We start from the raw sequence: 56,909 nt of genomic DNA on the forward strand, positions 1-56,909 counted from the left end.
TCACGCCGGTACCGATGGCGTGGCGGGCGTTGGCGCCGGCGCCGGTGGAGATCGCCATCGGCAGCACGCCGAGGATGAAGGCGAAGGAGGTCATCAGGATCGGGCGGAAGCGCAGGTGCGCCGCTTCGGCCGCGGCCTCGCGCAGGGTCTTGCCCATCGCCCGCTGCTCCACCGCGAACTCGACGATCAGGATCGCGTTCTTGGCGGCCAGGCCGATCACCGTGATCAGGCCGATCTTGAAGTAGATGTCGTTGGGCAGGCCACGCAGCAGCGAGAACGCCACCGCGCCGAGCACGCCGATCGGCACCACCAGCAACACCGACACCGGGATCGACCAGCTTTCGTACAACGCCGCCAGGCACAGGAACACCACCACGATCGACAGCACCAGCAGCAGCGTTGCGGTATTGCCGGCGATGATTTCCTGGTACGACATGCCGCTCCAGTCGAAGCCGAAGCCCGGCGGCAGGTCGTTGTTGACGATGTCCTCCATCGCGCTCATCGCCTGGCCGGAGCTGCCGCCCGGCGCCGGGTTGCCGACGATGTTGACCGCCGAGTAGCCGTTGTAGCGGCTCAGCGACGGCGAGCTGTAGCTCCATTCCGAGCTCACCACCGTGCTCAGCGGGATCATCTGCGGCAGGCCGCTGCTGTCGGTGGACGTACTGCTGGGCACGTAGAAGTTGCGCAGCGACTCCGGACCGGTGCGGAACGGCGCGTCGGCCTGCATGTTGACGCGCTTGATGCGGCCTTCGTAGAAGAAGTCGTTGACGTACACCGGCGCCAGCATCAGCTGGATCGACTGGTAGATGTCGCTGACCGACAGGCCCATCGACTGCGCCTGCACGCGGTCCACCTTCAACTGCAGCTGCGGCGAGTTCTCCAGGCCGTTCGGGCGCACGCCGGCCAGCGCGTTCTGGCGCTGCGCGGCCTTGCCGAGCACGATGTTGCGCGCCTGCAGCAGGGCTTCCTCGCCCTGGCCGCTGCGGTCCTGCAGCCACATGTCGAAGCCGCCGAACTGGCCCAGGCCGTTCACCGTGGGCAGGTTGACCACGAAGATCTGCGCGTCCTTGATCCCGTAGAACATCCCGTTCAACTGCTGGATCAGGTCGCCGGCGGCGATGTCGCGCTCGTCCCAGGGCTTGAGGCGGATGAAGCCCATGCCCACGTTCTCGCCGCGGCCCAGGAAACTGAAGCCGGCCACCTGCAGCATGCCTTCGACCGCCTTCTGCTGCTGCAGCACGCCGCGCATCTGCGCGAACACCTCGTTGGTGCGGGTCTTGGTCGCACCCGGCGGCAGCTGCACGATCGCCAGCGCGAAGCCCTGGTCCTCTTCCGGCAGGAAGCTGCCCGGCATGCGCGTGAACAGGAAGCCGCACAGCACCACCAGCAGCGCGAACACCGCCATCCAGCGCGGCGCGCGGCGGATGGTGTTGCCCACCGCGCCGACGTAGCGATGCGACAGCTTGTCGTAGTACTTGTTGAAGGTGCGGTAGACCCAGTTCGGGTTGTCGTTGTGGGTGGGCTTGAGGAACGCCGCGCACAGCGCCGGGGTGAAGCTCAGCGCCAGGAACGCCGAGAACGCCATCGACATGGCGATGGTGATCGCGAACTGCTTGTAGATCGCGCCGGCCGCGCCCGGCTGCATCGCCGAGGGGATGAACACCGCCGCCAGCACCACGGTGATCGCCACCACCGCGCCGGTGATCTGGGTCATCGCCTTGTGCGTGGCCGCCTTGGGCGCCAGGTGCTCCTCGGACATGATGCGTTCGACGTTCTCGATCACCACGATCGCGTCGTCGACCACGATGCCGATCGCCAGCACCATCGCGAACAGGGTCAGCTGGTTGATGGTGAAACCGATCACCCACATGCCCAGGAAGGTGCCGAGCAAGGCCACCGGGATGACCAGGGTGGGGATGATGGTGGCGCGGAAGTTCTGCAGGAACACCAGCATCACCAGGAACACCAGCACGATCGCCTCGGCCAGGGTCTTGACCACTTCCTCGATCGAGATCTTGACGAAGGTGGTGCTCTCGTACGGCGTGAACCAGGTGACGCCCTGCGGGAAGCTGGGCTGCAGCTCGTCCATCTTGGCCTTGACCGCCGCCGACACGTTCAGCGCATTGGCGCCCGGCAGCAGCTGGATGGCGAAGGCGCCGGTGGGCTTGCCGTTGTACTGGGTGTCGAAGCCGAAGTTGGTCGGGCCGAACGCGACCCGCGCCACGTCCTTCAGCCGCACCACGGTACCGTTGCCGTCGGCGCGCAGGATGATGTTCTCGAACTGCTCGGGCGAGGTGAAGCGGCCCTCGGCGCTGACCGTGGCGGTGAACGACTGGCCCTGCGGCGCCGGATCCGAACCCAGCGAACCGGCCGCGAACTGCACGTTCTGCGCGCGGATCGCGGTGTACACGTCGTTGGCGGACATGTGGTAACCCTGCAGCTTCTCCGGGTTCAGCCAGATGTCCATGGCGTACTCGGCACCGAACTGCTGGGTGCTGCCGACGCCGGGCACGCGCGAGATCTGTTCCAGCACGCGCGAACCGACGATGTCGTTGAGCGCGTCGCGGTCGATCGACGGATTGTCCGAGCGCAGCGCGATCACGCTGAGGAAGCCGGCGTTGGCCTTGGCCACCACCACGCCCTGCGCGGTCACTTCCGAGGGCAGGCGCGGGGTGGCCAGCGACACCTTGTTCTGCACCTGCACCTGGGCGATGTCCGCGTCGGTGCCGGTCTCGAAGGTCAGGGTGATGGTGGCGGTGCCGCTGGAGGACGACGACGAGCTGAAGTACAGCAGGTGGTCGATGCCGGTCAGCTGCTGCTCGATCACCTGGGTGACCGAGCGTTCGGTGGTGCTGGCGCTGGCGCCGGGATAGGTAGCGGTGACGGTGACCTGGGGCGGGGCGATCGAGGGATACGACTCGACGCCGAGATTGAGGATGGCGATCACGCCGCTGAGCGAGATCAGGATCGCCACCACCCAGGCGAAGACCGGGTGTTCGATGAAGAACTTAGGCATGGGGGGAGTCCGTTACTGCTTCGGCTGGTCGGAATGCGAGGCGGCGTCCGGCGTGTCGCCGTGCGCTGCGCCCTGCGCCGGGGCGGCGCCCTTGGCCGGCGCCGCGGCGCCCTGCGCGCCCTGGCCGGGCGCCGCGCCGGCACCCTGGCCCTGGCCCTGAGCGGCGGCGTTCGGATCCCACGGCTTGGCCACGGCCGGTGCGCCTTCCTTGACCTTGGGCAGGCCGCTGACCACGACCTGGTCGCCGCGCTGCAGGCCGCCGCTGACGATCCACTTGTCGCCCTGCTGGCCGGCGGTGGTCAGGTCCTTGCGCACCACCTTGCCGTCCTTGCCCACGACCATGGCGTAGGGACCCTTGGCGTCGCGCAGCACGGCCGCCTGCGGGATCAGGTACACGTCCTTGCGCTCGCCCAGGTTGGCCGCGAAGCTGACGAAGGCACCGGGCAGCAGCACCCGGTCCGGGTTCGGCAGCAACGCGCGCAGCGTCACCGAGCCGGTGCTGGGGTCGACCGCGGCGCCGGAGAAGTCCAGGGTGCCGGCATGCGCATAGGTGCTGCCGTCGCCGAGCTTGATCTGCACGGTGGACTTGTCCTCGGCGTTGAGGGCGACGTTGCCCTCGGTCTGCGCCTGGCGCAGCTGCGCCAGTTCGTCGGCGCTCATCGAGAAGTTGACGTACAGCGGGTCGAGCTGGTCGATGGTGGTCAGCAAGGTGCTGTCGCCCTGGCCGACCAGCGCGCCCTCGGTGACCTGCTGCTTGCCGGCGCGGCCGGCGATGGGCGCGGTGACGGTGGCGTAGCCGAGGTTGATGCGCGCGGTTTCCACCGCCGCACGGGCCTGCTGCACCGAGGCAGCGGAGCTGCGTTCGGTGGCCTCGGCGTTGTCCAGGTCGGACTTGGACACGTAGGCCTGCGGCGCCAGGCTGCGCGCGCGGGCGGCGGCGGCCTTGGCATTGGCGTAGGTGGCTTCGGCCGCGGCCAGCTGGCCCTGCGCCGAGGCCAGGGTCGCCCGCAGCGGCGCCGGGTCGATCTGGAACAGCGGCTGGCCTTCCTTGACGTCGGTGCCTTCGGTGTACAGGCGCTTCTCCAGCACGCCGGCCACGCGGGCGCGCACATCGGCGCTGCGGAACGCGGACAGGCGGCCGACCAGGTCGCGCTGCAGCGGCACGGTCTGCGGCTGTGCCTGCAGCACGCCCACTTCCGGCGGCGGCATGGCCTGCTGCTGCTCCTGTTTCTTGCAGGACGCCAACACCACCACGACGGCGCAGGCCAGGGCGAGAGAACGCAACGGGGAGGTCATCGGGTGGTACTCCGGTCTGGTTTTGTAGAAGGAAGGAAAGGGGCGGCGGCGAACGCGCGCAAAAAGCCGTCCACGGCGAACTCGGCCCAGGCGCGCTGCGCGGCGGCGTCGCCGCGATGCGCGCTGTGGAAGCGCTGACGCTCGAAATCCATGCCGACGATCATGCTCAACAGCAGTTCGGCCATGAAGTGCGGATCGTCATGCCGCAGCTGGCCGCGGGCCATCGCGCCGCGCAGGCACTCGCCCAGGCGCTGCATCAGCGCACCGGCGCTGTCGCGGAACATCGCGCGCGCTTCGTCGGGGAAGTGCCGCGACTCGGCGGCGATCAGCTGGCAACTCTGCAGCACCCGCGGTTCCGACAGCTGCTCCAGGTATTCGCAGGCGAAGCGCAGCAGGCTGCCGCGCAGGTCGTCCTGCACCGGCTCCAGGTGCGCGGTGGCCAGGTCCAGGTGGTCCTGCATCGCCCGCCGCAGCAGGCCCTGCTTGCTGCGGTAGCGGCTGTACAGGGTCTGCTTGGAACAGCCGGCGCGTGCCGCCACCGCGTCCATGCTCAGGCCCATGCCTTCCTCGGCCAGCAGTTCGCGCACGGCGGCGTACACGCGCTGGTCGCGCGCCTGGCGCTGTGCGGCAGAGGCGAGGGGGGTGCTCATCGATTGTGGACTATACCGTCCAGTTTAGAATTAGAACAGCCTTGACACGTGGGCGTTCTTGCTGACAGCAGGGGTGGCCGGCAAAGCATGGTGACCGCCGCGTGATGATGGTGTTGCGACCGCTTTGCACGATCTGGCGCGTCGCCTCCGCAACGCGCTCGGTTTGCGATGCAGCAAGGTAGTTGAACGAGGCACCGGTACAATTCGCGCTTTCCCATCGAGCATCGCTGCTGCTCTCCGTCATGAAACCCAAACACGCCGCTTCCCGTTCCAAATCCTCGGCCGCCACCCGCACCTCCGCGACCCCGTCCGCCACCAAGCCGACCAAGGCGCCTGCCAAGAGCAAGGCGGCCGCCAAGCCTGCAGCCAAGGCCGCCGCCCCGCGCAAGGCCGCGGCGCCGGCCAAGCCGGCCGCCACCGTCCCGGCCACCGCCAAGGTGATCGACGCGGCGCCCGTCGCCAGCGGTTTCAGCCTGACTCCGGTGTTCGCGGCGCTGCGCAAGCGCTATCCGGCCGCGCGCCAGGACGAGGCGCAGACCTTCGCCGAGGAGTTCTACAAACGTATGGAGGAGGACGAGTTCCCCCACCATACCGCGCAGGAGTGGGCGGCGCTGGCCGCGTCGATGCTGGAATTCGCGCGCAAGCGCAAGCCGGGCACGGTCAACGTGCGGGTGTTCAATCCGACCCTGAAGGACGACGGCTGGGAGTCGTCGCACACGGTGCTGCAGATCGTCAACGACGACATGCCGTTCCTGGTCGATTCGGTGAGCATGGCGCTGGCGGAGCTGGGCATCGGCGTGCACGTGCTCGGCCACCCGGTGCTGCGCATGCAGCGCGACAAGGGCGGCACGCTGGAAAGCGTGGGCGAGGGCAAGCCGGAATCGCTGATGGCGCTGGAGATCGACCGCCAGCCGCCGGAAGACATGGCGCAGGTGGAAGCGGCGATCCGGCGCATCCTCGGCGAGGTGCGCAACATCGTGCGCGACTGGAGCAGCATGCGCGAGAAGATGCTGGCGCTGGCCGACGACCTGACCACGCGGCGCCTGCCGGTGGACGACAAGGGCCGGCGCGAGGCGCAGGAATTCCTGCGCTGGGCCGCGGCCGACCACTTCACCTTCTTCGGCTACCGCGAGTACCGCGTGGAGAAGCAGGGCGGCGAAGACGTGCTGGCGCCGCTGGAGGACAGCGGCCTGGGCCTGCTGCGCGGCCAGGACAAGTCGCCGGCGCGGCCGGTGCGCACGCTGGCCGCGCACGGCCTCAGCGAGTCCGGCACCAAGGAAGCGCTGATCCTGACCAAGACCAATGCGCGCTCGCGGGTGCACCGCAGCGGCTACATGGACTACATCGGCGTGCTGGAATTCGACGCCAAGGGCCGCATCGTCGCCGAGCAGCGCTTCCTCGGCCTGTTCACCTCCAGCGCCTACAACCGCCGCCCGTGGGAGATTCCGCTGGTGCGCGAGCGCTTCGACTCGGTGATGCGCAAGTCCGAGCTGACCCCGAGCAGCCACAGCGGCAAGGCGCTGCGCCACATCCTGGAGACGCTGCCGCGCGAAGAGCTGTTCCAGTCCAACGAGGAAGAACTGTACCGCACCGCGATGGGCATCCTCGGCCTGCAGGAGCGGGTGCGCAGCCGCCTGTTCCTGCGCCGCGACAAGTACGGCCGCTTCATTTCCGCGCTGGTGTACATCCCGCGCGAGCGCTTCAACACCGACGTGCGCCTGCGCATCGAGGCGTTGCTGAAGGACGCGCTGCACGGCGAGTACATCGATTCCAACGTGGTGCTGGGCGAATCGCCGCTGGCGCAGTTGCACATGATCGTGCGGCCCAAGCCCGGCGAGGCGCTGGAGTTCGACACCACCGAACTGGAATCGCGCCTGGCGCACCTGCTGCGCAACTGGCACGACGACCTGCGCGAGGCGCTGGTGGCCAGCCGTGGCGAACGCGATGGCCTGCGCCTGGCCGCCGGCTACGGCCGCGCGCTGCCGGCCGGCTACATCGAGGAGTCGACCGCGCAGATCGCCGCGCGCGACGTCGAGCGCCTGGCCGCGCTGCGCGGCCCGGAAGACCTGCACCTGAGCCTGCAGGCGCTGCGCCGCGACGGCGCCGACAGCCTGCGCCTGAAGCTGTACCGCCAGCACGACGACCTGCCGCTGTCGGACGTGCTGCCGATGATGGAGAACCTGGGCCTGCGGGTGATCTCCGAACGCCCGTACCGGCTGGTGGTCGACGGCACGCCGCTGTCGATCCAGGACTTCGAGGTCGAGCCGCTGGCCGGCAGCATCGACGTGGAAGCCGCCGACGCGCCGCTGTGCGAGGCCTTCGTGCGGATCTGGCGCGGCGACGCCGAGAACGACGGCTTCAACCGCCTGATCGTCGGCGCCAGCCTGAGCTGGCGCCAGGTTGCGGTGCTGCGCGGTTACTGCAAGTACCTGCTGCAGACCGGCGTGCCGTTCTCGCAGGCCTACGTGGAAGAAACCTGCAACCGCTATCCGCTGCTGGCGCGACTGCTGGTGGAGCTGTTCGAGGCGCGCTTCGATCCGGCCACCGGCAGCGAGAGCAAGGCGCAGATCGCCGAGGGCCAGGCCGCGCTGTCGGCGCAACTGCGCCTGCTGGCCAACGGCGACGAGGCTGCGCTGAAGGCATTGCAGCCGGTGATCGATGCGCGCAGCGGCAATCGCGAGGCGCAGCTGGAGGCGGTGTCGGCCGCGCTGCTGAAGCTGTTCGACCAGGTCGCCAGCCTCGATGAGGACCGCATCCTGCGCAGCTTCAAGGGCGTGATCGAGGCGACCCTGCGCACCAGCCACTATCAGCGCACGGCCGACGGCGGGCTGGGCCACTGCATCAGCTTCAAGCTGGATTCGGCCAAGGTGCCGGACCTGCCCAAGCCGCGTCCTTACCGCGAGATCTTCGTGTACGGCCCGCGCGTGGAGGGCGTGCACCTGCGCTTCGGCGCAGTGGCGCGCGGCGGCCTGCGCTGGTCCGACCGGCGCGAGGATTTCCGCACCGAGGTGCTGGGCCTGGTCAAGGCGCAGATGGTCAAGAACACGGTGATCGTGCCGGTCGGCGCCAAGGGCGGCTTCTTCTGCAAGCGCCCGCCGGTCGGCGGCGATCGCGACGCGGTGCTGGCCGAGGGCATCGCCTGCTACAAGCTGTTCATCCAGGGCCTGCTGGACATCACCGACAACATCGTCGGCGGCAAGATCGTGCCGCCGCCGCAGGTAGTGCGCCACGACCAGGACGATCCGTACCTGGTGGTCGCCGCCGACAAGGGCACGGCCACCTTCTCCGACATCGCCAACGGCTTGGCGCTGGACCACGGCTTCTGGCTGGGCGACGCGTTCGCCTCCGGCGGCTCGGTCGGCTACGACCACAAGGGCATGGGCATCACCGCGCGCGGCGCCTGGGAGTCGGTCAAGCGCCACTTCCGCGCGCTGGGCCGCGATTGCCAGAACGAGGACTTCACCTGCGTGGGCATCGGCGACATGTCCGGCGACGTGTTCGGCAACGGCATGCTGCTGTCGCGCCACATCCGCCTGCTGGCCGCGTTCGACCACCGCCACATCTTCCTCGACCCGAACCCGGATGCCGCGGCGTCCTTCGCCGAGCGCGAGCGCCTGTTCAAGCTGCCGCGCTCCAGCTGGGCCGACTACGACGCCAGGCTGATCAGCGCCGGCGGCGGCATCTACCCACGCACGCTCAAGTCGATCGAGATCAGCGCGCCGGTGCGCGAGGCGCTGGGCCTGGAGCCGGGCGTCAAGCAGCTTTCGCCGAACGACCTGATGAACGCCATCCTCAAGGCGCCGGTGGACCTGTTCTGGAACGGCGGCATCGGCACCTACGTCAAGGCCGCCAGCGAAACCCACGGCGACGTCGGCGACCGCGCCAACAACGGTCTGCGCGTCAACGGCGGCGAGCTGCGCTGCAAGGTCGTGGGCGAGGGCGGCAACCTCGGCCTCACCCAGCTCGGCCGCATCGAGGCCGCGCAGGTCGGCGTGCTGCTCAACACCGACTTCATCGACAACTCGGCCGGCGTGGACACCTCCGACCACGAGGTCAACATCAAGATCCTGCTCAACGACGTGGTGCAGGCCAAGAAGCTGACCCTGGAGGCGCGCAACAAGCTGCTGGCATCGATGACCGACGAGGTCGCCGAGCTGGTGCTGTGGGACAACATCCGCCAGAACCAGGCGCTGAGCCTGATGGAGCGGATGAGCGTCACCCGCCTGGGCTCCAAGCAGCACTTCATCCGCACCCTGGAGGCGCAGGGCCTGCTCGACCGGCAGATCGAATACCTGCCCTCGGACGCGGAGATCTCCGCGCGCAAGGCGCGCGGCCAGGGCCTGACCCGGCCGGAACTGGCGGTGCTGCTGTCCTATTCCAAGCTGGTGGCGTTCCAGCAACTGCTGGAATCGGACATCCCCGAGGACCCGTACCTGTCCAAGGAACTGCAGCGCTACTTCCCGCAGCCGCTGCAGAAGAAGTACGCCGACGCGATGGAGCGGCACCGCCTCAAGCGCGAGATCATCGCCACCGCGGTGACCAACACCACCATCAACCGCATGGGCGCCACCTTCCTGATGCGCATGCAGGAAGACACCGGCCGCAGCATCGCCGAGGTCGCCAAGGCCTACACCATCAGCCGCGAGACGCTGGATGCGCGCGCGCTGTGGACGCAGATCGACGCGCTGGACGGGAAGGTGCCCGAGTCGGTGCAGATCGACGCGCTGGAGGTGATCTGGACGCTGCAGCGCGCCTTCGTGCGCTGGCTGCTGTTCCGCCCGGGCCCGATGCCGGGCATCACCGCGGCGGTGGAGCGCTACTACGAGCCGTTCAACGACATCCGCGTCGCCTCCGGCGTGCTGCCCGATTCGCAGCGTCCGCGCTACGAGGCCCTGGTGCAGGAATGGCAGGACAAGGGCCTGCCGCCGGCGCTGGCGCAGCAGTTGTCGGAACTGCGCTTCCTGGAGCCGGCGTTCGACATCATCGAGATGGCGCGCACCCGCAAGCTCAAGCCGGTGGAGGTGTCGAAGGTGCACTTCCGCCTCGGCGAGGCGCTGCAGTTGCCGTGGCTGTTCGAGCAGATCGACGCGCTGGAGGTCAACGGCCGCTGGCATGCGGTGGCCCGCGGCGTGCTGCGCGACGAACTGGCCAAGCACCACAGCGCGCTGGCCGGCCAGGCGCTGAGCCTGCCGGGCGGCACCGCCGAGGCCAAGGTGCAGCACTGGTTGCAGCGCGACGACAGCAGCCTGCGCTTCACCCTGGGCATGCTGCAGGAACTGGCCGCGCAGAAGACCCTGGACTACCCGACGGTGTCGGTGGCGGTGCAGCGCCTGGGCCAGTTGGCGGCGCACGGCGTCTGACAGATCGCGCCGATGGCCAGGCCCGCGCGTGCGGGCCTGGCCAACAGCGGTACCGCGTCATCGCGTGGTACCGCCTGGCGGATCGCCTGCGCCTGCGGCGATGCGCCCTTGGCGGGCACGCTGCTGTCCGCGCCCATTGCTGGATCGACAACGACCGCGCTACTGCCATCGAACGCGTTGCGCAGAGCAGGGCGATTCCTCCGCACACCGAGCCGATCCCATCCACGCCATGCGGCGCGCATGCGCCTGCAGCGCGTTCTTCCGAGACGCATCATGTGGTACCTGGCCATCCCCGCGGTGATTCTGTTGTTGATCGTGATCCAGGCACGGCAGCCCCCGCTGGAGGTGCGGCTGGAACAGGCACGGCAACAGGCGCGGCAGGGCGACCTGAGACGCTTGCGCGCACTGTCCAGGGCATCCGTTGGCGATGCCGCCTATGCGCTGTTTCTGCACCTGGACGCCGAGGGCGAGCAGGTCGCGGCGCTGGCCGCACTGAAGCGTGCGGTCTATGCCCGCACCTGGCTGGACATCTGCGGCTGCAGCGTGGCCATGCGCGAGTACGGTCGCCGTCGTTTTCTGGGCGTGGGCGCCACGCCGGACCACGCCGCGCTGCTGGCCGAATGGAGCCGTCCCGGCTGGTGCTCGGGTGCCGGCTGGGAGCCCGAACTGTCCTGGATCCAGGCCTGCGGCCCGGACGCCTGCCGGGACCTGGCGCGCGCGTGGTATTGGCTGTGCCTGGCCGATGCGCGCAAGCAGGAGGGCATGGGCGAGATCCGGTCCGTGGAGCTGGCGCAGCAGGTGCGGAAGCATCTGAGCCCGCTGGTGCCGGCATCGGTGCGCCAGGCGATGCAGGCGCAGGCCGCGCACACCGCGCGCGACGATTATCTGTCCGGCAGATAGGCTGGACCGCGCGACGAGGCCCGGTCGCAGGCCGGACGGCAATCGCCGGGACTGCGGAAGCGTTCTGGCGCTGGGGCCGATCGCAAGCGCAGCGCAGGCGCATGCCCCCTGCGCGACGAGCGCAGACAGCGCCATCGCCGCGACCTCAATCCTCCCTGCAAATGTGTCGCCGGTTCGCCGCCGCGCGCCAGTCATGGCGCCCCGGGTATGATCGGGGCCATGAATGCTTCCGTCCTGCCGTCCTCGCCCCGCATCTGTTTCCTCGCCAGCGTCGCGCCGGAGGCGCAGCACGCGCGCGAACACTTGGTGACACGCTACGGCGACTGCGAGCCGGCCGACGCCGACGTGCTGTGCGCGCTCGGCGGCGACGGCTTCATGCTGCAGACCCTGCATCGCCACGGCAGCCTGGGCAAGCCGGTGTTCGGCATGAAGCTGGGCACGGTCGGTTTCCTGATGAACCAGTTCCGCGACGACGACCTGGTCGCGCGCCTGGCCCTGGCCGAACCGGCCAAGCTGCGGCCGTTGGAAATGCTCGCGCAGACCGAATCCGGCGCCACCACCGGTTCGCTGGCCTACAACGAGGTCTCGCTGCTGCGGCAGACCCGCCAGGCTGCGCACGTCAGCATCGACCTCAACGGCCAGACCCGCGTCGACGAACTGATCTGCGACGGCGTGCTGGTGTCCACCCCGGCCGGCAGCACCGCCTACAATTCCTCCGCGCACGGACCGATCCTGCCGCTGGGCTCGCACACCCTGGCGCTGACCCCGATCGCCCCGTACCGGCCGCGGCGCTGGCGCGGCGCGATCCTCAAGGCCGACATCGAAGTGCGCTTCCGCGTGCTGGACCCGTACAAGCGCCCGGTCAGCGTCACCGCCGACTCGCACGAGACCCGCGACGTGGTCGAAGTCACCATCCGCGAATCCCGCGACCGCCTGGTCACTTTGCTGTTCGACCCGGAACACAATCTGGAGGAGCGGATCTTGAGCGAGCAATTTATGGTTTAGGGCTGGGAGTGGGGAATCGGGAATGGGGAATCGCAAGAGCGGTTTCCTGACAATTCCCTTTCCCTGGATAAATTCCACGCCCGCAAACCGCTTTACCTATTCCCCATTCCCGATTCCCCACTCCCAGCCAAAATGTCCGACAACTCCCCCCGTCTGCTCACCGTCGCGGTCACCTCGCGCGCCCTGTTCGATCTGGAAGAGGGCCATGCCCTGTTCGAGCGGGACGGGGTGGAGGCGTACAGCGCATACCAGCGCGAGCGCGAGGACGATGTGCTGGCGCCCGGGGTGGCGTTTCCGGTGGTGCGCAAGTTGTTGGCGCTGAACCAGGGTACGCCGCCGGAGACGCCGCCGGTGGAGGTGATCCTGCTCTCGCGCAATTCCGCCGACACCGGGTTGCGCATCTTCAACTCGATCCAGCACTACGGCCTGGGCATCGTGCGTGCCACCTTCACCTCAGGTGAGGCGACCTGGCCCTACGTCAAGCCGTTCGGCACCGACCTGTTCCTCTCGGCCAACCCGGAGTCGGTGCGCCGTGCGCTCAGCCACGGCATCGCCGCGGCGACCATCCTGCCCAAGCCGCCGGGCGAGCACGCGCAGGAAGCGGCCGCGGCCGCCGGCGCGATCGATGCGGACCGTCTCTCCACCCAGTTGCGCATCGCCTTCGACGGCGATGCGGTGATCTTCGGCGACGAGGGCGAGCGCTTCTCGCGCGAGCAGGGCGTCGAAGCGTTCGGCCGCTACGAACGCGAGAACGCACGCGAGCCGCTGACCGGCGGGCCGTTCCGCAATTTCCTGTCGGCGCTGCATGCGCTGCAGTCCGCGTTCCCGGCTGGCGAGGCCTCGCCGATCCGCACCGCGCTGGTCACCGCGCGCTCGGCGCCGGCGCACGAGCGGGTAATCCGCACCCTGCGCGAATGGGGTGTGCGCCTGGACGAGGCGCTGTTCCTCGGCGGCCGCCACAAGGGCCCGTTCCTGCAGGCGTTCGGTGCGGACATCTTCTTCGACGATTCGCAGCACAACATCGACAGCGCCGCCCGCGAGCGCGTCGCCGCCGGACATGTGCCGCACGGGGTCGCCAACGACATCGCCAAGCCGTGAGCGCGGCACCCGGCGGCCGCTGGGCCGCGCTGCGCCGCCTGCTGCGGCAAGGAGCGGACGCGCCTGCCGACCTGCGTCCCGGACGCCCCTACGTGCGCCACGGCTGGCGCTACACCAGCCTGCAGTTCAAGGGCGAGGTGACCCAGAGCCGCATGTACACCTGGTGGCCGGACGTGCTGCAGGTGGGCTACACCCGCAGCATGCTCGGCGCGCTGCTGTTGCGCCCGGATCCGCGGCGGATCGGCATCGTCGGCCTCGGCGGCGGCTCGCAGGCCAAGTTCTGCTACCGGCACCTGCCGCAGGCGCGGATCGAGGCGATCGAGGCCGACGCCGACGTGCTGGCCCTGCGCAGCGCCTTTCGTATCCCGGACGACGACGCGCGCTTGGAGGCCGTGCACGGCGACGGCGCGCGGTTGCTGCGGCAACGCCGTGACCGCTACGACCTGCTGCTGCTCGACGCCTACGACGCCGACGGCATCCCGGCCGCGCTGCTCAGCCGCGGCTTCTACGAGGACTGCCACGCGGCCCTGGCGCCGGGCGGGGTGCTGGCGGTGAACTTGTACGACACCGACACCCGCCGCCACCTGGCGCATCTGCGCGCGCTGTTCGGCGGCCGCGTGCTGCGCCTGGACGAGCCGCAGATGGACAACCATGTGGTGTTCGCCTGGACCGGTGCGCTGCCTGCGCTGGATGCGCACGCAGCCTTGGCACGCCTGCCTTGGTCGGCGCGTTGGCAACTGCGCACGCCGTTTCGGCGCGTGCAGCAGGCGATGGCGGGCAGGACCGGACAGGACGCGCCGCGCTAAGTCGGTGCTGGCTCTATCGGGTCATCGGGTTACGCGTGCCAAAGATGCGTGGCGTGTCTGCGCGGCTCGGGCCGTTGCGGTCGCGACCCATCAGGCGCGTGGCCTGACGCGTCTCGGCGCTGGTTGGGGCGTGCACTGGCGCGACGCGCGTGATGGCGCAGTCGCTGTGGGGCAAGTGCGTCATTGCGAAGCGCGGGTCTGGTACGCGATGCCGCGCGCGTTCGTCCTTGCGCAGCGCCTGCATCGTTCGCGCACGGCGCCTGTCGTAAGTTGCATGCCAGCGCTGGCAAAACACGTTGCGCTCAGGTGCGATTTGCAAGAATTGCAGCTCGTTTTGATGGAAGAGTCCGCGCATCGATGCGTCCGCAACACGATTCAGCTGCGTCCCCGCCTGGGCACGCGAGCGCAGGTCCTGAAGCTGCCACGATTCTGTGGCGGACCACCGTACCCGGCGTCGCCGCCCATCGACTCTGGCTGGACGAGCGGGCCGGGCAGGTGCTGGTCGCGGATGGATGGGGCGTCAGCTTCGGCGCGCTGCGGGTGCGCGCGCTGTCCATGGCGACAGGCGACGAAGTGGCGTCGGTCGCCCTCGGCAACCAGGCGCGGGCCTTCGCCAGCGACGGCGAGGGCAGCGTGCTGGCGGCCACCGATACCAAGCTGTTCCGGCTCGAGGCCGGCACGCTGCGCGTCGCGGAAAAGTGGACGTCGCGCATTCCGCGCTACATCGACCGCCTGCTGCCGCTCGGTGGCCATGTGCATGCGGTCAATGCCCGCGCGGCACAGCTCAGCGCCATCGGCCTGGCGGATGGCAGCGTGCGGCGCAGGGCGCTGGCGGAGGAATTGCAGTTGCACGCGACGCCCGATGGAAAGATCCTGGCGGTGGCGGCCGAGGGCAGCGTCTGGCTCGCAGAGCCCGGCCTGCCCGGACCCCCCAAGCGCATCGCGCGGATGCCGCCGATCTGCCATTCGGCGATGGACGGGCAGGGCCGCCTGTGGCTCTCGCTCGGACACGGCCGCATCGTCGACGGCAACCGCGTGTCGTGGGCGGCGCCGACCGCGGCCGCCGGCTTCATGGACCCGCCGTACACGTCGGTGACGGAGATCGACCTTGGCACCGACTTCTGGAACATCGCGGTCACCCGCGATGGCCGCATGCTGACGGTGGCCGCCACCACGGCAACGACCGGCGAGCAAGCGCGACATGTTCAGACCGGTGTCGCGTCCTTCCGCACCGACGCGTGCGCACCACACCGCTGGGTGCAGGCGCCGCCGGCGTTCGAGATCGTGCTGATGTGCCCGGACGCGCGATGCGCATTCGCCACCAGCAACCTGTGGTGCAGCGCCGGCGATCCGGAAGTATCCGAGCTGATCTGCGTGCAGCTGTAGCGGCGCTCCCGTGTCGAGGCCAGGGCAGGCAACGCTGGAGGAACTGCCTGCGTGCGCCTGGCCGAACGGTTGATCAGCCCTGCAGACAACGAAGGGCAGGGGACGGCCCGATGTGCCTCCTGTGGGAGGGACTTCAGTCCCGACTGCATGCTGCCTGGGGGAACTCCGCGCTTCGCTCGTCGCGACTGAAGGGAGCCACGACAGGGTGCACCCGCAGGAGCAGCTTCAGCCGCGATGGCTTTCCAGGCAAGGCCTCGTCGCGGCTGAAGCCGCTCCTACGAGACAGCAAGATCCCGGCAAAACGCGGTGTTGCAGATGCTCTGAAAGGGAATCCTGACCCAGCCGCCACCGCCTACAGCGGCAGCAGGATGTTGCTGAGCTTCCAGCGCAGGCCCTCACGGGTGAACACGAACGGCACCGCGGTGCCGTCGGCGGTGTGCACGGTGGCGACGAAGCGCGTGGTCGATTCGAAGCGGTGTTCGGCCTGGCGCAACGGTTGAGGCGGGCGCGGCGCGGCATAGGTATCGCTGCCGATGGTGTCGCCGCTGGCGCGTTTCCACAGCGCGTCGCCCTGCATCAGGGCGCCGATGCCGGCCGGGGTGACCATCGCGTCCACGCTCATGCCGCCGAGGCCGCCGGCCAGCGACAGCAGTGCGCCGCCGAACAGGCTGGATTGCAGGTCGGGGCCGGCGCGCCGCACCAGCGCGTCGTCCACCTGGGCCTTGAGATTGACCCGCAGGGTGGGGAAGTCGACGTAGCGCTCCAGCGCCGCGGCATCGCGCTCGCGCAGCGCCTGGTCGATGCCGCGGATGGCCAGGTACGGCCCGGCGACGACGTAGCCGCCGAGGGCGAACAGGGCGAGGAACAGCAAGGCCAGCCATTTCTTCATCGTGTGCCTCGTTTGCGCGTGTGGGCCTTCTGTAGGAATGGCTTCAGCTGCGACGCGTGACCGGTGACGCCTGTCGCGGCTGAAGCCGCTCCTGCGGGGAAGCACTGCGGCTCTAGAATTCCAGGTCCAGCGCCGCGCACAGATAGTCCACGAACGGGCCCAGCGTCTGCAGGTCGGCGGCGATCTGCGTGCGCAGCCGCGGGCCGGTCATGGTCGCGTCGTCGAGCTGGCGCCAGAACACCCAGTTCTTGTGCTTGAGATCGTCGATGTAGTCGAAGTCGGCCGGGAAGCCGCGCGGCGGCCGCACCAGCATCTCGCTTTCTTCGAAGTCGAAGCGGCGGCGCAGCGCCGGCGCATGCGCGGCGGCCTTCCAGCTGCCGGGATTGTCGAAGATGAACTGGCGCACCTTGCGCTGCGTGTCCGGTTCCGGATGCCACAGCCCGGCGCCGACGAAGCTTTCGCCCGGCTGCAGGTGGATGTAGAACGACGGCGCCGGCACCTGCTTGCGCCGCTCGTGGAACAGGCGCGCACCCTGCCAGGTCTTGTAAGGCGATTTGTCGTGCGAGAAGCGCGCGTCGCGGTGGATGCGGAACAGCGAGCCGCCGACGCCGCGCGGGTCGGCGCGGAAGTGCTCGCTGACCTGGGCCAGGTCCGGCTGCAGATCGGTGATCAGGCGCAGGAACGGCTGGCGCACGTGTTCTTCGTACTTGTGCCGGTTGTCGTTGAACCAGGCCTTGTCGTTGTGCCGCGCAAGGGCACGCAGGAACTTGAAGCTGGCGTCGCTGAAATAGCTGGTCATAGGCTGCGTTGCAGGTCGTGGCCCCAGGCGGCCAACTGGTCGAGCAGGGCTTGCTTGGTAGCATCCTGCGGGTGAGCCAGGCGTAAAGCGGCCAGTTCCGCGTAGAACGCGTCGAAGTTCAGTTCGGACAGGCCGCTGTCCTGCTGCAGGCGCTGCCGCCGGTAGTCGTCCCAGCGCGCCTGCTCGGCGATGGACAGGCTCTGCGGCCAGTTGCGCGCGCGGTAGCGGAACAGCAGCTCCGGCAGGCGCGGATCGCGGAACTGGCCTTCCAGCGCGGCCAGTTGCGCCGGCGGGGTGGCGCGGACCTGGGCCATCGCGCGCTTGTCGCCATCGGCCAGGAAACCGTCGTACAGCGAAGCGTCGACATCGGCGGGCACCGTGGCGCGCTCGCTGGCGAACACCCGTCGTACTTTCTCAGCCAATGCCGGGCCGGCCTCGCGCAGGCGCGCGGCCTTGGCCAACAGCTGCGCCGGGTCCAGCCGCAGCCGGGCGAAATCCGCCTCGCGCAGGTGCGCCCAGGCGACCAGCGCCGGTGCCTTGTTCAGATGCACTTCCTTGAGCGGGATGCGCTGCTCGCCCTCGGGCAGGTCGGCCTGCGGGGTATACAGGCGGTCGGCGATCTGCTCCGGCGAATAGCGCAGCAGCGGCTCGATGTCGCCTTCCAGGTCGAACACCAGCACCCGGCTGTCGATGCGTGGGTGCCGCGCCAGCGGCAGCACCGGCGCCGCGCACAGGCGCGCGGCCGGATAGCGCATCGACACGTGCAGCACCGGCTGCATCGCCACCGCGTCGAGCAGGCTGCCGCAGAAGCGCTTGTCGCGCAGTTTCAACGCGTACTCCCATAGCCGCGGCTGGCTGCGGCGGAAATGCCGGGCCATGCCGATGGTGGCGTACACGTCCGACAGCGCCTCGTGCGCATCGCCGTCGCGCACGCCGTTGGCCAATGCCAGTTGCTCCAGCTTGAACGAGGTGGCGCCGTCCTCGCGCTGCGGCCAGACGATGCCCTCCGGGCGCAGCGCGTGCATCAGCCGCAGCATGTCCAGCAGGTCCCAGCGCGAGTTGCCGTTGCGCCACTCGCGTTCGTAGGGGTCGTAGAAATTGCGGAACAGGCCGTGGCGCACGAACTCGTCGTCGAAGCGCAGCGAGTTGTAGCCCAGCGTGCAGGTCTGCGGCCGCGCCATCTGCTCGGCGATGCGCGCGAACGCCTCGGCTTCGCTGACGCCCTCGCGCAAGGCCTGCTGCGGGGCGATGCCGGTGATCAGGGTGGCGACCGGCGAGGGCAGCAGGTCGTCGGCCGGCTTGACGAAGAAACTGATCGGCTCCTCGATCACGTTCAGCTCGGCATCGGTGCGCACCGCCGCGAACTGCGCGATGCGCGTGCGCCGCGGATCGGCGCCGAAGGTTTCCAGGTCGTAGAAGAGGAAGCTGTCGGGCATGAAGAGTCGAATGGTGTGAGGCAGGCGAGGCGCGGAGCGTGATAATCCCTGGGTAGGAGCGGCTTCAGCCGCGATGGGCGTTACCGGTAATGCTGTCGCGGCTGAAGCCGCTCCTACGACAATGCAGACACCGTGACAGGGTACGCCGGTTCAATGCGCCCCCTCCAGCGGTTCCAGCCGCGCATGCACAGCGCGTTCCAGCCACTGCCAGTCGATCCGCGACAGATCGCTGTGGCCCTGCGTGGCCTGGACCAGGATGTCGCGCTGCACCTCGCTGCGTTCCAGCGCCTGTGCGTACGGCGTGCGCAGGAAGGTGACCATGGTGTAGTGCGGCACGAAGCGGGTGGGATGCCGCGCCTGCAGCGCCTGGCCGAGTTCGCGCTGCAGCAGGAAGCCGGCATCGCCGACGCGGTCGCGCATTTCCACGTAGTTCTCCAGCGCCATCTGCTGGATCGCGCCGGCATTGGGTTTGCGCTCGGCCTCGAAGGCGGCATAGGCGCGGGCCAGGTCCGGTTCGCGCTGCAGGTGCGCGGCCAGCGCGGCGCAATCCTCGAACGCGCAGTTCATGCCTTGACCGTGGAACGGCACCATCGCGTGCGCGGCGTCGCCCAGCAGCACCGCGCGGCCGTCCAGGTGCCAGCGCTCCAGGCGCAGCGTGCCGAGCAGGCCCGGCGGATGCTGTTCCCAATGCTCGGCCAGTTGCGGCATCAGCGGCAGCGCATCGGCGAAATCGCGCGCGAACAGCGCCAGCGCTTCCTTGCCGCTGCGCACGGTGGCGAAGCTGGGCTCGCCCTTGTTGGGCAGGAACAGGGTGACGGTGAAGGTGCCTTCGTGATTGGGCAGGGCGATGCACATGTAGTGCCCGCGCGGCCAGATGTGCAGGGCGTTGGGCTCGATGCGGAAGCCGCCGTCGGCGCCGGGCGGGATCTCCAGTTCCTTGTAGGAATGATCGAGGAACTCGATGTGCTCGGCCATCGGCGCCTTGCGCTGCATCGCCGCGCGCAGCGCCGAGCCGGCGCCGTCGGCGCCGATCATGCTGTCGAAGCGGATGTCGTGCGGCTGGTCATCGCGGTCGTCGATGAAGCGCGCATAGCCGGCATCGAAATCCACCGTGTGCAGGCGCCGGTAGAAATGGATGCGCGCCCCGGCCTGCTCGGCAAGTTGCAGCAGGGTGATGTTGAGATCGTTGCGGTGTACCGACCAGATCACCTCGCTGTCGTCGCGGCCATAGCGCTGCAACTGCTGCTGGCCGTCGGCGAAATGCACCATGCGCCCGCGCATCATCACCGCCTTGGCCATCACCGCGGCATCGGCACCGGCCTGGCGCAGCACGTGCAGGCCGCGTTCGGCCAGGGCCAGGTTGATCGAGCGGCCGCGCTCGTAGTCGTGCACGCGCGGGTCGCCACGACGCTCGTAGACGGTGACCTGCCAGCCCTGGCGCGAGAGCAGGATGGCGAGCAGGGAGCCGGCCAGGCCGGCGCCGATCAGGGTGATGCTGCGGGGGGATGCGTTCAATGCGGTGTCCGGAAGGCGCGGCGGCTGGCCGCGCGAAGAAGGCGGCTCAGACGCCGGCCCAGGTTTCCACTTCCTCGACGAAGCGGTAGACGTCGCGGTAGCGGTTGTACAGCGGCACCGGGCTGATCCGGATCACGTCCGGCTCGCGCCAGTCGCCGAGCACGCCGACCGATTGCAGGTACTCGAACAGGGCGCGGCCGCGCTCGCGGCCGCCGGCCACGCGCAGCGACAGCTGGCAGCCGCGTTGCGCCGGGTCGGACGGGGTGATGATCTGCAGGGTGTCGGCCAGGCGGGCGCGGATCAGCGTCTCCAGGTAACCGGTGAGCTGCTGCGACTTCTGCCGCAGCGCGTCCGGTCCGGCGCGCTCGAACAGGTCCAGCGAGGCGCGCAGCGGCGCCATGCTCAGGATCGGCGGATTGCTCAGCTGCCAGCCGTCGGCACCGGGCGCGGCGACGAATTCGGGCGCCATGCGGAAACGGGTGCGCTTGTCGTGGCCCCACCAGCCGGCGAAGCGCGGGGTATCGCCGTGGCCGTGGCGCGCGTGGACGAAGGCGCCGGCGACCGCGCCGGGGCCGGCGTTGAGATACTTGTAGTGGCACCACACCGCGAAGTCCGGCGCGGCATCGTGCAGCTGCAGCGGCACGTTGCCGATGGCGTGGGCCAGGTCGAAGCCGACCGCGGCGCCGGCCGCGCGCGCCAGCCGCGCCACCGCGGCCAGGTCGAAGGCCTGGCCGGTGCGGTACTGCACGCCCGGCCACAGCACCAGCGCCAGGCGCGGGCCGTGCTCGGCGATGGCGCGCTCGATCGCCGCCAGCGACACGGTGCCGTCGGCGCCGTCGGGCTGCACTTCGATCAGGTCGGTGGCCGGGTCGAAGCCGTGGAAGCGGATCTGCGAGGCCACTGCATGCTGGTCGGAGGGGAACGCACCGGCTTCGATCAGGATCGCCGGGCGCTCGCGGGTGGGCCGGTAGAAGCTGACCATGAGCAGGTGCAGGTTCACCGTCAGCGTGTTCATCGCCACCACTTCGTGCGGATGCGCGCCGACCAGCCGCGCCAGCGGTGCGGCCAGCAGTTCGTGGTAGGTCATCCACTGCGTATCGCCGTTGAAATGGCCTTCCACCGCCAGCGACGACCACTTGTCCAGCACTTCCTGCACCGCGGCACGCGCGCCGCGCGGCTGCAGGCCCAGCGAGTTGCCGACGAAATAGGCCTGGTCGGCGCCCTGGTGCTGCGGGAACAGGAACTCCTGGCGCAAGGCGCGCAGCGGATCGGCGGCGTCGAGGGCGATGGCGTGCTGGCGGGACAGGATCTCGTTCATCGGCATTGGGTTCCGGGAAGCAGGGCGAGAGTCTAGAGCGTGCGGGACGACGTGAGGTGACTGCCGGGCGGCGTGGGCGGGCGCTGCGGCGCGGACCTTTCCGAACGCGCAGGCCGCGTCGCTGTTCAGCCGCTGCGGTGCGCGGTCGCCGGCGCCTGTTCCTTGGCGGCCGCCGCGGCCGGCAGCAGCGCACTGCGGACCAGGTGGGTGAGGGTGCCGATGCTGTCGGCGACGCGGTCGCTGGTGTCGCCCAGCGCGGACAGGGCGCCGCCGTCGCTGCCGTCCTGCGGCTGCGCGGCCAACGCCTCGGCCAGGCGCCGCTCGTCCGCGCGCAGGCTGGCCTGCGGCGGCGGCGTGCCGCTGCGCAGGCCGTCGGCCAGTTCGGTCAGCGCGGCATGCGCCTGCTGCCGGAAGTGCTGCAGTTCCGGCAGCGGCGGCGGTGGCGGTGCATCGCGCAGCACCGCCTCCAGCGCCAGCGAGGCGCGGATCAGCCGGTTGCCGTTGGCCAGCACCGATTCGGCCAGGGTCAGTTCGCGCAGGTTGCGCTTGCGCCGCGGCTCGCCGCGCAGGCGTTCGATCGAGGCCTGCGCGTTGGTGCGCGCGGTGCGCGAGGCCGCGCGGGTCTCCGGCAGCGCCTGCAGGCGGCCTTCGAGCACCGCGTCGAGATGGTCGCGATAGGCGAGCAGCAACTGCGCCAGGATCGCGCGGATGTGCTTGCGTTCCCAGGTCGGCCACAGCGCATAGGCCGTGAGCGCCAGCGCGCTGCCGAGCACGGTGGCCTGGATGCGCTCGCCGATCGCCTCGCCCGGGGCCATGCCCTCGAACGACAGCAACAGCACCAGCATGCCGGTCAGCGACGCCACGCCGAGCCCGTAGTTGACCTGGGTCAGCAGGCGGAACCCCAGGCAGAACACGGTCAGCAACAGCAGCCGCACCACCGCCCCGTCCATCACGAAATGGGCCAGCACGGTGGCCAGCAGCAAGCCGGCGAAGGTGCCGGCCACGCGCAGTGCGCCGAAGCTGAGGGTGCCGCCGAAATCCGGCTTGAGCACGATCGCCGTGGTCATCGGGATCCAGTAGCCGTGCGGGATCGCCTGCCAGCGCGTGAACAGCACCGCCAGCGCCAGGCACACCCCGCAGCGCAGCGCGTGGCGGAACGCCACCGAGGACAGGTTCAGGTTCGCCCGCAAGGTCTGCAGCGGCGCCAGCGGGCGCAGCGCCGCCGGCAACTGCGCTTCGGCCAGTTCGGCCTGGATCTCGCCGCGGCTGCTGGCCCAGCGGCCATTGCGCGCCAGCGCGCGCAACTGGCCGCCCAGGCCCTGCGCGCGCGCCACCGCGATGCGCAGCAGGCGTCGCTCGCGGGTGTCCTCGGCTTGCGCCTGCACCTGCGCCAGCGCGTCCACCAGATCGTCGAATCCGGTCATCGACGCAGTGGCCGCGTCGGGATCCTCGGCGCTGTCCAGTGCATGCGCGAGCTGGTCCAGCACCACCGCGCTGCGCTCGAGCACGCGTTCGATCGGCAACCGCGCCGGCGACGCCGGCTCCAGGCGGCCGTGCAGGTCGGCCAGGGTCAGCAGTTCCAGGCGCGCGCGTTCGCACAATTCGGCGATGATCCGGAACGCCTGCACCGCACGCCCACGCGAGCGGTGTTCGCCGTGCAGCATCACCATCGCCTCGAGCACCGCCTCGGTGGCCGGCGGCGCCGCGGTCGCGCTCGGCCGCTGGCGGGCGATGCCGGCCAGTTGCCGCATCAGGTCGGCCAGGGCGAAGCGCTCCGGGCGGTAGCGCTGCAGCGGCCAGGCGGCCAGCGCCATCAGCATCTGCAGCACGCCGCCGGCGAAGATCAGCGTCGCCACGCCCACGCTCTGCAGCGGCGGCAGGCGCACGTCGGCGCTGACCACCAGCAGGATCATGCTGGTCAGCCCGACCCGCGCCGCCACCGGACCCAGCGCCACCAGCAGGCCGCCGCCGAGGCCGAGCAGCAGCGCGCTCAGCGCCAGTGCCACGGTATGCGCGCCGATCAGCATGCCCAGCAGCGCGGCGACGCCGGCCGCCAGCGCCGCCATCAGCATGCGCTGCATCCGCGCCCGGTACGGGCCGGGCTGGTCGGAGAACATGGTGTTGAGCGCGCCGGTGGACACCGCCAGGCCCAGCTCGGCATGGCCGGCGGCCACGCCCAGCGCCAGCGGCGCGACCACCGCGGCGGTGTTGCGCAGGGCCACGCGCACCGGCACGTCGCGCGGCTTGAGCGCGATCAGGCTGCGCAGCATCGCCATCCCGGATGGCGCGGGCGCCGGGCGATCACGGCGCGGCGGCCGCCGGCAGCGGATGCACGTGGCCGCAGCGGGCGCAGGTGCGCAACGCGTCGGAGGCGTAGAAGCGCGCGAACACCGGGGGGAAGTCGGTCTCGATGTCCCGCAGCGGGAAGTAGGCTTCGTGCAGCAGGTGGTTGCAGCGCTCGCAGAACCACAGCAGGCCGTCCTGCTCGTGCGGCAGGCGTCGCCGCTCGATCACCAGGCCGACCGAGTCGGGCCCGCGCTGCGGCGAGTGCGGCACCTTCGGCGGCAGCAGGAAGGTCTCGCCGGCGCGGATCGGGATCTCGCGCACTGCGCCGTCTTCCTGGATCTTCAGCACCATCTCGCCTTCGAGTTGGTAGAACCACTCCGGGCCTTCGTCGTAGTGGTAGTCGCTGCGCGCGTTCGGCCCGCCGACCACCATGACGATGAAGTCGCCGGCATACAGGCACTTGTTGCCCACCGGCGGCTTGAGCAGGTGGCGGTGGGCGTCGATCCAGGCGTGCAGGTTGAGCGGGCCAGGGAGCATGCGGGTTCCTTGCGGAAAGGGGCGGAGCGGCGGACCGGTCAGCGGTCCTCGCGGTCCTGGCCGATCCGCGCCAGGGCGGCGTCGTAGCGCGGGACCAGGTCCTCGATGCGGTCCAGTTCCATGCCCAGGTCGTGCACGCGGCCGTCGCGCAGGCTGTAGACCCAACCGTGCACGGTCAGTTCCTGGCCGCGCGCCCAGGCGTCGAGCACGATCGAGGTGCGGCTGACGTTGACCACCTGTTCGAGCACGTTGAGCTCGCACAGGCGCGCATGCTGCACGTTGAGGTCGCCGGCCTGCTGCAGGCACTGCTCGTGCTTCTCGGCCACGTCGGTGACGTGGCGGATCCAGTTGTCGACCAGGCCCAGCCGCGCGCGGGTCAGGCCCGCGTGCACGCCGCCGCAGCCGTAGTGGCCCACGACCAGGATGTGCCGCACCTTCAGCACCTCGACCGCGAACTGGATCACCGACAGGCAGTTGAGGTCGGTGTGCACGACCACGTTGGCGATGTTGCGATGGACGAACACCTCGCCTGGTGCCATGTCGATGATCTGGTTCGCCGGCACCCGCGAATCGGAGCAGCCGATCCACAGGTATTCCGGCGTCTGCTGCTTGGACAGGCGGCTGAAGAAATCCGGGTCTTCGCGGCTGATGCGATCGGACCAGGCGCGATTGTTGCGCAGGAGTTCGGCGATTTTGCTCATTGCCGGCCATTATCCCAGAAGCCTGCGGCCGGCGCGCGTCCCGCGCCGGTGCGGCGCCCGCATGCCCGACCTGCGGATCCACGCGGCGCCTCAGTGCGCAGGCGCCGCCGGATCGGGCTTTTGCCGATCCCGCCGACGCAGGCCGCTGCGCAGACTTCCTCCACGCCCACACCGGGCATCAGCGGAGGATCCCATGGCCGACTTCAACGCGTTCTTTCCGACCCTGCTCAAGCACGAGGGCGGCTTCGTCAACGACCCGGTGGACCCGGGCGGCGCCACCAACAAGGGCATCACCCTGGCCACGTTCCGCCTGTACGCCAAGAGCCTGCTGCAACTGGAGCCGACCCTGGACAACCTGCGCGCGCTCACCGACGCGCAGGCCGGGGAGATCTACAAGACCTGCTACTGGAATGCGGTGCATGGCGACGAGATCGCGCTGCAGCCGCTGGCCAACATCCTGTTCGACTTCCAGGTCAACGCCGGCAACAACGCCATCAAGCTGCTGCAGCGCGTGCTCAACGCGCAGACGCCGACGCTGAAACTGCCGGAGGACGGCAAGTTCGGCCCGGCCACCCTGGCGGCGCTGAAGGCCGCCGACCAGCGCGATCTGTACGCCCGCTACAAGCAGGGCCGGCGCGACTACTACCAGCGCCTGGTCGCGGCCAAGCCGCCGCTGGGCAAGTTCCTCAAGGGCTGGCTGGCGCGCACCGACTCCTTTCCCGACCTCAGCTGACTCGAGCTGACCTGAGCGCGCGCGTGGCGCGCGCCGCCGATCCGCCGCCGTCGCCGACGGTGGCCTTCCTTTTCCCGGAGCGACCATGGCTGGACCGACCGCATTGAACGACCTGATCGAAGCGCTGGCCGGCGCGGTGATCGAGGCGCAGGACCGCATCGAGCAGCACCAGATGGCCAACCTCGGCGACTACTTCGACGAGTTCCACCGGCCCAAGAGCGTGATCATCCGCCTGCCGTCGCAGCATCCGCAGGCGGCCGAAGGCGACGAGGACTACTACCGCGCGCCGCTGCTGCCGCTGGTCTCGACCAACGTGCTGCGGATCAAGGACGTGGAGATCAGCTTCGATGCGCAGCTCGGCGACCTCGGCGGGCTGCAGTCCGCCGACGGCTTCTTCGCGCCGGAACCGCCCGGCTCGCAGGCGGCCTGGCAGGCCAAGCGCACCGCCACCCGTTCCAGCGTGCGCGTGGATACCAGCGCCAGCGCGCGGAGCCAGCGCCAGAGTGCCGTCCACGTCGTGTTGCGCGTGGAAGGCACCGAACCGACTGACGGAGCGGCCAGATTGCTCAACCATCTGGCGCAGACGCAGGGCGTGTTCAAGACGGTCATGGCCGACAAGCCGGACGTCGCGGGCACGGACGATGTAACCAATCCCACCAACTAAGGAGTCACTGCAATGGCTGACGAACTCGTCAACATGTCAAGTCAATTCAAGGGTCTGCCCATGGGCGACCTGATCGGCGGACCGCTCGATGCGGCCTGCGACGCGCAGGTCAAGCTGGCCCGCGCCACCGCCGATTTCATCCGCGTCATCGGCTTCCTGCCGCCGACCGATCCCAAGGATCCGCAGGGCACCGGCGCGACCCGCACCGCCAGCTTCCGCTTCAAGCGGCCGGTCGACGACCCGGACAAGGCCGGCGGCATCGCCGAGGAGGAGGTCGAGCTGGAAGTGCCGCTGCTGGCCATCGTCAACGTGCCCAGCCTGAGCATCCAGACCGTGGACGTCACCTTCGACATGGAAGTGAAGTCGTCCTTCTCCTCGAAGGAAAAGACCGATGCCTCGGCGTCGATGTCGGCGGACGTGGAATACGGCTTCGGCCTGTTCAAGGCCAAGGTGCACATCCAGGGCTCGGTGGCCACGAGCAAGGAGAACACGCGCAGCTCGGACAACTCGGCCAAGTACCACGTCTCGGTGCATGCCGCGGACAAGGGGCCGCCGGAAGGCCTGGCGCGGGTGCTGGACATCCTGCAGACCGCGGTCGCCCCGCGCAAGGTCGGCAAGCCGGTTGCGGTCACCCCGTAATCCGCTAGCGATCCGTTGAACCATCTCGTCGGGGGACTCGTCAACCATGTTCGACCTCACTGAAGTCAAGTTCGTCAAGCGGGTCGTGGTCGGTAGCGACAACCCGACGCAGATGCAAACGCCCGAGCAGATCGAAGCGGCGCGGGCCCTGCTCAACCGGTGTCTGAGCGATTCGCCCAAGGGCGCGATCATCGGCACCGAGAAGAATTTCGCCGTGCTGCAGATCGGCGAGCACCAGGTGGTGATGCAGTGGCTGTGCTACCACGTGGGCTTCCCGCGCAAGCCCGGCTGGCTGAAGGACGACTGATGGCCAGGCTGCGTTGCGACTTCGACCTGCTGCTGCAGGGACTGTCGGCGGCCCTGCTGGATGCGCAGCGGCGCTGCCGGGCGCGCCACGAGCGGGCACTGCGCGCGTGCTTCGGCGCCGCGCAGGCCGTGCAGGTGGTGACGGAGGAGGCCGAGCCGCCGGCGTTGCAGATTCCGTTGTGGGAACTGCGTGCGTGGCAACTGCCGCAGATCGGCGAACTGGCCCTGTCCTTCGATGTGGAACTGGAGGTGGTGGAGATGCCGGACGAGGCGCCGCGCCTGCTGCTGCAGGTGTCGCCGCGCCGGCCGCGCCGGCCCGGCCACCGCCTGCAGATCCTGTTCCGCGGCACCCATACCCCGGTCGGCGAGGTGCTGTTCGACGGACAGCAACTGAAGCTGTGGCACCTGGCCGGACCGGCCACCCCGCACGACCCTGACCAGGAGACGGCACATGCGTAGACACGGCTTCCTGCTGTCGCGGCACGACACTGACCTGTGGTGCCGAGAGCTGCACATCGACCTGCGCTCGCTCGCCCGCACCCAGCGCTTGCGCCGGCGTCGCCGCCGGGCGCTGTGGCTGCTTGCGGCGCTGTTGCTGGCGGCGGCCGTGGTGGCGCTGGTCTGGCTCGGCCTGCACTGACCGCACCGTTCGTTTCCCTTTCGTATTTCCACAGGAGAGTCGCATGCGTAACCGTTCGCGTGGTGTTGCACATTTTCCGCTTTGGCTGGCGCTGTGCCTGGCCTTGCCATCCGCTGCCGGCGCCGCGCCGCAGGCGGCCACTGCGGCCAAGCCGGACGCGGCGGCCGCCGCCGAGGCGCTGCCGGCTGGCCAGTGGAGCGGCACCCTGACGCTGGAGGCACAACCGCCTGGTGCGGAGAATCTGGTCGCGCTGCGCCTGATTCAGGGCAACGACACGCCGAGGCTCGCCTTCGGCTCGCCGCTGAACTGCAACGTGCTGGTCAAGCCGCAGCGGGCTGGCGGCTTCGTCCTGGACTCGATCAACGGCGGAGCCTACTGCGACAAGTTGATGGGCAAGCCGCTGCGCGTGCAGCGCAGTGGCGACGACCTGCGGCTGTTCGTCGACGGCAAGGCCCTGCTGGTGGTACTGCACACCGATCCTGGCCGGCCCAGTCCGCTGACCGGCACATGGCAGGGGCAGGACTCCGTCGGAAAGATCCTCGAAAAGCCGAGCCTGGATGTGACGGTCTCGTCCATCCCGCAGGCGCCAGGCAGTCCCACGGTGGAACTGCGCTACGGCACGCCCTGGAGCTGCAAGGTGCAGGCGCGCTACGTCGGCATGCGCGCGGATGCGGCGGTGTATTCGCTGGACATGAACGACACGGGGCAATGCGCGAATCTGAGCGACGGCCGACTGGTCCTGCGTGCAACGCCGGACGGGCGCGTCAGTCTCCAGATCGCGGGCAAGGCCGGGAAGGACCCGCAACGCGTGACGCTGCAGCGCGTGTCCGCCAGCCGGTAATCCGTGGCGCATGCGCGCCGGCCGTCGTTCCCGTCCAGGAGTGGAGCAATGAACGTCTGGATCAAGACGCTGGCCGGCGCGTTGCGGCGCCGGCTGGCCGCGGCCCACAGTGGCGTGCCGCGGCTGCCGCCGTCGGGCATCCTGCCGCAATTGCTCGCCGAGTGCGAAGCGATGGCCCGCTATGCGCTGGAGCACGGTTTGGCGGTGCCGCCGGAGCTGATCGCGCGCCTGGCGGTGCTGGTGAGCGTCGCTGCATCGGAGGGAGCGGCCGGCGACAGCGACATCGAGGTGCGCGCACACGAACTGGCGGTGACCCACCGCCGGCTGGCGCAACTGATCCGCCCGGCGACGCCGCAGGCGGTGTTCCTGCTCGATGCCGAGCGCCGCCGCCCGCACTGGGCGACCCTGCTCGGTCCGCTGCCGCTGGTGCGCGCGCTCACCGCCACCTCCCTGCTGTTCCTGTTCCTGGTGGTGGCGACGGCGTTGTCCAGCAAGGTCAGCGCGGACAACGTGCGCCTGGGATTCCTGGATTCGTCCGGCAGCGTGCTGCTGTGGAACGCGCTGTTCCTGCTGTTCTGCGCCGGCCTGGGCGCCTCGTTCTCCTCGCTGTTCCAGGTGCACCGCTACGTGGCCGACGCCAGCTACGACCCCAAGTACGACGCCTCCTACGGCGCACGCATGATCCTGGGCCTGATCGCCGGCCTGATCCTGGTCGAAGTGCTGCCGCCGGACCTGTTCGAGACCGGCAGCATGCGCAGCTTCGGCAAGCCGACCCTGGCGATGCTGGGCGGCTTTTCCGCCACCGCGGTGTACCGCTTGCTGCAACGCCTGGTCGATGCCATGGAAACGCTGGTGCGCGGCGACACCTCGGCGCAGGCGCAGGCCTCGCTCGAGGTGCAGCGCGCCAGCAACGATACCGAGCGCATGCGCTGGCAGGGCGAGCTGGCCGCGCAGCTGATGGCGTTGCAACAGTCGATCGAGGCGGGCACGCCGGCGGCGGCGATCCAGCAACGTCTCGCCGACTTCGCCCGCGCGATGCTGCAGGTGGAAGCCGCACGGCTGCCGCCGCCGTCCGCGTCGTCCGACTGAAGCGCGCCTCTCCCCGCGAACCGGACCCGCGCGCAGCAGCGGCGTGTGGCTGCGAACGGCGTGGCCGGAAGCCCCATCGCGGCGGATCCCGCAGAGCAGTACGCGCGCCGCGCCACAAGGCCCGTGTCGCTGGGCCACGTCGGGCGTTGGACGTGCCCGGATGGCCCTCGCGTGGCGTCCGCAGCGCACGCGTCTTCAGCATCGATCGCGGCGCAGGACTTCGGTCCGCATCACAGCTCAAGCGCACTAGCACGAAATTCTGTCTACGAAACTGGACGAATGCGGTAATTCGCACAATTTCAGCCGTCCTCCTCGCCCATATCAGCCTGAACCCGATGGCCGCCATCGCGCAGCGTGACAAGCTGGGGGCGCAACGCAAGCGCGGGTTCAGCGCTGTCGCATCGGTTGAAGAAAGGGGCGCGTCGCACTGCATGGGACGCGGGTTACCGCGCGGTCGCGCGTTGGAGATCCATTGCGAACACAGGTAGAGAATGAACACACGTATCGTGATTGCCGCCGAACGCAGCATCGTGCTGGAGGGCATGGTCGCCCTGCTGAACAACACGTCGGACATCGAGGTGGTCGGCCACGCGGTCGACGGATTGGAGTGCGTGCAACTGGTGACCCGACGGCAGCCGGACGTCGTGCTGATGGACGTGATGCTGCCGGGCCTCAACGGCATCGAGGCCACCCGCCGGCTGCTGCAGCGCAGCCCGCGCAGCAAGGCGATCTGCATCGCCGCCTCCGATGCCGCGGCCAACGTACGCGCGGTCATCGATGCCGGCGCCAAGGGCTACCTGGCGCGCAACAGCACCTTCCACGAATTGCTGCGTGCGATCCAGCAGGTCGGCAACGACCAGCTGTACATCAGTCCGCAGCTGTCGCAGTCGCTGGTCAGCGAGTACCGCTGTCCGCCCGGCGACGCGGTCTCCGCCTACACGCTGCTGACCTCGCGCGAACGCGAGATCGTGCAGTTGCTGTCCGAGGGGCTGTCGACCAAGGAGATCGCCGCGCGCCTGCACATCAGCGTCAAGACCATCGGCACCCACCGCGAGCACATCATGCTCAAGCTGGGCATGCAGAGCATCGCGCAACTGACGCGCTATGCGATCCGCGAAGGCCTGTCGCCGCTGGAAGGGGGCAGGGCCAGCGCGCGTCGTGCCGAGCACGACCGCCAGGGACCGGCCAGCCGCTGCGGGTGAGGCGGCGCATGTCACCGCGGCGTCGCCGGCGACCGTGCCAGTTCCCGTCAGCCGCGCTGCGTGGCGGCGTGGGTCAGTCCGGGCGCCGCGCGCGCATCAGCGCCGCGACCGCCTGCGCCCCGGCGTCGGCCTGGGCCGTCAGCGCTTCGCGCACCGCGGCCTGGTTTGCCGGCGGATGGTTCTGGCTGAGCTTGAACTTCAGGTCGACCCGTTCGACCTCCAGGCGGAAACCGACGATGCCCCGCAACTGGCGTCGGTGCGCGTCGTTGTCCGGCTCGTAGCGCCAGTCGCTGCCTAGCGCGCGCTCGTGGCGTTCGCTCAGCCGCGCCACCACATCGGCCAGCACGGCGTCGTCGTCGCTGACGTGCAACTGTCCATGCAGGTGCGCCGTGGCGTAGTTCCAGGTCGGCACCCGCGCCATCGCCTCCTTGTCCGGGTACCAGCCTGGCGAGACGTAGGCGTGCGGGCCGTGCACGATCAGCAAGGCCGGCCCGGCGTGCCGCGCCTGCGGATTGGCGCGCGACCAATGGCCTTCGACCAGGATGCGCGTACCGTCGCGCCGGTACAGCACCGGCAACGGCGTGGCGCAGGGCAGGCCGTCGGCGACGGTGACCAGGGTGGCGAACGGGTGGTCCGCGATCAGCGCATCGAGCGCGCCCAGGTCGCTTTCGGCGAAGGCGGGCGGGACGTGCATCGCCGGATCAGGCGCGCGCGCCCAGGGTCTGGGTCATGCGCCCGCGCAGGCCGGCATCGTCGTCGGCCTGCGGCGGCGACACCTCGCCCAACGAAAAGCCGCGCGCACGCGCATCGTCCTCGTCCAGGCCATCGAAGGCGACGAATTCGGCATCGAACAGCGCCGCGCGGGCGGTGTCCTCGCTGTCGTAGCTGAGGGTGTTGCCGTCGCTGTCCAGCACCTCGGCGGTGCCGGCGGCGCGCACGCGCAGGCGCGCCCACACCAGCAGGCGGCCGAGGCTGGCCAGGTACCACTGATCGTGTGCGGGGGAATCTGACGTCATGGAATCACCAGGGAAAGCAGCCAGAGCAGGGCGGCCATGCCCAGGCCGAAGAAGATGGTCATCAGCGACAGCCACGCCGGCGTCGCCAGCCCGGAGAGCCCGCGGTCGCCGAGCGGCCGGTAGCGCCGCGCCAGCAGCCAGCCCAGCGCGACCGGCTTGAGGAAGGCACCCGGCCCGAACGCCGCCACCAGCGGCGGATGGCGGTCGCGGATGTGCACCAGGGTCAGCGGCCAGAAGATCAGGAACGCGCTGGCCCCGGCGATCGCCACGCCGACGAAGCACAGCGCGAAGAACAGGATCATGGCGCGCTCTCCCCGTGCCGCCTCAGAACTCGGCGCTGCCCGGCGCGCGCGGGTAGGGGATGGCGTCGCGGATGTTGCTCAGCCCGCACACGTACACCACCAGGCGCTCGAAGCCCAGGCCGAAGCCGGCGTGCGGCACCGTGCCGTAGCGGCGGAAATCGCGGTACCAGCCGTAGTGCTGCGGGTCCAGGCCGAACTGCAGCATGCGCGCGTCGAGCACGTCCAGGCGCTCCTCGCGCTGGCTGCCGCCGATGATCTCGCCGATGCCCGGCGCCAGCACGTCCATCGCCGCGACGGTCTTGCCGTCGTCGTTCAGGCGCATGTAGAAGGCCTTGATGTGCTCGGGGTAGTTGGTCACCACCACCGGGCGGCCGACGTGCTGCTCGGTCAGCCAGCGCTCGTGCTCGGTCTGCAGGTCCAGGCCCCATTCCACCGGGAACTCGAACTTCTGCCCGGACTTCTGCAGCAACGTGATCGCGTCGCCGTACTCGATGCGCTCGAACGGCGAGTTGATGAAGGTCTCCAGCTTGCTGATCGCGGTCTTGTCGACGCGCTCGGCGATGAACGCCAGGTCGTCGGCGCGCTCGTCCAGCACCGCGCGGAACAGGTACTTGAGGAAGTCCTCGGCCACCCGCGCGTCCTCGGCCAGGTCGGCGAAGGCGATCTCCGGCTCGATCATCCAGAACTCGGCCAGGTGGCGGGTGGTGTGGCTGTTCTCGGCGCGGAAGGTCGGGCCGAAGGTGTAGACCTTGCTCAGCGCCAGGCAGTAGGCCTCGACGTTGAGCTGGCCGGACACGGTCAGGAAGGTTTCCTTGCCGAAGAAGTCGCGGCCGAAGTCGACCTGGCCCTGCGCGTCGCGCGGCAGGTTGGCCATGTCCAGGGTGGAGACGCGGAACATCTGCCCGGCGCCTTCGGCATCGGAGGTGGTGATGATCGGCGTGCTGATCCAGTTGTAGCCGTTGTGGTGGAAATAGCGGTGCACCGCCTGCGCCAGGCAGTTGCGGATGCGCGTCACCGCGCCGAACAGGTTGGTGCGCGGACGCAGGTGCGCGACCTCGCGCAGGAACTCCGGCGACATCGGCTTGGGCTGGATCGGGTAGGTCAGCGGGTCCTCGACCCAGCCCACCACCTCGACCGCGCTGGCCTGGATCTCGTACGACTGGCCCTTGCCCTGCGACTTCACCAGCACGCCCTTGGCGATCAGCGAGCAGCTGCCGGTGAGCCGCTTGACCTCGTCGAAATTGGGCAGCGCGTCGGTCGCCACCACCTGGATCGGGGCGAAGCAGGAGCCGTCGGTCACGTTGATGAAAGCCAGTCCGGCAGATCCGCGCAGCGTGCGCACCCATCCCCGCACCGTGACTTCGCCGCCTTCCGGGATCTTCCCGGCCAGCGCATGTGCAACGCTCACCACCGTCATGACTTGAATCCTCGCCGCAGCGACTCGATATGGAAGGGGCAAGTGTACTGGCTGAAGCGCAGCGCTTGCGAGGCATGCGGCGATCGGCCGCGGTCCTTCCTATAATGTCCGCTCGCAGTCGCCGGAGTCGTTCGTCATGGCCATCCGTCTCACCCCCGTCGCCCACGCCCGCGTGCAGCGCTTCGTCGCGCAGACGCCCGGCGCGCTGGGATTGCGCTTCGGCGTCGAGCGCACCGGTTGCTCCGGCTGGGGCCACGTCACCGACCTGGCGCGCGAGGCGCGTGCGGACGATGCGGTGTTCGAGCAGGACGGCGTGCGCATCTACGTCGATGCGACCAGCCTGCCGCTGGTCGACGGCACCGAGATCGACTTCGCCAAGCAGGGCCTGGGCGAGACCTTCGTGTTCCGCAATCCCAACGCCACCGCCGAATGCGGCTGCGGCGAGAGCTTCACCACCGACGCCGCGCACGCCGACGCGCCCTGAGCGTCGGTCGCCGCGCTGGCCAGGCGGCCTCCCTTCGGAGGGCGCGCAGGTCAGGGCGGCATCGGTGTTCGCACGCAACGACCTCAGTTCCTCTCCTGTGCCCCTGGTGCACCGCCGAGGGCCGCGCCGCGGCCCGCTTCGAGGGCGAGTTCAACGATGACGCGGAGATGGAGGGGCGTCTCGCCCGATCCGGACGACCCGCCGCCGGCCATCGATGCCGCACTGCTGCAGGAAATCCGCACGCGCACCCCGGGCTATTCGGCCTGGCAGCAGCCGGTCTGGCTGACCCACTGCGACACGCCGTGCGCCTTCCTGAGCGACGCCGTGCGCGAAGACCTCGCGCCGATCCTGGGTGAGTCATGCCCGACATCGTCGAGGTCACTCCGCGCGATGCGGAGTGGCTGCTGGCCCGGCTGTCGCGCGACGGCACGCTGCTCGGCTGCCTGTTCCGTTGCCTGCAGTGCGGCCAGCATCGCCTGCACGTCGACATGGATTGATCCAAGTCATTGATTCAATTGACTTCTTGCGCTGTCGCGGCGTCCCTGTCCGGCGCCGGGGACGGCCGGCTTGTCGGTTGCCGGGCATCTCGGTCATAATGTGCGGCTTCCTGCCTTCCCGGCAGGAGTCCTTGCCCCACCGCCATCACCACCGCGGGGGGCTGTCCGGCCGCAAGGCCACATCCGAAAGGTACACACCATGAGTCGTCATTACGAAATCGTGTTCCTGGTCCACCCGGACCAGAGCGAGCAGGTCCCGGCCATGATCGAGCGCTACAAGTCGCTGGTCGAGAACGGCAAGGGCACCATCCACCGTCTGGAAGACTGGGGCCGCCGCCAGCTGGCGTACCCGATCCAGAACCTGGTGAAGGCCCACTACGTCATGCTGAACATCGAAGTGGACCAGGCCGTGCTGAGCGAGCTGGTCGAGAGCTTCCGCTTCAACGACGCGGTGCTGCGCCACCTGGTGATCAAGCGCGACGGCGCCGACACCGAGCAGTCGCTGATCATGAAGAGCAAGGACGAGAAGGCCGACAAGCCCGAGCGCGGTGAGCGCCGTCGTCGCGACGACGAAGAGGGCGATGCGCCCGCCGCCGCCACCGAAACCGACGGCGACGCCGCCGAAGCCGCCTAAGGAGCACGCTCATGTCCAAGTTCTTCCGTCGTCGCAAGTTCTGCAAGTTCACCGCCGAGGGCGTCAAGGAGATCGACTACAAGGATCTCAACACCCTGCGCCAGTACCTCACCGAGAACGGCAAGATCGTGCCGAGCCGCGTGACCGGCACCAAGTCCAAGTACCAGCGTCAGCTGGCCACGGCGGTCAAGCGCGCGCGTTTCCTGGCGCTGATCCCGTACACGGACAACCACGACGTTTGATTCCGGGGTTCCCGGAACGCAACACGGCCCGCACCTCCCGGTGCGGGCATTCAACCGAAGTCTGGCGATCGAAGAGTGCGGTGTCGATCGGGGCGCAAATCCCGATTCCCGAATCCCCAATCCCGGCTTCTCCTATTCGGACAGCACCCGTTGCGGCGGCCGCGTGCCGACGCTAACGAATAACGGAGCAAGACCATGCAACTGATTCTTCTGCAGAAAGTGACCAACCTGGGCGGCCTCGGCGACAAGGTCGACGTCAAGCCGGGCTATGGCCGCAACTACCTGGTGCCGCAGGGCAAGGCCGTGCCGGCCACCGCCGCCAACATCGCCGAGTTCGAAGCCAAGCGCGCCGAGTACGAAGCCAAGGCCAAGTCGATCCACGACGACGCCGAAGCCCGCGCCGCCAAGCTGGAAGGCGCCAGCGTGACCGTCAAGGCCAACGCGTCCACCGAAGGCAAGCTGTACGGCTCGGTCGGCCCGCGCGACATCGCCGAGGCCTTCACCGCCGCCGGCCTGCCGCTGGAGAAGGGCGAAGTGGTGCTGGGCGAAGGCGCGTTCCGCAACATCGGCGAGTACGAGGTGCTGGTGCGCCTGCACGCCGACGTGGAAACCACGGTCAAGGTCGTGGTCGAAGCCGACGCCTGATTCCTGCGTCATCGCTGTACCGACACGGGCACCGCAAGGTGCCCGTGTCGTTTTTGCGGACCTGCGCCACCTCGGTGTGTCGTGCTGCCCTGGCCGGTCGCCCGCGTGTGCGATCGCCGTCGCATCGCCGCCGCCCGGCGCCGCACAGGGGCCGCTATACTCAGCGACTCGTGTCCGATGTCGGCCCGGCGGTGTAGCCGCATCAATGGGTTGGAAGCAGGACCTCACCTGGATCTTCATTAGCGGCAGCGCAGCTCGGAATGCCGGCGGCGTCTGCCATGGATTGCCCGCCCCATGCGCCTGTCGACCATCAAGCTGTCCGGCTTCAAGTCCTTCGTCGATCCGACCACGCTGCACCTGCCGACCAACATGACCGGCATCGTCGGTCCGAACGGCTGCGGCAAGTCGAACATCATCGACGCGGTGCGCTGGGTGATGGGCGAAAGCTCGGCCAGCCGGCTGCGCGGCGATTCGCTGACGGACGTGATCTTCTCCGGTTCCTCGGCGCGCAAGCCGGTGTCGCAGGCCACGGTGGAGCTGATCTTCGACAACACCGACCACACCATCGCCGGCGAGTACGCCGCGTTCAACGAGATCTCGGTCAAGCGCCAGGTCAGCCGCGACGGCAGCAGCAGCTACTACCTCAACGGCACCAAGTGCCGGCGCCGCGACATCACCGATCTGTTCCTGGGCACCGGCCTGGGTCCGCGCAGCTACTCGATCATCGAGCAGGGCATGATCAGCCAGATCATCGAGGCGCGTCCGGAGGACCTGCGCGTGTACCTGGAGGAGGCCGCCGGCATCTCCAAGTACAAGGAGCGGCGCAAGGAGACCGAGACCCGCATCCGCCACACCCGCGAGAACCTGGAGCGCCTGGGCGATTTGCGCGAGGAGATCGGCAAGCAGCTCGAGCACCTCAAGCGCCAGGCGCGCCAGGCCGAGCAGTACCAGGCGCTGCAGGAAGAACGGCGGATCAAGGATGCGCAGTGGAAGGCGCTGGAGTACCGCGGCCTGGACGGACGCCTGCAGGGCCTGCGCGAGGCGCTGGGCCAGGAAGAGACCCGGCTGCAGCAGCTGATCGCCGAACAGCGCGATGCCGAAGCGCGCATCGAGACCGGCCGCGTGCGTCGCGAGGAGGCTGCCGAGGCGCTGAGCACCGCGCAGGCCGAGGTCTACAAGGTCGGCAGCACCCTGGCCCGGATCGAGCAGCAGATCCAGCACCAGCGCGACCTGTCGCAGCGCCTGCACAAGGCGCGCGACGAGACGCAAACGGCGCTGGCCGAACTCGGCCAGCACATCGGCACCGACGAGGCCAAGCTGGCGTTGCTGCGCGAATCGGTGGACGTGGCCGGCCCGCAGCTGGAGCAGTTGCAGGAAGACAACGAATACAAGCAGGAAGCGCTGCGCGAGGCCGAGGCGCGCCTGGCCGACTGGCAGCAGCGCTGGGAATCGCATCAGCGCAACACCGCCGAAGCCTCGCGCGCCGGCGAAGTGGAGCGCACCCGCGTCGATTACCTGGACCGGCAGTCGCTGGAGGCCGAGCGCCGCCGCGAGGCGCTGCTGGCCGAGCGCGCCGGGCTGGACCTGGACGCGCTGGCCGAGGCGTTCGCGCAACTGGAACTGCAGCACGAGACCCAGCGCGCCGCGCTGGACGGCCTGAACGAGCAGGTCGAGGCACGCAAGCAGGCGGTGGCGGCGCTGCAGGACCAGCAGCGCACCGCACAGGCCGAACTGGCCGACGTGCGCAAGCAGGCGCAGGCCGCGCGCGGGCGGCTGTCGTCGCTGGAAACCCTGCAGCAGGCCGCGCTCGGCCAGGAGCAGGGCGCGGCGGTGGCCTGGCTGCAGGCGCGCGGGCTGGATTCGGCAGCGCGCGTCGGCGAACGGCTCAACGTCGAGAGCGGCTGGGAGAACGCGGTCGAAGGCGCGCTCGGGCAGTTGATCGAAGGTGTGCTGGTGGAGGCGCCGGAACAACTGGTCGACGCGCTGGGCGAACTCGGCGAGGGCCGCATCGCCCTGGTCAGCGGCGCCGAGGCGGCCGAGACCTTCGCGCCGACTTCGCTCGCGGCCAAGGTGCAGGGGCCGATCGCGATCCGCCGGCTGTTGGCGCGGCTGCATGCGGCCGAGGATTTGAGCGCGGCGCGGGCACTGCTGCCGCAGCTGGGCGAGGGCGACTCCATCGTCACCCGCGACGGCGCGCGCCTGGGCCAGGGCTGGCTGCGCGTGTCGCGCTCCGGCGCGGCCAAGCAGGGTGCGCTGCTGCGCGAGCGCGAGATCCAGAGCCTGCGCGGCCAGATCGAGACGCTGCAGGACCGCGAGGCCGATCTCGAACACCGCCTCGGCGAGATGCGCGCGCAGTTGCTGGCCGGCGAGCAGCAGCGCGAGGACGCGCAGCGCCAGTTGTACCAGGCGCACCGCAGCGCCTCCGAACTGGCCGGCCAGTTGCAGAGCCAGCAGGGCAAGGTCGACGCCGCGCGCACCCGCATCGAGCGCATCGAGCTGGAGGTCGCGCAACTGCTGGAAACCCTCGACAGCAGCCGCGAGCAGGCGCGCGAGGCGCGTTCCAAGCTGGAAGACGCGGTCACCAGCATGGGCGACCTGGAGTCGGTGCGGCATGCACTGGAAAGCGAGCGCCGCCAGCTCACCGAGGCGCGCGACCTGGCCCGCGACGCCGCGCGGCGGGTGCGCGAGGCCTCGCATGCGCTGGCCCTCACCCTGGAGTCGCAGCGCACCCAGATCGCCTCGCTGAGCCAGGCGCTGGAGCGCATGGGTAACCAGCGCGGGCAACTGGACGCGCGCCTGGGCGAACTCAGCGCGCAGTTGAACGAGGGCGATTCGCCGGTGCTGGCGCTGGAGGCCGAGCACCAGGCCGCGCTCAGCGAGCGCGTGCGTACCGATCGCGCGCTCGGCGAGGCGCGTGCGCTGCTGGACGGCATCGACAACGAACTGCGCGCGCTGGAGCAGACCCGCCAGCAGCGCGACGAACAGGCGCTGGCGCAGCGCGAACGCATCGCCCAGCGCCGGCTCGACCAGCAGGCGCTGGTGCTCAGCGCCGAGCAACTGTCGGCGGCGGTGGTCAAGGTCGGCTTCGTGCTCGAGGACGTGATCAACGGCCTGCCCGAACACGCCGACCCGGCCGAGTGGGAGCAGGCGGTGCAGCAGATCGATGGACGCATGCGCCGGCTGGAGCCGGTCAACCTGGCGGCGATCAGCGAGTACGGCGAGGCCGCGCAGCGCGCCGAGTACCTGGAAGCGCAGGACGTCGACCTGAACACCGCGCTGGAAACCCTGGAAGACGCCATCCGCAAGATCGACCGCGAGACCCGCGGCCGCTTCAAGGACACCTTCGACCGGGTCAACTCCGGCGTGCAGGCGCTGTACCCGCGCCTGTTCGGCGGCGGCCACGCCTACCTGGAACTGACCGGCGAGGACCTGCTGGACACCGGCGTGGCAATCATGGCGCGGCCGCCCGGCAAGCGCGTGTCCAGCATCTCGCTGCTGTCCGGCGGCGAGAAGGCGATGACCGCGGTGGCGCTGGTGTTCGCGATCTTCCAGCTCAACCCGGCGCCGTTCTGTCTGCTCGACGAGGTCGACGCGCCGCTGGACGAGGCCAACGTCGGCCGCCTGGCGGCGATGGTCAAGGAAATGAGCGAGAAGGTGCAGTTCCTGTTCGTCAGCCACAACAAGGCGACCATGGAGGCGGCGCACCAGCTCAGCGGCGTCACCATGCGCGAACCGGGCGTCAGCCGCCTGGTCAGCGTGGACCTCGAGGAAGCCGCGCGTTTGGCGGGCGCGGCCTGACGTGACATGCTAAAGGGCGTGATGCGCGTCGAGGCCTGGTTCCCGTGCTGGCGGACCTCGCGCGCACCAGGCCGCTATTTTCCCCCTGTGCACCCTTGCCGGAGTAACCCCTGAATGTCCGACATGGCAATGCTACGCATCGGCATCCTCGCCGCCGGCTTGCTGTTGATTGCGGCGATCTTCCTGTTCGGCCGCCCCAAGAAACCGAGCCAGGGCCGGCGCGTGGAGCCGGCCGATCCGGCCGCGCCGCGCCGCGAACCTTCCCTGGGCGACGCCGCCCCGGCGGTCGGCGATGACGCGCTGGCCGCCGATGGCGCCGACGGCGACGCGCGCCAGCCCGAACTGGGCCTGCCCGCCGCGGAGGCGCCGGGCGCCGAACTCGGCAAGCGCCCGAGCCAGGATTTCGACAAGATCGTCTCGCTGTACGTCGCCGCCCGCGCCGGGCAGGTGCTGCGCGGCGAGGACATCGTGGTGGCCGCGGAGAAGACCGGCCTGACCTTCGGCCATATGAACGTGTTCCACCGCCTGGTCGAGGGGCATCCCGAGCGCGGCCCGATCTTCAGCATGGCCAGCATCATGAAGCCGGGCAGCTTCGACATGGCGCACATCCGCGAGATGGAGACCCCGGCGATCGCCTTCTTCCTGACCCTGCCGGCGCCGATGACCGCGCTCGACGCCTGGGAGAAGATGCTGCCGACCGTGCAGCGCATGGGCGAACTGCTCGACGGCGTGGTCCTGGACGACAGCCGCAACGCCCTGGGCCGCCAGCGCATCGCCCACATCCGCGACGACCTGCGCGCCTACGACCGCCAGCACCAGGCGCCGCCGTTGACGAAGGCGCCGCGCTGGTAGCTTTGTGCCGGGAATAGGGAAACGGGAATGGGGAATCGTAAAAGCGATTTCCCTGGTGCTGATTGCCATGCGCGCTTGTCCCTTCTTCCGCCGGGAGAAGGTGCCCCCGAAGGGGGCGGATGAGGGTGCGACCGCCGCCGATGCCAAAGCCCTGGCTTTGGCTCTTGCGAACTCCCAATCCCCTTCCCGAATCCCGCCTGTTAGGGAAATCCCGAATCCCGACACAGCGCCAATCGCGTGTTGGCGCCGGGGCTAGCGGATCGCGAACTCGCAATGGGAAGGCAAGGGCAACACCAGCCACGCCTCAGCCGCACGACAAACCGCCTTTACGATTCCCCATTCTCCATTCCCAATTCCCAGGCGCGCTATTTGCGCGCCTTCCCAAACGCCTCCCGAAACCGCAGCATCTCCGCCTCGGTGCCGACGGTGACGCGGACCAGCTTCGGCCAGATCGGCCAGCTGCGGCCGACGATCACGCCTTGCTTGGCCATCGCCGCGGCGAAGGCGGCGCCGTCGCGCTTGACGTCGACCATGAAGCAGTTGGCCTGCGACGGCAGGCACTTGTAGCCCTTGCTCTGCAGCCAGGCGATGGTGGCATCGCGAATGCGCGCGTTCTCGGCGCGGCGGGTCGGCACCAGTTGCAGGTCCTGCAGGCTGGCGATGCCGGCGGCCAGCGCAGGCACCGACACCGGGTTCTGGCCGAACGCGGCCAGCTTGGTCTGCAGCCCCGGCGGCGCCACCGCCAGGCCCAGGCGCAGCCCGGCCATGCCGTACAGCTTGGAGAAGGTGCGCAGCACCAGCAGGTCCTGGCGCTGGCCGATCAGGTCGATGACCGACGGCTCCTCGCTGTAGTGCAGGTAGGCTTCGTCGACCAGCAGTACGCTGGAGGCGGGCTTGTTGGCCAGCAGCCATTCGATGTCGGCGCGCTTGGTGATCGACCCGGTCGGGTTGTTCGGATTGCACAGGTAGATCAGGCCGGCATTCGGATCGACGCTGGCCATGGCCTTGACGTCGTGCGCGCCGTCGGCGCGCAGCGGCACCCGCCGCACCGGCGCGCCGTGCGCGGCGGCCACATCGGCGACCGCCTCGAAGGTCGGGTCGGCCACCACCACGCCAGCGCGCGGCGAGGTGAAGGCGCGCGCGGCGCGCGCCAGCGGTTCGCTGGAGCCCGGATACACGGCGACGTGATCGGCCGGCAGGCGCTGTTGGCCGACGAAGGCGGCGATCAGTTCGTCCGACAACTCGAACAGATAGCGCCCGCTGCGCGGCAGGATTGCCTGTGCAGCCGCCAGCGCCGCGGGTGAGGGGCCCAGCGGGCATTCGTTGAAGTTGAGGTAGACCGTGCCGGCGGCCAGCGCAACGCCGGGTGTCGCGGCTGTGGCGGCGGCTGCCTTGCGTCGCGCCGCCTCGGCAACGGGGGCCAGGCCGACGGCGCCGAGCGCCAGACCGGAGGTGGCCAGGGACAGGAAGGAACGGCGCGAGACCGGTAGCGACACGTGGCTCTCCAGAGCGGGCGGGGGAGGTCACGTTAACGAGGTGTTAATGGTGGGGCAAGGGCGTGAGGGGCCGGGAGTCGGGATTTGGGATTTCGGGATGGGCTTGAGGCTGGGATTCGGGATTGGGGATTGGGGATTCGGGATTCGGGATTCGGGATTGGGGATTGGGGATTAGCAAAAGCCGGGGGTGGTGGCGTCGATGGCGCTGCGCGCCCGGACCCTCACCCCAACCCCTCTGCCGGCGGGAGAGGGGCTAGCGCCGTTCCTTCTCCCCTCGGGAGAAGGTGCCCCGAAGGGGCGGATGAGGGTACGACCGCCGCCGACACCAGAAATCCAAGCGGTGGCTCTTGCGACTCTCCAGTCCCCAATCCCGGCCGTCAAGCCGACTCCCCAATCCCCCCCTTCCAGCTACTATCGCCCCCTCTCCGTTACCCGTCTTTCCGCTGCGCATGACCGAAACTCCCGATCCCCAGCAGCGTGTCGCCGACTTGCGCCAGCGCATCGACGACGCCAACCACCGCTACTACGTGCTCGACGACGCATCGATTCCCGATGCCGAGTACGACGCGCTGATGCGCGAGCTGGAGGCGCTGGAAGCCGCGCACCCGGAGCTGGCCAGCGATAACTCGCCGACGCGCAAGGTCGGCGCGCGGCCGGACGGCGGCTTTCCGGAAGTGCGTCACGCCATCCCGATGCTGTCGCTGGCCAATGCCTTCGAAACGCCGGGCGTCGCCGAGGATGCCGACGACCGTACGCGCTTCGCCGAGGTCGCCGATTTCGAGCGCCGCATCGAGCGCGAACTCGACCTGGCCGCGCCGGTGTTCTCGGTGGAGCCGAAGCTCGACGGCCTGGCGATCAGCCTGCGCTACGAGGATGGCATCTTCGTGCAGGGCGCCACCCGCGGCGACGGCAGCACCGGCGAGGACGTCACCGCCAATCTGCGCCAGGTGCGTTCGGTGCCGCTGAAGCTGCGCAACCTCGGCACGCCGCCGCCAGCGGTGCTGGAGGTGCGCGGCGAGATCTACATGCCGCGCGCCGCCTTCGCTGCGTGGAACGCGCAGGCGCTGGAGCGCAACGAAAAGCTGCTGGCCAACCCGCGCAATGGCGCCGCCGGCTCGCTGCGCCAGCTCGATCCGGCGGTCACCCGGCGCCGGCCGCTGGCGTTCTTCGCCTACTCGGTGGGCGAGGTGCGCGGCCTGGAGCTGCCCGAAACCCATTCGCAGACCCTGCAACTGCTGCGCGACTACGGCTTCCCGGTAGCGCCGGAGGCGGACACCGCCACCGGCTTCGACGGCCTGATCGCCTATTTCCGCCGCATCGGCGCCGCCCGCGACAGCCTGCCGTACGACATCGACGGCGTGGTCTACAAGCTCGACGACTACGACCAGCAACAGGCCATGGGCTTCGTCTCGCGTGCGCCACGCTGGGCGCTGGCGCACAAGTTCCCGGCGCAGGAGCAATCCACCGTGCTGCGCGCGATCGAGGTGCAGATCGGCCGCACCGGTGCGGTCACGCCGGTGGCGCGGCTGGAGCCGGTGCAGGTCGCTGGCGTCACCGTCACCAACGCGACGTTGCACAACGCCGACCAGATCGCCCGGCTGGACGTGCGCGAGGGCGACACCGTGATCGTGCGTCGTGCCGGCGACGTGATCCCGGAAGTGGTGCGGGTGATCGAGGAGCGGCGTCCGCCGGGCACCGCGCCATGGGCGATGCCGGCGACGTGTCCGGTGTGTGGCTCCGAACTGATCAAGGAAGAAGACGCGGTGGCCTGGCGCTGCAGCGGCGGTCTGGCCTGCGCGGCGCAGCGCAAGGAGGCCGTGCGGCACTTCGCCTCGCGCCGCGCCATGGACATCGAAGGCCTGGGCGAGCGCCAGGCCGATGCGCTGGTCGAGTTCGGTTTCGTGCAGTCGCTGGCCGACCTGTACGCCTTGAGCGTGGAGGATCTGGTGCGGATGAAGACCGCGCTGGACGCGGCCACCGCCGCCGACCTGCTGCAGGCGCTGGAGGACAGCAAGGGCGCGCTGGCGCTGGACGCGGCCGGCCGTGCCGCGCTGGAGGACGCGGCCACGCCGTGGCGGCGCGCCGACTTCCTGCGCGCGCATCTGACGGTGGACCTGGGCGGCAAGCTGGCGACCAGGTGGGCCGAGAACCTGGTCGCCGGCATCGACGCCAGCCGCGCCACGACGTTGCCGCGCTTCCTGTTCGCGCTGGGCATTCCGCACCTGGGCGAGACCACCGCCAAGGCGCTGGCCTATTGGCTGGGCTCGCTGGCATTCGTACGCAGCACCCCGGCGGTGTTGCTGCAGGCCTTGCCGGATATCGGCGGCGAGGTGGCGCGCTCGATCGCCACCTTCTTCGAGCAACCCGGCAACGCCGCGGTGGTCGATGCGCTGATCGCCGCCGGGATCGGTTTCTCTGACGAGGGTGCGCCGCCGGCGGAACTGCGCGAGCGCCTGGATCTGGCGCATCTGCTCGGCACGCTGCCGGTGGACAAGCTCGGCGGCAAGAGCGCGCAGCGCCTGGCCGCCACCTACGGCACCCTGGAGGCGTTGCTGCGCGCCAACGAAAGCGGCTGGACCGGGACCGGCCTGTCCACGGCCGGCGCCGCCAACCTGGCCGCATACCTGGCCGGTCCGGCGCAGAAGCAGGCGCTGTTGGAGGCCGAGGCGGCGATGCGACGCCTGCTCGACGCCGCCCCGGCGCAGACCCAGCGCCGCGCCGGCCCGCTGGACGGGCAGACCGTGGTGCTGACCGGCACGCTGACTGCGCTGACCCGCGACGAGGCCAAGGCACGCCTGGAGGCGCTGGGCGCCAAGGTGGCCGGCAGCGTGTCGAAGAAGACCGCGTTCGTGGTCGCCGGCGAGGCCGCCGGCTCCAAGCTCGACAAGGCGCAGGAACTGGGCGTGGCGGTGTGGGACGAGGCGCAACTGCTGGCGTTCCTGCAGGCGCAGGAGCAGGGCGCATGAGTGCGCTCGGCACGGTGCAGGACGCGTTGCGCTGGCGCACCGCCGGCGTGGCCGACCAGCCGATCTTGCTGGCGATGCTGCAGGCGTTCTACGCCGAGGACGGCATCGCGTTCGACGCCGAGCGGGTGACGCGCGGCCTGCAGGTGCTGCTGGCGCAGCCGGCACTGGGCGAGGCGCTGCTGTGGCTGGCGCCGGACGATGCGGTGGTCGGTTATGCGCTGATCACCGCCTGCTTCAGCGTCGAACTGGGCGGGCGCTATCTGCTGCTCGACGAGCTGTACCTGGGCCCGGCCGCGCGCGGCCGCGGCTGGGGCCGGCGCGCGGTGGCGCTGGTCGAGGCGCGCGCCCGTGCGCTCGGCGTGGATGTGCTGCGGATGGAGGTCAACCACCACAACGCCGCTGCCAAGCGCCTGTACCTGGGCCTGGGCTACCGCGACGACGCGCGCGACCAACTGAGCCGCCGGCTCGACACGGCGCCGTGATGGACCTGCTGCCCGCCCTGCAATTGCGCGCCCGGCTCAATGCCGCCATCCGCGGCTTCTTCGCCGCGCGCGGCGTGCTGGAAGTGGAGACGCCGATGCTGTCTGCGGCCGGCAACACCGAGCCGAACATCGACAGCTTCCAGACCCGCTTCAGCGGCCACGTCGATGCCGGTCCGGCGCTGCGCTGGCTGCGCACCTCGCCCGAGTATCCGCTGAAACGGCTGCTCGCCGCGGGCATCGGCGATTGCTACGAACTGGGGCGGGTGTTCCGCAACGGCGAGGCCGGCGGCCGCCACAATCCCGAGTTCACCATGCTCGAGTGGTACCGGGTCGGCTGGGATCACCGGCAATTGATCGAGGAAACCGTGGAGCTGGTGCGCACCGCGCTGGCCTTGGTCGGGCGCAGCGCCACGCTGCAGGTGCTCAGCTACCGCGACCTGTTCCTGCAGGGCGTGGGCCTGGATCCGTTCGCCGCGCCGCTGGAGGCGCTGCAGCAGCCGTTGCGCGAGATCCGCATCGATGCCGATGGTCTGGGGCGCGACGATTGGCTGGACCTGCTGATGACCCACCGCCTGCAGCCGACGTTCCCGGTCGACCGCCTCACCGTGGTCCACGACTGGCCGGCCAGCCAGTGCGCGCTGGCGCGCGTGCGCGACGGCGACCCGCCGGTGGCCGAGCGCTTCGAGCTGTACCTGGGCAGCTACGAACTGGCCAACGGCTACCACGAGCTCAACGATGCCGCCGAGCAGCGCCGGCGTTTCCTGCGCGACCACGCGCTGCGCCAGGCGCGCGGCGCGGTGCTGCCGCCGCTGGACGAGCGCCTGCTGCAGGCGCTGCCGGCCTTGCCCGACTGCGCCGGCGTTGCGGTCGGCGTGGACCGGCTGCTGATGGCGATGCGCGGCACTGCGCAGATCGGCGACGTGCTCGCCTACGATTTCGCGCATGCCTGAACCGGCTGTCACGTGTTTTCGCGGCGCGTTGTTGCGTTGTCCACACCGATGATGGTTTGATCGGGCACGGCATGCGCACGCCGCGCGCCAGCAGGTCTTCGTTGTTCAGGTTCTAGGCATAGGGGCAGAGCCAAGCATGAAGTGGGCGTACGGGCTCGGTGGCTGGTGTTGGCTGGTGTTGGCGGCAAGCGTGTGGCCGATGCCGTCGCCAGCGCAGGACGCCGATGCGTACGATGCGGCGGTGGTGCGCTGCGAGTCGCGCGACATGACCTGGGTGCACTGTCCGATGTCCACGGACCAGGGCGTGCAACTGGTGCGGCAACTCTCCGACAACGACTGCATCCGCGGCAGCGAGTGGGGCTCGGACGCCACCGGCGTGTGGGTCACCCTGGGTTGTCGCGCCGAATTCCGTCCCAATCCGGTGGAGGCGCCGCGCAGCGCCATGCGCCGCGTGCTGCGCTGCGAGTCCGATGGTCGCCTGGAGAGTTGCCCGGTGATGCTGCGCGGCGCGCCGGTGCGGCTGATGCGGCAGTTGTCGTCGGTGCCGTGCCGCGAGGAGCGCAGCTGGGGCGTGCGCCGCAACGAGATCTGGGTCGCGCGCGGCTGCCGCGGCGAGTTCGAGATCGGCGCCGCCGATGGGTCCGGGTTTCCCGCCGGCCCGCGGCCGGTGCTGTGCGAATCCAAGGGCAAGGCGCGGCGCCGCTGCGGCGTCAGTGTCCTGGACCATGTCGAACTGCGCCGGCAGTTGTCCGGTGCGCCTTGCGTGCAGAACGACAGCTGGGGCTGGGACCGCGACGGCATCTGGGTCGACAAGGGCTGCCGCGCCGAGTTCAGCGTCAACTGAGCGCTGGCGCGGCTGTGACGCCGCGCGGCGTCCTCAATCCGCAATCGCCGGCGTTTACAATGGCGCGATGAACGCCGCCCCCGATATCGATTACGCCCGCTACGACCATATCCGCCCGATCCTGTGGACCGGCGATGCGCTGGAACTGCTGGACCAGCGCAAGCTGCCGTTCGCGGTGGAACACGTGCGCTGCAGCGACAGCGACCAGGTCGCCGCGGCGATCCACGCCCTGGCCGTGCGCGGCGCGCCGGCCATTGGCATCGCCGCCGGCTGGGGCACCGTGCTGGCCGCGCGCGAAGTGCAGGCCGAGAACGGCGCCGAGGCGTTGCTGAAGCTGGAGCCGGCCCTGCAGCGGCTCAATGCCGCGCGACCGACCGCGGTCAACCTGGCCTGGGCGCTGGCGCGCATGCGCACCGCGCTGGGCGCGGCCGGCAGCGACTGGCGCTCGGTGCTGGAGCGCGAGGCGCAGGCGATCGCCGAAGAGGATCTGGCCGCCAACCGGCACATGGGCGCGCTCGGCGCCGGCCTGATCGCGCCCGGCAGCGGCGTGCTGACCCATTGCAACACCGGCTCGCTGGCCACCGCCGGCTTCGGCACCGCGCTGGGCGTGATCCGCGCCGGCGTCGCCCAGCAGCGCATCGCCAAGGTGTTCGCCGGCGAGACCCGGCCCTGGCTGCAGGGCGCGCGGCTGACCGTGTGGGAACTGCAGCAGGACGGTATCGACGCCACCCTGATCGCCGATTCGGCGGCCTCGCACCTGATGAAGACCGGCGCGGTGCAGTGGGTGATCGTCGGTGCCGACCGCATCTGCGCCAATGGCGACACCGCCAACAAGATCGGCACCTACCAGCTGGCGATCGCCGCACGCCACCACGGCGTCAGGTTCATGGTGGTGGCGCCGTCGTCCACCGTGGACATGGACACCGCCGACGGCGCGCAGATCGAGATCGAGCAGCGCGATCCGGGCGAGCTGTTCGGCGTCGGCGGCACGCGTACCGTGGCCGACGGCATCGCCGCCTGGAACCCGGTGTTCGACGTGACCCCGGCGGACCTGATCGACGCCATCGTGACCGAGCGCGGGGTCATCGAACGCCCGGACCTGCCGCGCATGCGCGCCGCCTTCGGCGGCTGAGCCGGAGTAGTGCGGCGGCGCCCGGCGGGCGCTGCCGAAGGCGCGCAAGTGCTTGTTCGCGCCGGCAAAACCGGGCAATCGGGCGCCCGTCATGATAGAATCCGGCGGTTCGATCGACCGCCGTACGCCCTAGGCGTGCGGCCGCGGCGGGCCCGCCTGTCGCGGGCCGGCGTCGTGGTCGATCCGCCACCAGACTTACGGAACCCGAATGGCAGAATCCGCCAAGGAAATCATCCAGGTCAACCTGGAAGACGAGATGCGCAAGAGCTACCTCGATTACGCCATGAGCGTGATCGTGGGGCGTGCCCTCCCGGATGCGCGCGACGGCCTCAAGCCGGTGCATCGCCGCGTGTTGTTCGCGATGAACGAGTTGGGCGCGCACAGCAACAAGCCCTACTACAAGTCGGCGCGTATCGTCGGCGACGTCATCGGTAAGTACCACCCGCACGGCGACCAGTCGGTGTACGACACCCTGGTGCGCATGGCGCAGCCGTTCTCGCTGCGCTACATGATGGTGGACGGGCAGGGCAACTTCGGCTCGGTCGACGGCGACTCCGCGGCGGCGATGCGTTACACCGAGGCGCGCATGTCGCGGCTCGCGCACGAGATGATGGCCGACATCGACAAGGAAACCGTCGATTTCCAGCCCAACTACGACGAGAAGGAACAGGAACCGTCGGTGATGCCGACGCGCTTCCCGAGCCTGCTGGTCAACGGCTCGGCCGGCATCGCGGTGGGCATGGCCACCAACATCCCGCCGCACAACCTGACCGAGTCGATCAATGCCTGCCTGGCGCTGATCGACAACCCGCAGATCGACGTCGACGGGTTGATGGAGCACATCCCCGGCCCGGATTTCCCGACCGCCGGCATCATCAACGGCACCACCGGCATCGTCGCCGGCTACCGCACCGGCCGCGGCCGCGTGCGCATGCGCGCCAAGGCCGAGATCGAGATCCAGGACAACGGCCGCGAAGCGATCGTGGTCACCGAGATCCCGTACCAGGTCAACAAGGCGCGGCTGATCGAGAAGATCGCCGAGCTGGTCAAGGAAAAGAAGCTCGAGGGCATCAGCGAGCTGCGCGACGAGTCCGACAAGGACGGCATGCGCATCTACATCGAGGTCAAGCGCGGCGAAGCCGCCGATGTGGTGCTGAACAACCTGTACCAGCAGACCCAGATGGAGTCGGTGTTCGGCATCAACATGGTGGCGCTGGTCGACGGCCGCCCGCAGCTGCTGAACCTCAAGCAGATGCTGGAGGCGTTCGTCCGCCACCGTCGCGAAGTGGTCACCCGCCGCACCATCTTCGAACTGCGCAAGGCGCGCGCCCGCGCGCACATCCTCGAAGGCCTGACCGTCGCGCTCGCCAACATCGACGAGATGATCGAGCTGATCAAGACCTCGGCGAACCCGAACGAGGCGCGCGAGCGCATGCTGGCCAAGACCTGGCAGCCGGGCCTGGTCGGCGCGCTGCTCAATGCGGCCGGCGCCGAGGCCTCGCGCCCGGAAGACCTGCCCAGCGGCGTCGGCCTGGTCGGCGGCGGCTACCAGCTGACCGAAGTGCAGGCCACGCAGATCCTGGAAATGCGCCTGCACCGCCTGACCGGCCTGGAGCAGGAGCGCCTGACCGAGGAATACAAGCAGTTGCTGGAGGCGATCGCAGGGCTGATCCGCATCCTGGAAAACCCGGACGTGCTGCTGCAGGTGATCCGCGAGGAGCTGGTCAACATCCGCGAGGAATACGGCGACGCACGCCGCACCGAGATCCGCCACAGCGAAGAGGATCTGGACATCCTCGACCTGATCGCGCCGGAAGACGTGGTGGTGACCCTGTCGCACGCCGGCTACGCCAAGCGCCAGCCGGTCAGCGCCTACCGCGCGCAGCGCCGCGGCGGCCGCGGCCGCAGCGCGGCGGCGACCAAGGAAGAGGATTTCATCGATCAGCTGTGGCTGGTCAACACCCACGACACGCTGCTGACCTTCACCAGCAGTGGCAAGGTGTTCTGGCTGCCCGTGCACCAGTTGCCGGAGGCCGGGCCGAACGCGCGCGGCCGCCCGATCGTCAACTGGATTCCGCTGGAGAACGGCGAGCGCGTGCAGGCGGTGCTGCCGGTGCGCGAGTACGCCGAGGGCCGCTACGTGTTCTTCGCCACCCGCAACGGCATGGTCAAGAAGACCCCGCTGAGCGAGTTCGCGTTCCAGCGCAAGATCGGCAAGATCGCGATCAACCTCGACGAGGGCGATGCCCTGGTCGGCGTGGCGCTCACCGATGGCGAGCGCGACGTGTTGCTGTTCGCCTCCAACGGCAAGACCGTGCGCTTCTCCGAACGGCCCAAGGACGACGAGGCCGATGATGCGGTCCTCGACGAGGCCGGTGCCGAGGACGGCGCCGTGGCCGACGACGAGGCCGCGGGCGAGGAGGGCGACGATCCCCGTGGCGCGCGGCGCAAGAGCCGCGGCGGCGTCAAGCCGACCGGGCGCAGCAGCCGCGGCGTGCGCGGCATCCGCCTGGCCAAGAGCGAATACGTGGTCAGCCTGATCGTGGCCGAGCCGGCCGTGGGCCAGGACGAGGACGCCGACGATGTCGATGCCGCGGCGGACACCGAGGTCGATGCCGAGGCGCGCAACGGCGACGAGGCCGATGCCTACATCCTCACCGCGACCGAGAACGGCTACGGCAAGCGCACCCCGCTGGGCGAGTATCCGCGCAAGGGCCGCGGCACCCAGGGCGTGATCGGCATCCAGACCAGCGAGCGCAACGGCAAGCTGGTCGGTGCGGTGCTGCTGAGCACCCGCGACGAAGTGCTGCTGATCTCCGACGGCGGCACCCTGGTGCGGACCCGCGCCTCGGAAATCTCCCGCGTCGGCCGCAACACCCAGGGCGTGACCCTGATCCGCCTGTCCAAGGGCGAGAAGCTACAGGCGGTCGAACGCCTGGATGGCTCGCTGGTCGAGGAGGACGTGCTGCCGGGCGAGGACGGCGCCGCCGACGGCGCTGGCGAGGCGGCACCGCCGCAGGCGTGATCCGCGCCTGAGCGAACGACGACGCCGGCCTCGTGCCGGCGTCGTCGTTTTCGCAGTGCCATCGGGACGATGCGGGCAACCTGCTGCGCGCATACCGGCGGCGGCACGGCAGTCGTGCGTTCTGCCGTTGCGCCATATCGCCTGCCGCCATGTCGTCCGGCAATCGCTGCCCGCGACGGCACATGCCGTGTGATGCCCGGGTCGGCGCCGCATCACGAAGACCGCAAGATTGCGTGTCACCGTGTGTCGTCTGGAAACGCGTGATGTTCACTTGCGGCCTGGGATAAACGCGGTGCGGCGCGCATGCGCCGCTGCCACGGCGGATGTTCCGCGTGGCCGTGTCCTGCGAGGAATGGCAATGAACGAATTCGAACGAACCGTGCGTCGTGGCGGCTGGCCGCTGCGGTTGCTCGGCGGTGCGTGCGCGCTGATCGGCGCGGTGCTGGCGATTGGCGGCGCCTGGCTGCTGGCGCTGGGCGGCTCCTGGTACTACTTGGTCGCCGGCCTCGGCCTGGCGATTTCCGGCGTGCAGCTGTGGCGCGGCCGGCGCAGCGGCGCGCTGTGGTTCGCCGCGACCTTCCTGCTGTCGCTGCTGTGGGCGGCATGGGAATCGGGCACCGATTACTGGCGCTGGGTGCCGCGCATGGGCCTGATGGTATTCCTGGCCTTGCTGTTGGCGCTGCTGCTGCCACGGCTGGACCGGCCGTTCTCGCGCACGTTGTCGCGCACGCTCGCCGCGGTGCTGGCGCTGGTGTTCGTCGGCGCGTTCGCGTTGGCGTTCCTGCCGTACGGGGTGACCGAGACCGACGGCACGCTGGCGCACGCGGCGGGCATGGCCGCGGCGCTGGCACGCCCGCGCACCGGCGCGCAGCCGGCCGACGCGCCGGCCGACGCCGACTGGGCCGCCTACGGCCGCGACAACGCCGGCAGCCGCTACACGCCGCTGCGGCAGATCGCTCCGGACAATGTGGCGCAGTTGCGTACCGCCTGGACCTTCCGCACCGGCGACCTGCCGGACAAGCGCTGGGGCGCGGAGACCACGCCGCTGAAGATCGGCGACAGCCTGTACCTGTGCAGCGCACGCAACCAGATGATCGCGCTGGATGCGCGCAGCGGCCGCGAACGCTGGCGCTACGATCCCAAGGTGGCGGACAAGGCGATCCCGTACACCGCCGCCTGCCGCGGCGTCAGCTATTACGCGGTGCCGGACGCCCAGGCAACGGCGTCGACGGCCTGCCGCCAGCGCGTCATCGAAGGCACCCTGGACGGGCGCCTGATCGCGGTCGATGCCGCCGACGGCAAGCCCTGCGAGGACTTCGGCCGGCACGGCCAGGTCGACATCACCGTCGGCATGGGCGAAACGCCACCGGGCTACGTCTCGATCAATTCGCCGCCGACCATCGTGCGCGGGGTGGTCGTCACCGGCCATCAGGTGCTGGACGGACAGAAGCGCTACGAGCCGTCCGGCGTGATCCAGGGCTTCGACGCGGTGACCGGCGCGCTGCGCTGGGCCTGGGACATGACCCATCCGGACTGGACCGGCGCGCCGCCGCCGGGGCAGACCTGGACCCGCGGCACGCCCAACATGTGGACCAGCGCGGCCGGCGACGAACAGCTCGGCTACGTCTACCTGCCGATGGGCAATTCCTCGGCCGACTACTGGAGCAGTTCGCGCACTCCGCAGGAAGACCGCTACGCGACCTCGCTGGTCGCGCTGGACGTCACCACCGGCAAGCCGGTGTGGAATTTCCAGACCACCCACATCGATGTGTGGGACTACGACCTGGGTTCGCAACCGACGTTGCTGGATTTCCCGCACGACGGCACGACCGTGCCGGCGGTGCTGCTGCCCAGCAAGCAGGGCGAGCTGTATGTGCTCGATCGGCGCACCGGCAAGCCGCTGGTCGGGGTCGAGGAACGCGCGGTGCCGGGTGGCGGCGTGGAGCCGCAGCGCCGCGCCAAGACCCAGCCGTTCTCGCTGTACCACTCGCTGCGCAAGCGCGACCTGACCGAGCGCGACATGTGGGGCATGACCCCGATCGATCAACTGGTGTGCCGCATCCAGTTCCGCAGCGCCAGCTACAAGGGCATCTACACGCCGCCGGAAGCCGACCGCCATTCGATCGAATATCCCGGCTACAACGGCGGCTCGGACTGGGGCAGCGTGGCGGTGGATCCGCGGCGGGGTGTGATCGTCGCCAATTACAACGACATGCCCAACTACAACCTGCTGGTGCCGCGGGCCAAGGCCGACAAGCTGGGCTGGGCGCCGCGCGACCAGGTGCGCGGCGACAGCGGCGGCGCCGAGGGCGCCGGCGATCCGCAGGCGGGCACGCCGTATGCGATCAATGTCAACGCCGGCTGGCGCCTGCCGTTCACCGGGCTGCTGTGCAAGCAGCCGCCGTACGGCGGCATCCGCGCCATCGACCTGGCCAGCGGCAAGACCCTGTGGGACCGTCCGTTCGGCAGTGCGCGCGGCAATGGCCCGTTCGGCATCCACTCCGGCTTGCCGATCGAGATCGGCACGCCCAACAACGGCGGCGCCGTGGTCAGCGCCAGCGGCCTGATCTTCATCGCCGCGGCCACCGACGACATGATCCGCGCGATCGACCTGGCCAGCGGCAAGACCCTGTGGCAGGCCAAGCTGCCGGCCGGCGGCCAGGCCACGCCGATGGTGTATGCCGTCGACGGCCGCGAGTACTTGGTCATCGTCGCCGCCGGCCATCACTTCATGGAAACCAAGCGCGGCGACGACGTGATCGCCTACGCGCTGCCGCCGGCAGGCTGATGCGGGCCGCCGCCGCGAGGTCGCGATGCGGCTTCGCGGCGGCGGGGCGTGGCGGAGGCGGGAAGGGCGTGATTGGCCTCCTGCCGCCGATCACGCCGGTCGCATCGCGGTGCGCCCAATCACGGGTATGCGATGCGTCGTAGGAGCGGCTTCAGCCGCGACAGGCGTTCACGGGAAGACCTGTCGCGGCTGAAGCCGCTCCTACGAGAAAGGATCGAGATACGCTCAGCTTGGTCCGCGTCTACTCCAACTGATCGCGGGCGAACGCCGCGTCCAGCGCTTCCATCGCATCGCGCGGCGTGAGCTTGGCGGCTTTCTCGAAGGCTGCGGCGGCGTCTTCTTCGCGCTTGTCGCTGTACAGCAAGAGCAGCACGTTGGCGTGTTCGACGTGGGCGATGGGCGCGTCCGGCACCAGCTTCAGCGCCTGCTGGATATGCTGTTCGGCGGTGGCGGCCTTGGCCCCGTAGGTGAGGCCGCCGATCATCGCGCCGACCTTGCCGATGATCTCGGCGTGGTACAGCGCCAGCGCCATGTGCGCCTCGGCATGCTGGGGCTCCAGCTCCAGCGCCGCTTCCAGCGACGCGCGCACCTTGCTGGCGATGCCCTGCTTGAGCGCCTTGACGATGCTCAATCCCTGGCTGTAGCGGCCCAGCGCGAAGGCATGGCGGTAGTGGCTGTTGGCCTCGTCCGGCAGCGCGGCGATCGCCGCCTCGGCCAGCGCCGCGGCCTGCTGCAGCCGCTGCAACTGGTCTTTTTCGTCCTCGACCAGATAGCCGGCGTGGATGCCGATCGCTTTGACCGCGACCGAGGCGCCGAACACGCCCAGCGCCTTGCCGGCGTCGTAGGCCTGCTGGAACTGCCCGTGGTGGAAGGCCCGCCAGGCCTCGATCAGCGCGGCCGAGAGGGTCTTTGCGTCGTGACCCTTGCCGGCCTTGCCGGCGGCATCCAGCAGCGCCTGCGCGCGTGCCGGATCCGGGTAGGGTTCCCTGTCGCCGGCGTGCAGCTTGGGCCAGGCTTTCTTCAGCGCATCGCCGGCGTAGGCGTAGGCCTTGGCGTCGTATGGAAACGGCGCCCACGCGCCCGATTTTGCTGCCATGCGAATCTCCCTGTGCGGCGCCGGGCCACGGCGTCCGCGCCGAGCATGGCGCGGGCGCCGGCGCGTGGCAAGGGTGGTCGTGGATAGTGTGTTTGCTCGAGCCGCCGGCGCCAGCATGGCGCGCATCGGGGCCACTGCCGGCCCTTCTGGAGATCGTGCGATGGCGACCAAGAAGCGTTCCCCCTCCGCGCTGCGGCCGGACCGGCTGAACCCGCGGCACCTGTGGCTGGCCGGGCTGGGCGTGGTCGCGCTGACCCGCAAGCGCGCGCTGGCCGCCGCCGCCGATGCCGCGCAGGGCGCGGCGACGCTCAAGGCGCTCGCCACGCAACTGGCCGACGAGGCCGAGAGCAGCGTGCGCGAGGGCGCCGCGGCGCTGCGTGGCCAGGTGCAGCCGTTGAGCGCCGAGGTCGAGGCGCGCCTGCAGCCGGTGCTGGTCAAGCTGGGGCTGAAGGCCACGCCGCGCGCCGCATCGCGCAAACGCCCGGCCGCGCCCGGGCGCGCCAAGCCCGCCGCCAGGAAGCGTGCGGCCGCGCGGCGCCCAGGTGCCGCCGGCAAGCGCGGTGCGGGCGCTCGATAACCCGCGCGCTGCCATGCCAGCCGCCTGCCTGCCGCGGTGTCGCGGCGGTACGGGCGGCACCTTGCACGCGGGGACTGGCTTCGGCTTGCGTGTACGCTCCGGGGAGCGATCACATGCTCGCCAAGACAGTTACTATTGATCACAATAAGCAATGAAAACGATTTTGTTGCTTGGCTGTCTGGCCGCTGCCCCGTTCCTTGCACACGCCGCCGACTTGGCCGGTCGCGGAACCTGCCTTGGCGCCGTCAAGCAGGAACTCAGACTGGCCTGGCCGCAGAATCACACGATCAATATCGTGACCTTCGGGCACAGCGTGCCAGCCGGCTATTTCGTCGTTCCGGAGGTGCGCAGCAAGGAAGCGTATCCCCGGCGTGTCGCCGATGCGCTGGAGCAGCTTTACCCGACCGCGGTCATCAACGTGATCACCTCGGCGGTGGGCGGCGAGGATTCCAGTCGGGGGCTGGGCAGGTTCGTCGCGGAAGGCCTGGGACATCGGCCGAACGTGATCACGATCGACTACGGCCTCAACGACCGCAATCTGACGGTCGCGCAGT

49 protein-coding genes and 2 pseudogenes (2 of these 51 running past the window's edge) are annotated in these 56,909 nt (G+C 69.7%); 33 read left to right on the forward strand and 18 right to left on the reverse strand.

The genetic code is table 11. The annotated features are described in order from the left end of the window. The 3 genes in view from PG878_RS09325 to PG878_RS09335 are tightly spaced (at most 12 nt apart) and all read right to left on the reverse strand, a layout consistent with a single transcriptional unit that may run on beyond the window. Nucleotides 1-3,016 carry the 5' portion of a multidrug efflux RND transporter permease subunit gene (locus tag PG878_RS09325; RefSeq protein WP_209031295.1) on the reverse strand. Its footprint begins 158 nt before the window's first position, so the window shows 3,016 of its 3,174 coding nt (coding positions 1-3,016); the start codon lies at nucleotides 3,014-3,016; the stop codon falls past the left edge of the window. Nucleotides 3,017-3,028: 12 nt separating this feature from the next. Continuing rightward, nucleotides 3,029-4,312 carry an efflux RND transporter periplasmic adaptor subunit gene (locus PG878_RS09330; protein WP_209031296.1) on the reverse strand — a complete coding sequence of 428 codons (1,284 nt, stop codon included), beginning with the start codon at nucleotides 4,310-4,312 and terminating at the stop codon, nucleotides 3,029-3,031. Next, nucleotides 4,309-4,962 carry a TetR/AcrR family transcriptional regulator gene (locus PG878_RS09335; RefSeq protein WP_209031297.1) on the reverse strand — a complete coding sequence of 218 codons (654 nt, stop codon included), beginning with the start codon at nucleotides 4,960-4,962 and terminating at the stop codon, nucleotides 4,309-4,311. Before PG878_RS09335 ends, PG878_RS09330 begins: the two co-directional genes overlap by 4 nt. 242 nt (nucleotides 4,963-5,204) lie before the next feature. Here PG878_RS09335 and PG878_RS09340 point away from each other — a divergent pair, with 242 nt between their 5' ends. From PG878_RS09340 to PG878_RS09360, 5 genes are all read left to right on the forward strand, one after another. After that, complete coding sequence (locus PG878_RS09340) at nucleotides 5,205-10,322, forward strand: NAD-glutamate dehydrogenase (RefSeq protein ID WP_209031298.1); 5,118 nt, start codon at nucleotides 5,205-5,207, stop codon at nucleotides 10,320-10,322. 273 nt (nucleotides 10,323-10,595) lie between these two features. After that, entirely contained in the window at nucleotides 10,596-11,222 is a 627-nt protein-coding gene (locus tag PG878_RS09345) for a hypothetical protein (protein ID WP_209031460.1), read from the forward strand. A 234-nt stretch (nucleotides 11,223-11,456) separates the two neighbouring features. Then, nucleotides 11,457-12,227 carry an NAD kinase gene (locus tag PG878_RS09350; RefSeq protein WP_209031461.1) on the forward strand — a complete coding sequence of 257 codons (771 nt, stop codon included), beginning with the start codon at nucleotides 11,457-11,459 and terminating at the stop codon, nucleotides 12,225-12,227. A gap of 132 nt (nucleotides 12,228-12,359) precedes the next feature. Further along, on the forward strand, nucleotides 12,360-13,325 hold the full coding sequence (locus PG878_RS09355) for a 5'-nucleotidase (RefSeq protein ID WP_153750457.1): 966 nt from the start codon (nucleotides 12,360-12,362) through the stop codon (nucleotides 13,323-13,325). Then, a complete protein-coding gene (locus PG878_RS09360; protein WP_209031299.1) occupies nucleotides 13,322-14,131 on the forward strand; it encodes a fused MFS/spermidine synthase in 810 nt (269 codons plus the stop codon). The genes PG878_RS09355 and PG878_RS09360 overlap by 4 nt, the downstream gene beginning before the upstream one ends. A gap of 13 nt (nucleotides 14,132-14,144) precedes the next feature. Here the strand turns inward: PG878_RS09360 and PG878_RS09365 are convergent, their stop codons facing one another. Then, nucleotides 14,145-14,486, reverse strand: a complete 342-nt coding sequence (locus tag PG878_RS09365; RefSeq protein WP_209031300.1) for a hypothetical protein — start codon at nucleotides 14,484-14,486, stop codon at nucleotides 14,145-14,147. A gap of 2 nt (nucleotides 14,487-14,488) precedes the next feature. Here PG878_RS09365 and PG878_RS09370 point away from each other — a divergent pair, with 2 nt between their 5' ends. Further along, on the forward strand, nucleotides 14,489-15,517 hold the full coding sequence (locus PG878_RS09370) for a hypothetical protein (RefSeq protein ID WP_209031301.1): 1,029 nt from the start codon (nucleotides 14,489-14,491) through the stop codon (nucleotides 15,515-15,517). 352 nt (nucleotides 15,518-15,869) lie between these two features. Here the strand turns inward: PG878_RS09370 and PG878_RS09375 are convergent, their stop codons facing one another. The 8 genes from PG878_RS09375 to can form a co-directional block, all read right to left on the reverse strand. Then, on the reverse strand, nucleotides 15,870-16,406 hold the full coding sequence (locus PG878_RS09375; protein ID WP_209031302.1) for a DUF2939 domain-containing protein: 537 nt from the start codon (nucleotides 16,404-16,406) through the stop codon (nucleotides 15,870-15,872). Nucleotides 16,407-16,518: 112 nt separating this feature from the next. Continuing rightward, nucleotides 16,519-17,205 carry a DUF2461 domain-containing protein gene (locus PG878_RS09380; protein ID WP_160960284.1) on the reverse strand — a complete coding sequence of 229 codons (687 nt, stop codon included), beginning with the start codon at nucleotides 17,203-17,205 and terminating at the stop codon, nucleotides 16,519-16,521. After that, on the reverse strand, nucleotides 17,202-18,641 hold the full coding sequence (gene sbcB / locus PG878_RS09385; RefSeq protein WP_209031303.1) for an exodeoxyribonuclease I: 1,440 nt from the start codon (nucleotides 18,639-18,641) through the stop codon (nucleotides 17,202-17,204). The genes PG878_RS09380 and sbcB overlap by 4 nt, the downstream gene beginning before the upstream one ends. A 150-nt stretch (nucleotides 18,642-18,791) precedes the next feature. Continuing rightward, the gene (locus PG878_RS09390; RefSeq protein WP_209031304.1) at nucleotides 18,792-20,156 is read right to left on the reverse strand and encodes an FAD-dependent oxidoreductase; all 1,365 of its coding nucleotides are present in this window, start codon (nucleotides 20,154-20,156) and stop codon (nucleotides 18,792-18,794) included. Between the two features lie 46 nt (nucleotides 20,157-20,202). After that, complete coding sequence (gene kynU / locus PG878_RS09395; protein ID WP_209031305.1) at nucleotides 20,203-21,474, reverse strand: kynureninase; 1,272 nt, start codon at nucleotides 21,472-21,474, stop codon at nucleotides 20,203-20,205. Nucleotides 21,475-21,599: 125 nt separating this feature from the next. Continuing rightward, complete coding sequence (locus tag PG878_RS09400) at nucleotides 21,600-23,744, reverse strand: FUSC family protein (protein WP_209031306.1); 2,145 nt, start codon at nucleotides 23,742-23,744, stop codon at nucleotides 21,600-21,602. Nucleotides 23,745-23,775: 31 nt separating this feature from the next. Further along, a complete protein-coding gene (locus PG878_RS09405) occupies nucleotides 23,776-24,297 on the reverse strand; it encodes a 3-hydroxyanthranilate 3,4-dioxygenase (RefSeq protein WP_209031307.1) in 522 nt (173 codons plus the stop codon). A 38-nt stretch (nucleotides 24,298-24,335) separates the two neighbouring features. Continuing rightward, nucleotides 24,336-24,998 carry a carbonate dehydratase gene (can, locus tag PG878_RS09410; RefSeq protein WP_010342513.1) on the reverse strand — a complete coding sequence of 221 codons (663 nt, stop codon included), beginning with the start codon at nucleotides 24,996-24,998 and terminating at the stop codon, nucleotides 24,336-24,338. A gap of 193 nt (nucleotides 24,999-25,191) precedes the next feature. On the opposite strand from can, the gene PG878_RS09415 reads away from it, so the two are divergent. From PG878_RS09415 to PG878_RS09455, 9 genes are all read left to right on the forward strand, one after another. Further along, entirely contained in the window at nucleotides 25,192-25,731 is a 540-nt protein-coding gene (locus PG878_RS09415; RefSeq protein WP_209031308.1) for a glycoside hydrolase family 108 protein, read from the forward strand. An 85-nt stretch (nucleotides 25,732-25,816) separates the two neighbouring features. Beyond that, nucleotides 25,817-26,395 carry a DUF2589 domain-containing protein gene (locus tag PG878_RS09420; protein WP_209031309.1) on the forward strand — a complete coding sequence of 193 codons (579 nt, stop codon included), beginning with the start codon at nucleotides 25,817-25,819 and terminating at the stop codon, nucleotides 26,393-26,395. Nucleotides 26,396-26,407: 12 nt separating this feature from the next. Then, nucleotides 26,408-27,034: a DUF2589 domain-containing protein gene (locus tag PG878_RS09425; protein ID WP_209031310.1), complete on the forward strand. Its 627-nt coding sequence runs from the start codon at nucleotides 26,408-26,410 to the stop codon at nucleotides 27,032-27,034. Nucleotides 27,035-27,080: 46 nt separating this feature from the next. After that, a complete protein-coding gene (locus PG878_RS09430; RefSeq protein WP_019800580.1) occupies nucleotides 27,081-27,341 on the forward strand; it encodes a hypothetical protein in 261 nt (86 codons plus the stop codon). Further along, nucleotides 27,341-27,799, forward strand: a complete 459-nt coding sequence (locus PG878_RS09435) for a hypothetical protein (protein WP_209031311.1) — start codon at nucleotides 27,341-27,343, stop codon at nucleotides 27,797-27,799. The genes PG878_RS09430 and PG878_RS09435 overlap by 1 nt, the downstream gene beginning before the upstream one ends. Beyond that, nucleotides 27,792-27,980 (forward strand): hypothetical protein, encoded by a 189-nt coding sequence (locus tag PG878_RS09440; RefSeq protein WP_209031312.1) that lies wholly within the window; start codon nucleotides 27,792-27,794, stop codon nucleotides 27,978-27,980. Before PG878_RS09435 ends, PG878_RS09440 begins: the two co-directional genes overlap by 8 nt. 43 nt (nucleotides 27,981-28,023) lie before the next feature. Continuing rightward, nucleotides 28,024-28,821 (forward strand): hypothetical protein, encoded by a 798-nt coding sequence (locus PG878_RS09445; protein ID WP_209031313.1) that lies wholly within the window; start codon nucleotides 28,024-28,026, stop codon nucleotides 28,819-28,821. Between the two features lie 171 nt (nucleotides 28,822-28,992). Next, entirely contained in the window at nucleotides 28,993-29,910 is a 918-nt protein-coding gene (locus PG878_RS09450; RefSeq protein WP_425611780.1) for a hypothetical protein, read from the forward strand. A 491-nt stretch (nucleotides 29,911-30,401) separates the two neighbouring features. Then, nucleotides 30,402-31,112, forward strand: coding sequence for a response regulator (locus PG878_RS09455; protein WP_209031315.1), 711 nt, complete (start codon nucleotides 30,402-30,404; stop codon nucleotides 31,110-31,112). A 73-nt stretch (nucleotides 31,113-31,185) separates the two neighbouring features. Here the strand turns inward: PG878_RS09455 and PG878_RS09460 are convergent, their stop codons facing one another. The 4 genes from PG878_RS09460 to asnS are packed head-to-tail and all read right to left on the reverse strand — an operon-like array spanning nucleotide 31,186 to nucleotide 33,847. Further along, entirely contained in the window at nucleotides 31,186-31,806 is a 621-nt protein-coding gene (locus PG878_RS09460) for an FMN-binding negative transcriptional regulator (RefSeq protein ID WP_209031316.1), read from the reverse strand. A gap of 7 nt (nucleotides 31,807-31,813) precedes the next feature. After that, on the reverse strand, nucleotides 31,814-32,128 hold the full coding sequence (locus PG878_RS09465) for a hypothetical protein (protein WP_010342525.1): 315 nt from the start codon (nucleotides 32,126-32,128) through the stop codon (nucleotides 31,814-31,816). Further along, nucleotides 32,125-32,430, reverse strand: a complete 306-nt coding sequence (locus tag PG878_RS09470) for a hypothetical protein (RefSeq protein ID WP_017907180.1) — start codon at nucleotides 32,428-32,430, stop codon at nucleotides 32,125-32,127. Before PG878_RS09470 ends, PG878_RS09465 begins: the two co-directional genes overlap by 4 nt. A gap of 22 nt (nucleotides 32,431-32,452) precedes the next feature. Beyond that, nucleotides 32,453-33,847 carry an asparagine--tRNA ligase gene (gene asnS, locus PG878_RS09475; RefSeq protein WP_209031317.1) on the reverse strand — a complete coding sequence of 465 codons (1,395 nt, stop codon included), beginning with the start codon at nucleotides 33,845-33,847 and terminating at the stop codon, nucleotides 32,453-32,455. A 136-nt stretch (nucleotides 33,848-33,983) separates the two neighbouring features. Between asnS and PG878_RS09480 the strand changes: the two genes are divergently transcribed. From PG878_RS09480 to zipA, 9 genes and pseudogenes are all read left to right on the forward strand, one after another. Further along, nucleotides 33,984-34,331, forward strand: coding sequence for a HesB/IscA family protein (locus tag PG878_RS09480; RefSeq protein ID WP_209031318.1), 348 nt, complete (start codon nucleotides 33,984-33,986; stop codon nucleotides 34,329-34,331). Beyond that, nucleotides 34,277-34,435 (forward strand): annotated as a pseudogene (locus PG878_RS09485) (hypothetical protein); the annotation flags it as partial. The gene PG878_RS09480 and the pseudogene PG878_RS09485, both read left to right, overlap by 55 nt. Nucleotides 34,436-34,487: 52 nt before the next feature. Further along, nucleotides 34,488-34,613: pseudogene (locus PG878_RS09490) on the forward strand (CbrC family protein); the annotation flags it as partial. Nucleotides 34,614-34,690: 77 nt separating this feature from the next. Continuing rightward, a complete protein-coding gene (locus PG878_RS09495) occupies nucleotides 34,691-34,828 on the forward strand; it encodes a CbrC family protein (RefSeq protein ID WP_280515125.1) in 138 nt (45 codons plus the stop codon). Nucleotides 34,829-35,027: 199 nt separating this feature from the next. Then, entirely contained in the window at nucleotides 35,028-35,462 is a 435-nt protein-coding gene (gene rpsF / locus PG878_RS09500) for a 30S ribosomal protein S6 (protein ID WP_010342529.1), read from the forward strand. 11 nt (nucleotides 35,463-35,473) lie between these two features. Beyond that, the gene (rpsR, locus tag PG878_RS09505) at nucleotides 35,474-35,704 is read left to right on the forward strand and encodes a 30S ribosomal protein S18 (protein ID WP_002804494.1); all 231 of its coding nucleotides are present in this window, start codon (nucleotides 35,474-35,476) and stop codon (nucleotides 35,702-35,704) included. Between the two features lie 195 nt (nucleotides 35,705-35,899). Beyond that, on the forward strand, nucleotides 35,900-36,349 hold the full coding sequence (gene rplI, locus PG878_RS09510; protein WP_048492024.1) for a 50S ribosomal protein L9: 450 nt from the start codon (nucleotides 35,900-35,902) through the stop codon (nucleotides 36,347-36,349). 294 nt (nucleotides 36,350-36,643) lie between these two features. After that, nucleotides 36,644-40,147: a chromosome segregation protein SMC gene (smc, locus tag PG878_RS09515; protein ID WP_209031319.1), complete on the forward strand. Its 3,504-nt coding sequence runs from the start codon at nucleotides 36,644-36,646 to the stop codon at nucleotides 40,145-40,147. 114 nt (nucleotides 40,148-40,261) lie between these two features. Then, complete coding sequence (gene zipA, locus PG878_RS09520; RefSeq protein ID WP_209031320.1) at nucleotides 40,262-40,999, forward strand: cell division protein ZipA; 738 nt, start codon at nucleotides 40,262-40,264, stop codon at nucleotides 40,997-40,999. A 365-nt stretch (nucleotides 41,000-41,364) separates the two neighbouring features. On the opposite strand, the gene PG878_RS09525 is transcribed toward zipA, so the two are convergent. Beyond that, nucleotides 41,365-42,495: a pyridoxal phosphate-dependent aminotransferase gene (locus PG878_RS09525; protein WP_209031321.1), complete on the reverse strand. Its 1,131-nt coding sequence runs from the start codon at nucleotides 42,493-42,495 to the stop codon at nucleotides 41,365-41,367. A gap of 449 nt (nucleotides 42,496-42,944) precedes the next feature. On the opposite strand from PG878_RS09525, the gene ligA reads away from it, so the two are divergent. The 7 genes from ligA to PG878_RS09560 all read left to right on the forward strand — a co-directional run bounded on the left by ligA (nucleotide 42,945) and on the right by PG878_RS09560 (nucleotide 54,682). Next, nucleotides 42,945-45,461, forward strand: coding sequence for an NAD-dependent DNA ligase LigA (gene ligA, locus PG878_RS09530; RefSeq protein ID WP_209031322.1), 2,517 nt, complete (start codon nucleotides 42,945-42,947; stop codon nucleotides 45,459-45,461). Continuing rightward, on the forward strand, nucleotides 45,458-45,943 hold the full coding sequence (locus tag PG878_RS09535; RefSeq protein ID WP_209031323.1) for a GNAT family N-acetyltransferase: 486 nt from the start codon (nucleotides 45,458-45,460) through the stop codon (nucleotides 45,941-45,943). Before ligA ends, PG878_RS09535 begins: the two co-directional genes overlap by 4 nt. Beyond that, nucleotides 45,943-46,893, forward strand: coding sequence for an EF-P lysine aminoacylase EpmA (gene epmA / locus PG878_RS09540; RefSeq protein ID WP_209031324.1), 951 nt, complete (start codon nucleotides 45,943-45,945; stop codon nucleotides 46,891-46,893). The genes PG878_RS09535 and epmA overlap by 1 nt, the downstream gene beginning before the upstream one ends. Before the next feature lie 136 nt (nucleotides 46,894-47,029). After that, entirely contained in the window at nucleotides 47,030-47,737 is a 708-nt protein-coding gene (locus PG878_RS09545; RefSeq protein ID WP_425611769.1) for a DUF3011 domain-containing protein, read from the forward strand. Between the two features lie 67 nt (nucleotides 47,738-47,804). Continuing rightward, a complete protein-coding gene (mtnA, locus tag PG878_RS09550) occupies nucleotides 47,805-48,869 on the forward strand; it encodes an S-methyl-5-thioribose-1-phosphate isomerase (protein WP_209031325.1) in 1,065 nt (354 codons plus the stop codon). Nucleotides 48,870-49,077: 208 nt separating this feature from the next. After that, nucleotides 49,078-51,894, forward strand: coding sequence for a DNA gyrase subunit A (gyrA, locus tag PG878_RS09555; protein WP_209031326.1), 2,817 nt, complete (start codon nucleotides 49,078-49,080; stop codon nucleotides 51,892-51,894). A 358-nt stretch (nucleotides 51,895-52,252) separates the two neighbouring features. Next, entirely contained in the window at nucleotides 52,253-54,682 is a 2,430-nt protein-coding gene (locus tag PG878_RS09560) for a membrane-bound PQQ-dependent dehydrogenase, glucose/quinate/shikimate family (RefSeq protein ID WP_209031327.1), read from the forward strand. A gap of 241 nt (nucleotides 54,683-54,923) precedes the next feature. On the opposite strand, the gene PG878_RS09565 is transcribed toward PG878_RS09560, so the two are convergent. Then, the gene (locus PG878_RS09565; RefSeq protein WP_209031328.1) at nucleotides 54,924-55,778 is read right to left on the reverse strand and encodes a tetratricopeptide repeat protein; all 855 of its coding nucleotides are present in this window, start codon (nucleotides 55,776-55,778) and stop codon (nucleotides 54,924-54,926) included. Nucleotides 55,779-55,938: 160 nt separating this feature from the next. On the opposite strand from PG878_RS09565, the gene PG878_RS09570 reads away from it, so the two are divergent. Together PG878_RS09570 and PG878_RS09575 are read left to right on the forward strand one after the other, a co-directional pair. After that, nucleotides 55,939-56,355 (forward strand): hypothetical protein, encoded by a 417-nt coding sequence (locus PG878_RS09570; protein WP_209031329.1) that lies wholly within the window; start codon nucleotides 55,939-55,941, stop codon nucleotides 56,353-56,355. A gap of 151 nt (nucleotides 56,356-56,506) precedes the next feature. Next, on the forward strand, nucleotides 56,507-56,909 hold the 5' portion of the coding sequence (locus PG878_RS09575; RefSeq protein ID WP_209031330.1) for an SGNH/GDSL hydrolase family protein. It continues 296 nt past the right edge of the window; 403 of the gene's 699 nt are visible here — the first part of the coding sequence; its start codon is at nucleotides 56,507-56,509; its stop codon lies beyond the right edge, outside the window.

The sequence above is a fragment of the Xanthomonas hawaiiensis genome, assembly GCF_031834635.1.
Taxonomy (GTDB): Bacteria; Pseudomonadota; Gammaproteobacteria; order Xanthomonadales; family Xanthomonadaceae; genus Xanthomonas_A; species Xanthomonas_A sacchari.

Coding starts and splice junctions, on each gene's coding strand:
- PG878_RS09335 (WP_209031297.1), bottom strand. CDS start 4,962: ATGAGCACCCCCCTCGCCTCTGCCGCACAGCGCCAGGCGCGCGACCAG.
- rpsR (WP_002804494.1), top strand. CDS start 35,474: ATGTCCAAGTTCTTCCGTCGTCGCAAGTTCTGCAAGTTCACCGCCGAG.
- PG878_RS09455 (WP_209031315.1), top strand. CDS start 30,402: ATGAACACACGTATCGTGATTGCCGCCGAACGCAGCATCGTGCTGGAG.
- rplI (WP_048492024.1), top strand. CDS start 35,900: ATGCAACTGATTCTTCTGCAGAAAGTGACCAACCTGGGCGGCCTCGGC.
- PG878_RS09465 (WP_010342525.1), bottom strand. CDS start 32,128: ATGACGTCAGATTCCCCCGCACACGATCAGTGGTACCTGGCCAGCCTC.
- gyrA (WP_209031326.1), top strand. CDS start 49,078: ATGGCAGAATCCGCCAAGGAAATCATCCAGGTCAACCTGGAAGACGAG.
- PG878_RS09445 (WP_209031313.1), top strand. CDS start 28,024: ATGCGTAACCGTTCGCGTGGTGTTGCACATTTTCCGCTTTGGCTGGCG.
- PG878_RS09365 (WP_209031300.1), bottom strand. CDS start 14,486: ATGCGCGGACTCTTCCATCAAAACGAGCTGCAATTCTTGCAAATCGCA.
- zipA (WP_209031320.1), top strand. CDS start 40,262: ATGTCCGACATGGCAATGCTACGCATCGGCATCCTCGCCGCCGGCTTG.
- kynU (WP_209031305.1), bottom strand. CDS start 21,474: ATGAACGAGATCCTGTCCCGCCAGCACGCCATCGCCCTCGACGCCGCC.
- PG878_RS09420 (WP_209031309.1), top strand. CDS start 25,817: ATGGCTGGACCGACCGCATTGAACGACCTGATCGAAGCGCTGGCCGGC.
- PG878_RS09495 (WP_280515125.1), top strand. CDS start 34,691: ATGCCCGACATCGTCGAGGTCACTCCGCGCGATGCGGAGTGGCTGCTG.
- sbcB (WP_209031303.1), bottom strand. CDS start 18,641: ATGCCCGACAGCTTCCTCTTCTACGACCTGGAAACCTTCGGCGCCGAT.
- PG878_RS09415 (WP_209031308.1), top strand. CDS start 25,192: ATGGCCGACTTCAACGCGTTCTTTCCGACCCTGCTCAAGCACGAGGGC.
- smc (WP_209031319.1), top strand. CDS start 36,644: ATGCGCCTGTCGACCATCAAGCTGTCCGGCTTCAAGTCCTTCGTCGAT.
- asnS (WP_209031317.1), bottom strand. CDS start 33,847: ATGACGGTGGTGAGCGTTGCACATGCGCTGGCCGGGAAGATCCCGGAA.
- PG878_RS09430 (WP_019800580.1), top strand. CDS start 27,081: ATGTTCGACCTCACTGAAGTCAAGTTCGTCAAGCGGGTCGTGGTCGGT.
- PG878_RS09380 (WP_160960284.1), bottom strand. CDS start 17,205: ATGACCAGCTATTTCAGCGACGCCAGCTTCAAGTTCCTGCGTGCCCTT.
- PG878_RS09480 (WP_209031318.1), top strand. CDS start 33,984: ATGGCCATCCGTCTCACCCCCGTCGCCCACGCCCGCGTGCAGCGCTTC.
- PG878_RS09565 (WP_209031328.1), bottom strand. CDS start 55,778: ATGGCAGCAAAATCGGGCGCGTGGGCGCCGTTTCCATACGACGCCAAG.
- PG878_RS09370 (WP_209031301.1), top strand. CDS start 14,489: ATGCGTCCGCAACACGATTCAGCTGCGTCCCCGCCTGGGCACGCGAGC.
- PG878_RS09355 (WP_153750457.1), top strand. CDS start 12,360: ATGTCCGACAACTCCCCCCGTCTGCTCACCGTCGCGGTCACCTCGCGC.
- rpsF (WP_010342529.1), top strand. CDS start 35,028: ATGAGTCGTCATTACGAAATCGTGTTCCTGGTCCACCCGGACCAGAGC.
- mtnA (WP_209031325.1), top strand. CDS start 47,805: ATGAACGCCGCCCCCGATATCGATTACGCCCGCTACGACCATATCCGC.
- PG878_RS09400 (WP_209031306.1), bottom strand. CDS start 23,744: ATGCTGCGCAGCCTGATCGCGCTCAAGCCGCGCGACGTGCCGGTGCGC.
- PG878_RS09545 (WP_425611769.1), top strand. CDS start 47,030: ATGAAGTGGGCGTACGGGCTCGGTGGCTGGTGTTGGCTGGTGTTGGCG.
- PG878_RS09535 (WP_209031323.1), top strand. CDS start 45,458: ATGAGTGCGCTCGGCACGGTGCAGGACGCGTTGCGCTGGCGCACCGCC.
- PG878_RS09435 (WP_209031311.1), top strand. CDS start 27,341: ATGGCCAGGCTGCGTTGCGACTTCGACCTGCTGCTGCAGGGACTGTCG.
- PG878_RS09425 (WP_209031310.1), top strand. CDS start 26,408: ATGGCTGACGAACTCGTCAACATGTCAAGTCAATTCAAGGGTCTGCCC.
- PG878_RS09470 (WP_017907180.1), bottom strand. CDS start 32,430: ATGATCCTGTTCTTCGCGCTGTGCTTCGTCGGCGTGGCGATCGCCGGG.
- PG878_RS09570 (WP_209031329.1), top strand. CDS start 55,939: ATGGCGACCAAGAAGCGTTCCCCCTCCGCGCTGCGGCCGGACCGGCTG.
- PG878_RS09330 (WP_209031296.1), bottom strand. CDS start 4,312: ATGACCTCCCCGTTGCGTTCTCTCGCCCTGGCCTGCGCCGTCGTGGTG.
- PG878_RS09345 (WP_209031460.1), top strand. CDS start 10,596: ATGTGGTACCTGGCCATCCCCGCGGTGATTCTGTTGTTGATCGTGATC.
- PG878_RS09450 (WP_425611780.1), top strand. CDS start 28,993: ATGGCCCGCTATGCGCTGGAGCACGGTTTGGCGGTGCCGCCGGAGCTG.
- PG878_RS09440 (WP_209031312.1), top strand. CDS start 27,792: ATGCGTAGACACGGCTTCCTGCTGTCGCGGCACGACACTGACCTGTGG.
- PG878_RS09560 (WP_209031327.1), top strand. CDS start 52,253: ATGAACGAATTCGAACGAACCGTGCGTCGTGGCGGCTGGCCGCTGCGG.
- ligA (WP_209031322.1), top strand. CDS start 42,945: ATGACCGAAACTCCCGATCCCCAGCAGCGTGTCGCCGACTTGCGCCAG.
- can (WP_010342513.1), bottom strand. CDS start 24,998: ATGAGCAAAATCGCCGAACTCCTGCGCAACAATCGCGCCTGGTCCGAT.
- epmA (WP_209031324.1), top strand. CDS start 45,943: ATGGACCTGCTGCCCGCCCTGCAATTGCGCGCCCGGCTCAATGCCGCC.
- PG878_RS09340 (WP_209031298.1), top strand. CDS start 5,205: ATGAAACCCAAACACGCCGCTTCCCGTTCCAAATCCTCGGCCGCCACC.
- PG878_RS09405 (WP_209031307.1), bottom strand. CDS start 24,297: ATGCTCCCTGGCCCGCTCAACCTGCACGCCTGGATCGACGCCCACCGC.
- PG878_RS09460 (WP_209031316.1), bottom strand. CDS start 31,806: ATGCACGTCCCGCCCGCCTTCGCCGAAAGCGACCTGGGCGCGCTCGAT.
- PG878_RS09375 (WP_209031302.1), bottom strand. CDS start 16,406: ATGAAGAAATGGCTGGCCTTGCTGTTCCTCGCCCTGTTCGCCCTCGGC.